This window comes from Aeromonas simiae, from assembly GCF_000820125.1.
Lineage (GTDB): Bacteria > Pseudomonadota > Gammaproteobacteria > Enterobacterales > Aeromonadaceae > Aeromonas > Aeromonas simiae.
The window spans coordinates 1-57,671 of record NZ_CDBY01000077.1; the positions used below are offsets into that span (position 1 = coordinate 1).

Consider the following 57,671-nt stretch of genomic DNA (forward strand, 5'->3'; position numbering starts at 1 on the left):
AAATCCGGCCCCCGCAACCACTTTCTGTTTATCTTCTCTTCCCCCCATTCATCCCTTGGCCTGCCCGCATCGTCGCCGTTATCATGGCGTACCTGTTACTGCTCGATTGCTTGTACCTTCATGCTCGATTTTCGCTTTTCTGCTCCCTCCATTGTGTTGCTTGATCGCGCGTCAGATGACGTAGCCGACGGTGGCGCCGAGGCGGCCCTGCTGCTAGTGGCCGAGTCAGAGCGCCACGCCTTTTTCGATTCCCCTGCCGGGCGGCCGTTTGCCCTGGCCGAGCAGATTGCGGCTTCGCCGCTCAGTTGTCGGCGCGACGGGCAATATCAATGGCTCTGCTTTATCGATCCCAAGGCGCCGGCGGCCGAACGCTATCGCCGCCTTCGCGAGGCGGTGGCCCCGCTGGCCGCCCTGAAAAGTGGTGAGCTGGCGCTGCACCTGCATGGGTTTGTCGCCGATGAGGGGGCCACATTGGCCGAGGCGCTGCTGGGGGCCTTGCTCAGTGCCCGGATCCCGATGCCCGGTTACCAGCGTGAGGCCAAGGGGCCGGCGCCACTGCATCGGGTGACCCTCTCGCCGGCCTATCCGTTACCGCTCGATCGCCTGTTGGCGGAGGTCGAGGGCAACGGGCTGGCCCGTTATTTGGCCGCCATGCCCTCCTCGGAGCTGGGGGCGGCCAGCTATCGCCAGCGGGTACGAGCGCTGGCCGAGCAAGAGGGGTGGCAGTGGCAGGAGCTGGATGAAGTCGAGCTGGCCCGGCGCGGCGCCGGCGCCTTTCTGGCCGTGGCGAGCGGGGCAGAGGCGGGGCAGGCTGCCATGGTGCGGCTGCGTTACCAGCCGCCGGGGGCCCGCCGCAAGCTGGCCCTGGTGGGCAAGGGGATCTGCCACGACTCGGGTGGGTACAGCCTCAAGGTGGGGGGCGGCATGTATGGCATGCACCTCGACATGGGGGGCAGCGCCGTGGCGCTCGGCACCTTGCTTGCCATCAGCCGTGCCGGCCTGCCTGTCGAGGTGGAGTGCTGGCTGGCGATCGCCGAAAACCACATAGGGCCGCGAGCCTACCGCCCCGGCGATCTGGTGCGAGCCTATGACGGCACCACCATTGAGGTGGTCGACACCGATGCCGAGGGGCGCATGGTGCTGGCCGATGCCCTGAGCATGGCAGCTGAAGGGGCGCCGGATCTGCTGATAGACTATGCCACCCTGACCGGGGCCTGCAAGCGGGCGCTCGGCAGCCGCTACAGCGGCGCCTTCACCAATCGTCCCGCGTGGTTTTCTGAATTGATAGAGGCCGGACAGCAGGCCGGAGAGCGGATCTGGCCCTTCCCGCTCGACGAGGATTATGACGAGAGCCTCAAGAGCGAGTGGGCGGATCTGTTGCAGTGCGCCCCCGGCGCCTCGTGCGATCACATCGATGCCGCGCGCTTCTTGCAGCACTTCGTGCCCGCATCCATCCCCTGGCTGCACCTCGATCTCTCTGGCTTTCGCCACAAAGGTGGCCACGGGCTGGTGGCCAGCGAGATCACCGGCTTCGGGGTGCGCCTCACCTTGACCTTGCTGGCCCGCCAGCCGCTTTTATCCTGCTAACCGAGAAACAAGATGTCTGCTACCGCCTACGATTGGGTGCTGTTCGATCTGGACGAGACCCTGTTTGATTTCCCGGCCCATGCGGCCCTGCTGGCCCTGCTCGAGCAGATTGGCCTGACCCCCAGCGAGCCACTGCTGCAAGAGTACAAGGAGACCAACCATCGTCTCTGGGAGCAGTTCAACGCCGGGGCCATCGACTCTTATACCTTGCAGAGCCGCCGTTTCATCGGCATCGGTGAGCAGGTGGCGCGTTGCCCACTCGAACTCAATAAACTGTTTTTGGAGCAGATCGTGGCTCTGAGCCGGCCCTTGGATGGGGTGCTAGAGACCCTGACGCGTCTGCGTCGTCATGTGGGCATGGGGATCATCACCAACGGCTTTAGTGCGCCGCAGCGCGGCCGGCTGGCCCGTCACGCGCTGGAGAGCTGGTTCTCGCCACTGGTTATCTCCGACGAAGTCGGGGTCGCCAAGCCGCGCGCTGCCATTTTCGAGCATGCCTTAAAGGCGCTGCCGGTGCGCGATCCCGCTCGGGTGCTGATGGTGGGGGACAACCCGCAGACCGATATCGGCGGCGCGGCCGCCGCCGGACTGGCCACCTGCTGGTTCGATCCCCACTTCAGTGAGGCCGAGTGCCATCCGACCCACCGCATCCACCACTTCAGCCAGCTTGAGACGATTGTTCTCGGCTAAGGTGATGCGCTCTCTTGGGTAATAAAAAGGCAGCCTGCGGGCTGCCTTTTCATGGATGACGGCGGCTAGCGGGCCAGGCGCGCGTGTACCCAGCTTTCGAGCAGATCCACCCCCTTGAGCATCACCGGCTCATCGAAGTCGAAGGCGCCGTGATGGTGCGGCGCGGCCAGATCGGCGCCCAGCACCAGATAGGCCGCTTCCCCCCCTTGCTGCTGCACCTGGGCGATGAGAAAACCGGCGTCCTCGCTGGCCCCGAAGCGGCGGCTCTGGATGGTGGTTAGCCCTTGCGTCTCGGCCAGGTGGGTCAGCTCACTGAGCAGGGTGGGGCTGTTATCCAGGCCGATGGCCTCACCCTGGCGCAGGATGCGGAAGGTGACGCCATAGGTCGATGCCGCCCCTTCCACGATGCGCTGCACCTGGGCAAACATGTAGTCGTTGAGGGCGGCATCGGCGCCGCGGGTCTCTCCCTTTAGCTCGGCATGGGCCGGGATCACATTGCGACCGCTGCCGGCTTGCAGTTGCCCCACGTTGATCCGGGTCATGCCGTCGCGATGGCGGGGAATGCCGAGCAGCGCCGTGGTGGCCATACAGGCAGCGGCCAGGGCATTGGCTCCGGAATTGGGCTCGAGGCCGGCATGGGCGGGGGTACCCATGAAGTGCACATCGAACTTGGTGGAGCAGAGAAAATCGGTCGGGTTGATCACCAGCTCGCCGCTGCCGGCATGAATGCCGATGTGCAGTGAGAGCAGGGCATCCACGTCGGCCAGTGCGCCGCCCGCTGCCAGCGCCTTGCCGCCACGGCAACCCTCTTCGGCAGGCTGGAAGAAGAGCTTGATGCGGCCACACAGCCGATCGCGGGCCGGCGCCAGCCGGCGAGCCAGCTCAAGGCCGATGGCGGTATGACCATCGTGGGCGCAGGCGTGCATCCAGCCGCTATTACAGGAGGCAAATCCCTCCTTGGCGGGGAGGTGTTCGCCGTGCTGGCTCTCTTCTACCTCGACCGCATCGATATCGAAGCGAAAGGCGAGGGTGGGGCCGGGGCGCCCGGTATCGAGCACTCCCATCAGGCCGGTGAGTTCATCGATCTGCGCCAGCCAGCCGGGATCGGCCCCCTGTTGCAGGGCGCGAGCCTTCTCGGCTGCGACGTCGATCTCGCGCCCCATGACCAGCGAGCTGGCCAGCAAGGCGTCACCCAGTACGACGTCGAAGCCGAGACTGCTCAGATGGTTGGCGATAAGGCTGGTGGTACGGAACTCTTTCCAGGCGGCTTCCGGGTATTGGTGCAGGTCGCGGCGCCACTGGATCAGGTTTGCAAGGCTCATGCTCGGCTTCCTTGTTGCTCGGACTGCCGGCTATTGTGCCCGTTTGAGGCGATCGGGCAAGAAAAAACAGAAAAGGGAGCACGAGGCTCCCAAGGTGTGGCTGCGGAGGATGACGAGCGCAGCACACAAATACATCACAGGTGTTGCATTTTATGGTCTTGCGCCATAAAGAGGAAAGGAGTGCCAGTTTGTGTAGGATTTTACTGGCTAACTGTGCCTTTCCTCGAGGGGTGGCATACTACTTAATGCTGATGTGAACGGGCAAAGTAGTTGAAATCAATCACATTTGTGCGATTGAGGGAATGGATGTCGCGACCAGCGCAAAGAAAACGGTAAACACCGCAGTCACAATGAATTCTTTCATGATGCTCTCCCTCATCTGTCACAATATGATGCATATCATAACATTCTCTGTACGTATTGCAACCACCCACTATGCGTAGATGTGTGTTTTTGCTGGTAAGTGAAAGAAATTGCTTCGAAGTCTTCATTTTTATCTGTTTTCTCTGGTGGTCATCGCCTGAAAATGAGCCGAAAAGGGGAAATGCGCTCCCCTTCACCTGGGGTGAGCACCCGCGATGAATATCAGCGCTTCCTTATGTAAAAAGAGATCCATGTAAAGAAGTGTTTACCATGTGACGATTGTCATCAGGAAGACTTTCCGTCAGCAGAAAATCTATTTCCGGAACTTTCTCTTCTCACAGATTTAACATGCGGGTAGTATCGTCGGACAAAGAATAATAAAAGGGAGTTCAGGGTGTTAAACATAGCGCAGCCGCGCCCGTCACCGTATTTAGAACAGTTGTACGAGTGCGGTATTAATGACTCGGATATCAATTTGGTTGTGGAGGGAATGCGCCACGACTCTGGTAGCCTGCTCTCATTGATTTTGTTACGGGATGAAGAGAAAAACTTTGGTGTTCGTCTATTTTCCAGTGGCTTGAGTGATGCGCAGCAGAATTATTATCTGCAACATCATCGTCAAGATATCTGGTTCAATCACTACCTGGAGAAGGGGTGCAAGGGGGTGGTGAAGGCGGAGACCCTGAGCCAGCGGGCCGGACTGCTGGCCGGCTTCGGGGCGCGTTTTGCCATTGGCGGTGTTTGTCAGGTTCGGGGTTATGGTGTCAGCAGCGTCAGTTGCTATCGCGATCAGAGCCAGTCCGATTTTAATGACCAAGATATCCAATATTGGGATAGTCTCTATTTTGGGTTAGCTGCCTGGAGTCGCCATTACTGGAATCTGGTTGGGTTGGAATCACAAAATTATCAATTGCAGCAATTGGTCAGACACCATGGAAAAGCGGTGGCGATCATTGATGACAAAGGAGCGATTTATTATTCCAATGCGGCATTCAACCGGGTTGCTGATGAGAATCAGGAGCTGCGCATGACGCAGGGAATATTCTCATTTTATGGAAAAGAGCAGCAGCGTTACTTTAGAGACTTATTAAATAAGTTTGCATATCTTCAGTCAGGAGCTTGCATATATATGCCAGTCTCCCGCACCGGTGGATTGCGTCCCTTGCTGCTGCAAGCCACTCTGATGAATGGCCTGCGTAATAGCGAGCGTTTCATCGAGTTGGTATTGCGGGATCCTGAGCACGCCTTCACCCCCAACATAGAGGCACTTTCCAATATCTATCCCCTGACCAGTGGGGAAAAGGAGCTGCTGTTGCTGCTGAGCAAGGGGTATAGCAGCGGGGATATCGCCGATATGCGCCGGGTCAAGGTGGAGACGGTGCGCTCGACGCTCAAGAGTGTCTTCAAGAAAACCGACTGCCACAGTCAGAGCGAGCTACTGCTGCTGCTGCAATCCATCTCCTGAGGGGACGACTGGCTACACTGAGGTGGAGTCAGTCGTGCCGGCGCAGGGGCGCCCAGGGGGAGAGAATGTACTCATTGAAGGTTCGGGACTACATGCTGGAGCGGGCCGTGACGCTGTCACCGGACATGACGGTACCGGCGGCGGTGGAGAAGTTTCTGCATAGCAACCAGTTGGGCGGCCCCGTGGTCGACGGCGCCGGACAGGTGCTGGGGTGGGTGTCGGAGCAAGACTGCCTCGGTGCCATGCTGGAAGAGGCTTATCACTGCGAGCAGGTCGCGCTGGTGCGCGATGTGATGCGCCGCGAGGTGCTGAGCGTCACGCCCGACACCTCCATCATTGAGGTGGCCAGCATGATGCGGGGACAAAAGCCCAAGATCTATCCGGTATTGGAGGAGGGGAAGCTGGTCGGTGTCATTAACCGTCATATGGTGCTGCGGGCCATCAGCCGGCAGTTACAAGGCTGCTTTGAGCACCACCCGGCCTGATGGCCGCATGATTTGCTAAGGGCGCCCATGGCGCCCTTTGTATTGGGAATGCCTTGCACCGAGCGGGCGCTCTCTTTAGGATCGCTGCCAACTTTCTTGTTTTGTTCGCCGAGCACGGCCCGATGGGCGGCTTGGGAAGCATGAATCACTCTCAGACTACTGATCAGGAATTGTCCCTTGTCTCTCTCTCTTCCTGCCCTGCGGGCGCGCCTTGCCCATTGCATGAACCTCGATGCCCGCCAGTTGGCCAAGCGCCTGCACGGGGCGGCCAAGCTGCCCGCCGCCAAACAGGAGGCCGTACTGGCCACCATCGACGGTGATCTGCGTCTGGCGCAGGCGCGCCTGATCAGCCGGCAAGCCGGCGTCCCCGCCGTGACGTATCCCGACAACCTGCCGGTGAGTCAGAAGGCGGCCGAGATTGCTGCCGCCATCAGCCAAAGCCAGGTGGTGATCATCGCCGGTGAAACCGGCTCGGGAAAAACCACCCAGATCCCCAAGATCTGCCTTGCGTTAGGGCGAGGGGTGAAGGGGCTCATCGGTCATACCCAGCCGCGGCGGTTGGCGGCGCGTACCGTGGCGGCGCGCATCGCCGAAGAGATGCACTCCGAGCTCGGCCAGTACGTGGGCTACAAGGTGCGCTTTACCGATCAGGTGAGCGAGCAGACCCACATCAAGCTGATGACCGACGGGATCTTGCTCGCCGAGATCCAAAACGATCGGCTGCTGACCCAGTACGACACCCTCATCATCGATGAGGCCCACGAGCGCAGCCTCAACATCGACTTCATCCTGGGCTATCTCAAGGAGCTGTTGCCGCGCCGCCCGGATCTCAAGGTGATCATCACCTCGGCCACCATCGATCCGGAGCGCTTCTCCCGTCACTTTGGCAAGGCGCCCATCATCGAGGTATCGGGGCGCACCTACCCGGTGGAGGTGCGCTACCGCCCGCTGACCGACGGGGCGGACGATCGCGATGAGTTGCAGGGGATCTTCGATGCCGTCGAGGAGCTCAGCCACGAGGGGCTCGGCGATATCCTGGTCTTCATGAACGGGGAGCGGGAAATTCGTGACACCGCCGATGGGCTGCGCAAGCTCAACCTGCGCGACACCGAGGTGCTGCCCCTCTACGCGCGTCTGTCCAACGCCGAGCAAAATAAGGTGTTCCAACCCCATGCCGGGCGGCGCATCGTGCTCGCCACCAACGTGGCGGAGACCTCGCTCACCGTGCCCGGCATCCGTTACGTGATCGATCCCGGCACCGCGCGCATCAGCCGCTACTCCTGGCGCACCAAGGTGCAGCGGCTGCCCATCGAGCCCATCTCCCAGGCCAGCGCCAACCAGCGTAAGGGGCGCTGTGGCCGGGTCGCCGACGGGATCTGCATCCGCCTCTACTCCGAGGAGGACTTCAACGGCCGTCCGGCCTTTACCGATCCCGAGATCCTGCGCACCAACCTGGCCTCGGTCATCTTGCAGATGCTCTCTCTCGGGTTGGGTGACATGGAAGCCTTCCCATTTGTCGAGCCGCCAGAGTCGCGCCACATCAAGGACGGCCTGAGCCTGCTGGCCGAACTGGGGGCGGTGGAGACGCGCCGTGGCCGCCATGGGCAAAGCGAACTCAAACTGACCGAAACTGGCCGCCAGCTGTCGCGTTTGCCGCTTGATCCTCGCCTCGCTCGCATGGTGATCACGGCGGCCGCCACTGGGTGCCTCAAGGAGATGATGGTGATCACGGCCGCCCTGAGTATCCAAGATCCGCGCGAGCGGCCGATGGAGAAAAAGCAGGCCGCCGATGAGCAGCATCGCCGCTTCGATGACAAGGAGTCGGATTTTCTCGCCTTCCTTAACCTGTGGAACTACCTGCAAGAGCAGCAAGATGCCCTGTCGAGCAACGCCTTTCGCCGCCAGTGCCAGAAGGAGTTCCTCTCTTACCTGCGGGTGCGCGAGTGGCAGGATATCCACTTTCAGTTGCGCCAGAGCGTCAAGGAGCTGGGGTTTAAGAGCAACAGCCAGGAGGCGGACTACAAGAGTATCCATTGCGCCATTCTCACCGGCCTGCTCAGCCACATCGGCAACAAGGATCTGGAAAAATCGGAGTTTATGGGGGCGCGCAATGCCCGCTTCCATCTCTTCCCGGCGTCGGGGCTCTTCAAAAAGCCGCCCAAGTGGGTGATGGCCGCCGAGCTGGTCGAGACCTCGCGCCTTTACGCCCGAGTGAACGCCCGCATCGAGCCCGAGTGGGTCGAGCCACTGGCCGGCCACCTCATCAAGCTGCACCACAGCGAGCCCCACTGGTCGAAAAAGCAAGGCGCCGTGATGGCCAGCGAGAAGGTGACCCTGTTTGGCCTCACCCTGGTAGCGGAGCGGCCGGTCAACTACAGCCGCATCGATCCGGCCCTGTGCCGCGAGCTGTTTATCCGTCACGCCCTGGTGGAGGGGGATTTTGAGACCCGCCACCGCTTCTTTGCCGAGAATCGCAAGCTGCTGGCCGAGGTGGAGGCGCTCGAGCACAAGTCGCGCCGGCGCGACATCCTGGTCGATGACGAGGATCTGTTCCGTTTCTACGAGGCGCGCATCCCCGAAGAGGTCATCTCTGCCCGCCATTTCGACAAGTGGTGGAAAGAGGCGCAAAAAGAGGACCCCGAGCGGCTCAACTTCGAGCGCGAGATGCTGATGAAGGGCGATGCCGCCCACGTGAGCGAGTTCGATTACCCCAACTTCTGGCAGCAGGGGCGGCTCAAGCTCAAGCTGAGCTACCAGTTTGAGCCGGGGGAGGAGGCCGACGGCGTCACCCTGCACATTCCGCTGCCGCTGCTCAACCAGGTCGAGCCGGTGGGGTTTGAGTGGCAGATCCCGGGTCTGCGCCAAGAGCTGCTGATTGCCCTGATCAAATCCCTGCCCAAGCCGGTGCGCAAGAACTTCGTGCCGGCCCCTAACTATGCCGAGGCGCTGATGGCCACCATCCAGCCCGAGCAAGGCCCGCTACTCGATGAGATAGAGCGCCATCTCAAGCGCATGACCGGCGTGACCGTGGCTCGCGAGGCGTGGGATTGGAATGGGGTGCCCGATCACCTGAAACTCACCTTCCGGGTGGTGGACGAGCGTCAGCGCAAGGTGGCCGAGAGCAAGGATCTGCTGGCCCTCAAAGAGTCCTTGCGTGGCAAGGTGCAAGAGACCCTCTCCAAGGTGGCCGACGATGACATCGAGCAATCGGGGCTGACCCTGTGGAGCTTTGGCGAGCTGCCCAAGGAGTACAGCCAGAAACGGGGCGGTTTCGAGGTTAAAGCCTATCCGGCGCTGGTGGATGAGAAAGAGTCGGTGGCCATTACTCTGGTCGAGAGCCCGATACAGCAGCAGCTGCTGATGTGGGCCGGCCAGCGCCGCCTCATCCTGCTCAATGTGCCTTCGCCCATCAAATATTTGCAGGAGAAGCTTCCCAACAAGGCCAAGCTCGGCCTCTACTTCAACCCCTTTGGCAAGGTGAGCGAGCTTATCGATGACTGCATCGCCTGCGGCTGTGACAAGCTCATCGAGCAGCATGGCGGCGTGGCGTGGGACGCCGATGGGTTTGAGACGCTCAAGGAGTTTGTGCGCGCCGAGTTGAACGACGTGGTGGTGGAGGTGGCCAGCCAGGTGGAGGCGGTGCTGACCCTGGCTCACGATATCCGCAAACGGCTCAAGGGGCGCATGCAGCTCGATACCGCCTTTGCCATGTCGGATGTGCAGGCCCAGCTGGAGCGAGTGATCCACAAGGGGTTTGTCAGCGAAACCGGCTGGCAGCGCTTGCCGGACTTGTTGCGCTATCTGCGCGCCATCGAGCGGCGTCTTGAGAAGTTGAGCGTCGATGCCAACCGGGATCGGGTCTACATGCTCAAGGTGCAAAGTGTCGAGCAGGCCTATCAGGGACTGCTTGCCAAGATCCCCAAAGGGCAGCCCATGCCGCCCGAGGTGGCCGAGATCCGCTGGATGATCGAAGAGCTGCGGGTCTCCTTCTTCGCCCAGAACCTCGGCACTCCCTACCCGGTATCAGACAAGCGGGTATTGAACGCCATTGCGGCGTGCTAAGCTCAAGCGACTGATAACAAAGCCATAAATGGAGGCAAGGGAATGCTGATATGGTGGCTTGGCCTAACGACGGTGAACATCAGCGGCTACATGCCGCTGGCCGAGCAGACCTGGGTGGCGCTCGATCCCGCCTGGTATCCGCTCTCGCACCCCCTGCCCGAGCTGTTTGTCGCCTGGCACGGTAACCAATACCCGGTGCTGGAGCGCGAACGGCGCCATGGTCGCTGGCAGGTGCTGTTTCCAGCCCGCCTCAAGCCCCCCTTCGCCCTGTTTGAAGGGAGCCCGACGCTCTCCAAGGTGTATCTGGCCCGCCTCAAGCGCATTGACGAGCTGGCTTATGGCATCAGCAGTACTCAGGCGGTGCGCGAGGTCGGTACCAGCATGGGGGGCACTGTGCCATCGGTGGCCTCTGCTTATGGTGAGGTCGTGCCGGCATGGGCCGGAATCGCCATCAGCCACGAGTTGGCCGGGCGCCGGTTACCCTGGCTGGTTGAGAGTGGCGTACGCTGGCCACCGGTGAGCGACCTTCCTCGCGTTTCGCCTCCCTCGGTAACGAGTACGCCGGTGCAGGGGTTGGCGACCGAGGCTGGTGCCTGTCACAAGGTCGGCAGCGGTGAGACCCTTTGGCGCATCGCGAGCAAGCTGGCGCGCGATCGCAACGGGGATACCTATGTCTATATGCTGGCGCTCCATGATGAGAATCGGGCGCGACTGGGCAAACGGGGCCAGGTGATCAGCGGCAGCACGCTGCGTTGCCCGAGCGAGGCCATACTGGCCCGCTATGGCGCCATGGAGCAGGAAGAGCGACAGGCGCTGCTGGCGACCATTGAGCGGTGATCCACCTTGTCACCCCGGGGGAGGGCGTGCTAGTATTCGCGCTCGTTTTGCGAGGTATTGGCCGGTCGCAGTCAGTACCATTACATTCATCTGATAAAGAGATATTGCTATGTCTTTCGTATTCCAAGCAGAAGTCCGTACTGACATGGGGAAAGGTGCGAGCCGCCGCCTGCGTCATGCTGACCTGGTTCCGGCCATCGTTTACGGTGCCGACAAAGAAGCCGTTACCCTGACCCTGGATCACAAGAAGCTGATCATCGCCCAAGAAAACCCGGCGTTCTACAGCGATGTACTGACCCTGGTCGTCAACGGTGAAGAGATGAAGGTTAAGGTCAAGGACATCCAGCGTCACCCGGTTAAGCCGAAGCTGGTTCACCTGGACTTCGTTCGCGCCTAATCGCCGACCGACTTCAAGCAAAAGGCCGCCCTCAGGGGCGGCCTTTTTGTTTTGTGATTCTGGTGGCTCGGCGCACTGGCATACTCAATCAGCTCTATTAGTCTTGATCGGTACATGCAGATCATGGTCTGTATCCGCCCTTCCCATCAGAGGGGGGTGATCAACGCACTTTTTTGAGGTCATGCCGGGATGAAGGGAATCATAAGGGAATATCTGCTCTGGCTGCTGCCCATCGCCCTGCTGCTGGTGGCAGGTGGCGCCCTGCTGGGGCACGTGTTGGTGGAGCGAGAACTCTATCGCCTACGTAGCGATGAGAATACCTTTCTCTCGCTGGCCACCAGCAGATTGGAAGATGAGCTAGAGGTGCCTTATCGCCATATCCAGGGGCTGGCAGAGGATCCCCTGTTGCAGGAGGCGGTGCGTGCGCAGCGTCCCGATGAGCTGGAGCCTCTGCTGCGGCCTCTGATGCGGCGCAATCCCGATTATGCCCAGGTGCGATGGATTGACGAGCAGGGCATGGAGCGCATTCGCCTCACCCGCGAGGGGAAAAAGATCGTGCGCCAGCCCCAGGCGGCATTGCAAAACCGGCAGCAGCGGGATTATTTCCGGCAGGCGGTGACCCAACCCGGGGATCGGGTCTACTTCTCTCCTTTGACGCTGGCAAAGCACGATGAACAGCTGTTGCAACCTCTCACTCCTGAGTTTCGCGTCGCCCGTCACCTGCCAAATGGGGCCGGCATCCTGCTGCTGAATGTGCGGGCCGAAAAGATGCTCGATGCGTTTGTGCATAGCAGTGGCAAGGCGGCCGATCACCTGACCTTGGTCAATCAGGATGGCTATTGGTTGCACCACCCGGACAAGACGCAGCAGTGGGGGATGGAGCTGGGTCGGCCACACCTGACCATGGCGCAGCTCACGCCTGAGGCGTGGAGACGAATATGGCATGCACCCAACGGCCAGGTGGAGCTGGATGACGGTCTCTGGAGCTGGGAGAGCCTCTATCCGGCACAGGATCACCAGCAACAGGAGTGGAAGGCGATCACCATGACATCCAGGGCTCAGCTGACGACGCTGCACTGGCATGTGTGGCGGATGATTGGGGCCGGAGAGATGGCGCTGCTGCTGCTCTATGGCGCAGGTGTCGCCTGGCTGGTGCGCAGCCGAAGGCGCGAACGCGCCGCCCAGCAAGAGGCGGCGCGCCTATCCCGGGTCAAAGGGGATTTCATCGCCAACATGAGCCACGAGATCCGCACGCCCATGAACGCCATCATGGGGCTGACCTACCTGCTCGAGCAGGGGGGGCTCAATGATGCCCAGCGCGATCTGGTGCGCAAGATCCACCTGGCCGGGCAAGCCTTGCTCGGCATCATCAACGACATCCTCGATTTCTCCAAAATTGAGTCGGGCCGGCTGGAGCTTGAACACGTTCCGTTCAGCCTGGAGGAGGTACTCGATCATGTGGCAGTGATCATGTCGACCTGTGTCGGTGAGAAACATCTGGAGTTGGTGGTCGGGAGCGCCCCTGCCCAGGCGACCCATCTCGTGGGGGATGCCTTGCGCCTTGAGCAGGTACTGCTCAACCTGGCCGGCAACGCCATCAAGTTCACCGAGTCGGGGGAGGTTGAGCTCAAGGTCTCCTTGCAGGAGGAGAGCGAGGAGGGGGTACGTCTTCGCTTTTCCATGCGCGATACCGGGATCGGGATTTCGGCCAATCAGCAGGCGCATATCTTTAATGCCTTTTCCCAGGCCGACAGCTCGACCACCCGGCGTTTTGGCGGTACCGGGCTCGGTCTGACCATCAGTCGCCGCATCGTGGAGTTGATGGGCGGGACGCTACGAGTCAACAGTGAGGTGGGGAAGGGGAGCGAGTTCTGGTTTGACCTTCCGTTTGAGCGAGTGACGAATGCCGAGGCGTTGACCGAGCGACTGCAACATATCTCGCTGCTGATTGCCGATGACAGCGACGTCACCCGAGAGACCCTGGAGCGGACGGTTGACTCATTAGGATGGAGCGCCTGCGTCGTCTCTTCGGGTGAGCAGGCGCTGCACCATCTGTTGCAGCGGGGGGATCGGTTTGATGTCATCGTGCTGGACTGGATCATGCCTGGGCTGGATGGATTACAGACCTGCCAGGCTATCCGTCAGGCCTTTGCCGAGCAGGAGCGCAGCCCCATCATCATCATGGCGACGGCTTACTCCCATGATGAGCTGCTGGGTCAGCCGGGGGCCGATGGCATCGACATGGTATTGCACAAGCCCGTCACTGGCTCGAGCCTCTATAACGCGGTGGCCCGGCTGCTGCACGACAAACGTGAGCATCAGCCCGCAGCGGCTCCCGGCGCCGTGCTGCAACGTCTGCCTGAGGTGCGGGTGTTGCTGGTGGATGACAGCGACATCAATCTGGAGGTGGCAACCCGGTTGCTGGAGCGGGAGGGGGCCTTGGTGCAGTGCGCCATCAATGGGGAGCGCGCCCTGGCGCTGCTGGCTGAGCCGGAGCAGGCATTTGATGTGGTGCTGATGGATGTGCAGATGCCGATCATGGATGGTTACGAAGCCACGCGACGGCTCAGGGCCTTGCCTGGCCGCGAGCACTTGCCGGTATTGGCGCTCACGGCTGGCGTGTTTCGCGAGCAGCGGGAGGAGGCGCTTGCGGCCGGCATGAATGACTTCATCGCCAAGCCGCTCGACGTGGAGCTGCTGATCGCCACGTTGCTGCGTTACCTGCCAAGGCAGGTTTATCCGGTGACGGTGCCTGCCGAGGTGAGCGCCGCTGAGGAGATTGACATCGATACGGGTCTGCGCAACTGGGGTGAGGCCTCGGTCTACCTCAAATACCTGCGGCGCTTTCGGGATGATTACATGAGCGTGGATAAAGAGCTGCCAGAGTATCTTGTCCACCACCAGCTTCAGGAGGCGGCCACCCTGACCCACAAGCTCAAAGGGGTGGCAGGCAGTCTGTCATTGACGGACATCGCCCAGGCGAGCAGCGAGCTCAATGAGGCTATCGAGCAGGGACAAGATCCTCAGCCTCTCGTCGCCCCTTTTCTGGCCGCGATGGAGAGAACGCGCCTGGCTATCGAGCATTATGCGGGAGGCGGGCCCACGCAGGAGGTGGTGGTGCAAGACGATCTCTCGATGCAGCAAGAGAGCCTGGAGGCGCTTCGTCAGGCGCTGGCCAGTGAGGATCTTGAACTCATCGAGCCGGCGCTGTTGCGGGCCCGGGCCCACATGCCGGGCGCATGTGCCGATGCCATAGGCGCTGCACTGGAGCAATTTGATATAGGCAGGGCCGGTGAGGAGTTGGCCCGTTATCTGGCTGGCAAGGAGGGAGTCACATGAACCGACCGAGGATCCTGATCATCGACGATGAGCCGAGCAATCTTGGGCTGCTGCGTCAGATCCTGAAAGAGGAGTTCAACCTCTTCTTTGCCCGGGGGGGCGCCGAGGGGCTCGCGGCGGTAGAGCGTCACGAGCCGGCCCTGATCCTGCTCGATGTGTGCATGCCGGATATGGACGGTTATGAGCTCTGCCGCCGCCTCAAGGCCGAGCCCCGTCATGGGGGCATCCCGGTTATCTTCATCACTGCCAACGACAACCCGGATAGCGAAAGTCAGGGCTTTGAGGCGGGAGGGGTGGACTATATCTACAAGCCGGTCTGCCCGAGTACGGTGCGGGCCAGGGTGCGCACTCACCTCTCGCTGGTCAGGTTGGATCAACTCGAGCACAGCTACCGCAACGCCATCATGATGCTCAGCGAGGCGGGTCACTACAACGATACCGATACCGGTGTACACATCTGGCGGATGGCCTCCTATTGCAGGGCGCTGGCGATGGCGGTGGGGTGGAGCCCGGAGCAGGCCGAGTTACTGGAGCTGGCCGCGCCCATGCATGACATGGGGAAAATTGGGGTGCCCGATCGCATTCTCAAAAAACCGGGGCCGCTGGATGAGGAGGAGTGGAGTGTGATGCGCACCCATCCTCGCATCGGCTATGAGATCTTGAGCCGCTCGGGCGCACCCATCTTTCGCATGGCGGCGGAGATTGCCCTGCATCACCATGAGCGGTGGGATGGCAGCGGTTATCCGGAGGGGCTGGCTGGGGAGAGCATACCGCAGGCCTCGCGTATCGTGGCGATTGCCGATGTGTTTGATGCGTTGAGTGTGCGTCGCCCCTACAAGGCTCCCTGGCCCATGGAGGCGGTGATGGCGGCCCTGCGTGATGGCGAGGGCCGCCATTTTGATCCGGAGTTGCTGGCGCGCTTTTTCGAGATCATGCCGGAGATCATGCGGATCAAGGCGCTGTGGGATGAGCGCGAGAGCTCAGGGCACTACCAGATGGGCTGTGTCAGGTAAGGGTTGCTGACCCGCTCACGGCCAAAGGTTGAGCTGGGGCCATGGCCGGGGATGAACACCACATCGTCACCCAGTGGCAACAGCGTCTCGGTGATCGAGCGGATCAGCGTCGCATGATCCCCGCGCGGAAAGTCGGTGCGCCCTATGCTGCCTGCAAACAGCACATCACCGACCCAGGCGGCTTGTAGCGATCCTGAAAACAGGATGACGTGACCCGGTGTATGGCCGGGGCAGAAGTAGACCGCCAGGCTTTCGTTGCCAACCTTGACCTCTTCCCCTTGCTCGAGCCAGCGATCCGGCATGAAGGCATCGGTATGGGCAAAGCCAAACATCTGCGCCTGCTTGGGCAGCATCTCGAGCCAGAAGGCATCCTCTTGGTGGGGCCCCTCAATGGGGACGCCCAGCTCACGGCGCAGCTGATCGGCTGCCCCCACGTGATCGAGATGGCCGTGGGTCAGGATGATTTTCTGCAAGCTTAACCCGTGCCGCGTCAGGGCTGCCTTGAGTTTCTCGGGCTCGCCACCCGGATCGACGAAGGCGGCCTGCTTGGTCTCGTCGCACCAGATGAGTGAGCAGTTCTGGGCAAAGGGGGTGACCGGGATCACCTCGAATTTCAGCATGAAGGGCTCCTGTCAGCTGGCCGCGACGGCGGGCAGCTGGTTGAGATAGTCGAGGCAGGCTCGGCGATCACCGCGAAACACGATGCGATCCTGCTTACGCTCGAGTTGGTAGCGATACATGGGGTCGTAGTAGCGATCGAGCATGGCGGTGATCCAGGCCAGATGACTTTCGCAATCGCTCCCCCGCGCCTGTTCATCGAGTGCCTGACGCATCAGGCGGTCGAGCTCGCGCCAGCCGAGATCGCCGAGGCGGCGCTTGAGGCGCTCCAGGCTTTCGAGCAGGGCGGTGGCGAAGTGCTGCCACCCTAGTTCATCCCCATAAAAGGCGCGGTAACGGGCCGCCAGATCGATGACATAGTCGTCACGGATCTGCCGGGCCCGCTCCGCCTGCTCGACTTCAAGCACCACGACGGGGGCCTCGCACATGCGATCGAAGAGCGGCAGGGGCAGGGCGCAGCGGCCGATGAGGTGGCTTTCGTCCTCCACCACGAAGTGGTGCTGGCCGGCGGCACGGCGCTTCAAGATCTCGATAGCCAGACCGTTCTCGAAGTTGATCGTACTGGGTTGCCCTTCGGGCAGGCGGCCAAATGACGAGCCGCGGTGATGGGCATGCCCCTCCAGATCGATCGCCTTGTCGACCTTATGCAGCAAATGGGTCTTACCAGAGCCGGTCATGCCGGTCAGCACGGTCCAACCATCTTCGCGGGCGCTTTGCTCTTGGGTCTGGATGAGAAACTGGCGCAGCGCCTTGTAACCACCGGCCACCCGCGGCCGGTTCAGGCCGGCCTCGCGCAACCATTGCTGAACGGTCTGGGAGCGTAATCCACCGCGAAAGCAGTAGAGCACGCTCTCGGGATGGGCCTCGATCTGAGCCTGCCAGGCCGCCATGCGTGCGGCCTTCACCTCGCCGCAAACCAGCGAGTGCCCCAGCCGGATCGCCGCCTCCTGCCCCTGCTCCTTGTAGCAGGTGCCGACCTGGGCCCGCTCGTCGTCACTCATCAGCGGCAGGCTGATGGCCAAGGGGAAGGCCCCTTCGGCGAACTCGACCGGGGCGCGCAGATCGATAAGCGGGACATCGCCCAGAAACAGGGCGGCGATATCGCTGACAAATTCCTGATTATCCACGGATGACCTCGACCAACTGGCTCTGTCGCTCCTTGAGACGGCCAACCGGCGCCAGTTGCAAGCCGGATTCGGCGGCGATATCAAGCAGATCGGCTTCGCTCTCCCGACCGACCGCCACCAGCAAGCCGCCGCTGGTCTGCGGATCGCACAAAATGTTGCGGGTGCGCTCATCCAAGGTCGGCAGCTTGTGGCCGTAGGAGTCGTGATTACGTAGCGTGCCACCCGGCACGCAGCCTTCATCCAAGTAGTGGTCGACTTCAGGCAACAGTGGCAGGGCATTGAAGTCGAGTTCGGCGGTGAGGTTGGAGCCTTCGCACATCTCGAGCAGATGACCGGCCAGCCCGAAGCCGGTGACGTCGGTCATGGCATGCACGCCGGTGAGCGTGGCGAACCGCTCGCCCAGCGTATTGAGGGTGCACATGGCCTCGGGGGCCAGGGTCTCGTGCTCGGCCTTGAGCTTGCCCTTTTTCTGGGCCGTGGTGAGGATGCCGATGCCAAGCGGCTTGGTGAGATAGAGGGTATCGCCGGGGCGAGCGGTGTCGTTCTGCTTGAGTCTATCGAGCGGCACGATACCGGTCACGGCCAAGCCAAAGATGGGCTCGGGAGCATCGATGCTGTGGCCGCCGGCCAGGGAGATCCCTGCGTCATGGCAGGCCTGGCGGCCGCCGTCGACCACCTGCTGGGCGATTTCAGGGGCCAGCAGGTTGATGGGCCAGCCGAGGATGGCGATGGCCACGATGGGCTTACCGCCCATGGCGTAGATATCGCTGATGGCATTGGTGGCGGCGATCCGGCCGAAGGTAAAGGGATCGTCAACGATGGGCATGAAGAAATCGGTAGTGGAAACAATGCCCTGGCCGTGGCCGATATCGACGACGGCGGCGTCATCCTTGCTGTTGTTGCCGACGATGAGGGTCGGATCGTTAAAGCCGGGGATGTTGCTCTTGAGAATGGTGTCGAGCACCTTGGGGGAGATCTTGCAGCCACAGCCGGCGCCGTGGCTGTACTGAGTCAGACGAACAGAAGACATGTTAGTTCCTTTTGCTCATGGGGAGCGGCAGGTTATTCATTACAGAGTGCAATGATATCTTTTTATACCCGGCCGAGCCATTGAGGCGCGCGCCGTTGACATAACCCTGGGTACAAGTCGAATCGGGAACGGCATAACCCATTTGCCTCGCCAGCAGCTCGGAGAGCTGCACGTGGAAGAGGGTATCGCAGCCTTGGAAGGTCTCGCGCACGGCAGGCATGACGCCTGGGACCACAGAGTGAATGTAGGCGGGCACCATGTAGTGGGAGGCCATGTTGAGCAGCCCGTGCCCCATGGCCCCGTTTTTCACGTATTGGCCATGATCGGAGGTGAAGACAAACGTCCAGTCACGCTGCTTGCCCAGATGGTCGAGAACCTGGCCCAGCAGGGCATCGGTGCGGGCCACCGAGTTGTTGTACTCCGCCTCCAGCGAGGCCTGCCCGAAGCGCTTTTCATCCGGCCGGCTGCGCTCGGCATAAGGGGGATGAGAGCCGCGCTGGTGCAGCACGATAAAGTGTTTTCCCTGGCTGAGATCGAGCTGGCGCAGCAGGGGCAGCAACTCGTCGTCATAGGCGTTCTCGTGATAGGCGTGACCATAGTGGGTCGGATCGCGGATGTCATCGATATATTGCTGCCCCAGCATGCTTAGCAGTGACATCTCCGATTTGGCCTGCGCCGTGTAGAACACGGTGTGGTAACCCTGCGCCTTGGCCAGCCGGAACAAGTTGGTGCGCCAGCTGTAGATCTGGGCGGTGCCGTCGGGTTGGGGGATCATATTGAAGAAGGTCGGCAGCGAGACATTGGTGTAGACCCCGCCGGCGTAGGCGCTCAGCAATACCCCCTCCTTGGCGTGTTCCCGCAGCCAGGGGGTGGTGTCGAGCCCATAGCCAAACACCGACATGTTGTCGACGTTCTGGCTCTCGCCCATCAGCAGGACGATCACCCGGCTGCCGGCGTCGTGCAGCACGGCCGGAGCCTCATGCTCATATTTTTCTACGCCACTTTGGCCCTTCAGTTGTTGTGGCGCCGTCTTGCCCAGAAAGACCGAGGTGGTTTCGATGCCGGAGCGGATCGCCGAATAACGTTGGTGGGGGGCCTGTTCATCCTTGCCTCGGGCCAGGGCCGCTTGCGCCACCGGGGCGATCAAGAGCAGGGAGAAGAGGGCGATCAGCAGGCGACTGTCACTCTTGGGTTGCGTTATGCGGCGCAGCAACAGCGAAGGCAGCAGGCAGAGCAGGGTGATCAGCAGGGGTAACAGCAGGCTCGGCAAGAGGGTGACGCCGGTGCGGTACACCTCCGAGTACTCTTCGAAAAAGAGCAGGATCTCGGCCGAGGAGAGCCAGGAGTGGTAGAGCCCGAGATGGGCCAACTGGAAAAAGAGAAAGGAAAAAAACAGCACCGACATCAGGGTGCTGAACCAAACGCTGCGCACCCGCAGGGCGGCGAAGTAGAAGAGGGCGTAGATAAGCCACGCCTCACCCTTACTGAACTGAGTGCCAAGGTGCAGATAGGCCCGATAATAGGTCTCAAGCAGCACGGGCAGCAGGGCGGCCAACAACGGCAGTAGCAGCAGGGCCAGTTGGCGGCCCTGCGGTAGCTTCCAGATGGAGTGGTGTTTCATCGTTCTGGTTTCTTGGGTGGAACTGACGAGGCTAGACTAGCGGGCGCGTACCACCAGTCCCTTGAGGTAGAAGCCCTCCGGATAGGCGGTTCCGATGGGGTGATCGGAGGCCTGGGACAAGAGCTCCAGGATCTGGGCATCGCGGCCGGCATCGAGCGCGGCATCGGCCACAATCTTTTGGAACAGGCTCTGTTCCATCAGACCGGAGCAGGAGTAGGTGAGCAGCACGCCACCCGGCGCCAGCAGCTGGAACGCCAGCATGTTGATGTCCTTGTAGCCGCGGCAGGCGCCCAGCAGTTGGGCCTTGCTCTCGGCAAACTTGGGCGGATCGAGCACGATGACGTCGAACTTTTCCCCCTTCTCCCGGTATTCGCGCAGCAGCTTGAAGACGTCGTGACGGACGAACTGGGTGTTGCTGGTGTCCAGACCGTTGAGCTCGGCGTTCTGGCGGGCGATATCCAGCGCGTTCTGGGAGAGATCGACGTTGACCACCTCCTTGGCGCCGCCCTTGAGGGCGTAGACGCCAAAACCGCCGGTGTAGCAGAAGCAGTTGAGCACCCGTTTGCCTTCGGTGTACTTGGCCGCCGCCTGGCGGTTGTCGCGCTGATCCAGATAGAAACCGGCCTTGTGGCCGTTACGAATGTCCACCAGGATCTTGACGCCACCGTTCTCCTCGATCACTACCGGCTCGTTCGGGGTCTCGCCATAGATGACGCCGGTGCGCTCCTTCAGTCCCTCTTTTTTACGCACCGCCACGTCGGAGCGCTCATAGATGCTGCACTCGGGGTAGAGGGTGCGCAGGGCCTGGGTAATGAGGTCGCGCTGGAACTCGGCGCCGGCGGAGAGGATTTGGCACACCAGAAAATCGGCGTAACGGTCGATGGTCAGACCCGGCAGGCCGTCGGACTCGGCGGCGCACAGGCGATAGCCGGTGAGGCCTTGACGCTGGATGAGTCCATCGCGGGACTCCTGCGCATAGCGCAGACGGCGGATAAAGAAGTCGAGATCGACCTGCTCGCTCTGGTCGAAGGTCCAGACCCGGGCACGGATCTGGGAGCGGCCGGACCAGGCGCCACGGGCGAGCCATTTGCCATCATGGGTGAAGATCTCGACGGTGTCGCCATCGATGGGGTTGCCCTGTACCCGCTCAATCCCCTTGGAGAAGATCCAGGGGTGGCGGCGCAGCAGGGATTTTTCGCGGCCTTTGACGAGATAGATGGAAGCGCTCATGGGTGTTGCCAGATGGTCAAAAGAAAAGGGGCCACATTTTAGGTGGCCCCTTGGCAAAAGACAAACCGGCTTAGATGCGAAGACCTTGTAATGCCTGTCCAAGCTCGTTGGCGGTGGCTTTGATCCCCTGGGTGCCGGCGACCGAGGCGCTGGCGGACTCCTCCACTGCGCCTGCTTCACCGCGCACCAACTCGAGGTGGTGGGCAATATCGGCCGCGACGGCACTCTGCTGCTCCGAGGCGGTGGCTATCTGGGCGCTCATGTCGCAGACATTGGCGCTGTGACGGCTGATCCGCTCGATATCGTCTCCGACCTGGCTGATGAGCGCCCGGCTGTCGGCGGCGCGTACCACCGTCTTCTCCATCAGATCGTTGAGGATGGTGGTGCCCTGCTGCAACGCTTCGATCATCTGCTGGATCTCCACCGTCGCCTGCTGGGTGCGTCCGGCCAGGGTGCGCACCTCATCGGCAACGACGGCAAAACCGCGCCCCTGCTCGCCGGCGCGGGCCGCCTCGATGGCGGCGTTGAGCGCCAACAGGTTGGTTTGCTGGGAGATGGCATTGATGACGCCGATCACCTCGCTGATGCGCGAGGTATTGTGGGTGAGTTTATCCACCGCTTGGGAGGCGTTGCCTATCTCATCGGCCAGCGCCCGGATGGCGGCAATGGTCTGGCCGACGCGTTCGGCACTGCGGGCGGCATCATCGCTCGACTCGCGGGTCTGATTGAGCGTCTCATCGGCATTGCGGGCGACCTCGCGGATGGCCGCCGACATCTGCTCCATGGCGGCGGCCAGCGAATCCATGTGGTGGCGCTGGGAGAGGGCCAGCTGCTGCCCACCGGCCGAGTGGTCACGGAACTCATCGGCGGCCATGTCGAGTGCCTCGGCTGAGGCCTCGACCAACTGCACAATCTTGTGCTGGCGCGTGGTGAAGCGATCGATACTGGCGGCCAGCACCGAGAATTCGTCGCGCACCGGCAGGAAGTTGAGGCGGAAGGTGAGATCCCCGTCAGCCACGGTTTGCAATGCCCGGTTGGTGGAGTAGAGGGCTCCCGAGACAAAGGTCATCAGATAGTGGGTGATGAGGGCCATGGCGCCACTTAAGATGACGATGAGGGTCAGCAGTGAGCCCTGCTCCTGCCACATGGAGTAGGCCGAGGTGTCGAGCGTGCCGACCACCATGCTGGCCTCGGCGGCGGGGGCTGCATAGCTCAGGGTGCCGCTGCGCTCCTCAAAGCCGGCTGTGGCGCCCTGTTGCAGGGTGAAGCCGGCCGGCAGACGCAAGCTAGGTTGCTGGGCCAGCAGGGTGGCAACGTTTTCAACCTGAAGCTGAAGGGATTGGCTACGCAGCGCCATCTCTTGCTGGTGGTTCGCTCGCAGCAGCAGTATGGTCAGAAGAGCGATCACCAGCAGGGGAAACCAGAAGGTGATCATGAATTTCTCACGGATGGTGAGGCGAATGAGATAACGGTCAATCCATCTGAACTTGACTTCTTTCATAATAGGGACGGGTCCTAGTTGGCAATCCATTGACAGCGGTACAGCATTATCGCCCTCCGCGGGGCAATCTTAATGAGAAGGGTGACGAAATGGGAGAGCAATCGTTTATCGTGCGGGTATACGGGGTGGTGCAGGGGGTGGGGTTTCGTTACTTCACCCGCGAGCAGGCCTTGCGTCGCAAGCTGCGCGGTCATGCCTACAACCTGGCGGACGGCTCGGTTGAGGTGTGGATTGCCGGCCAGCGTGAACAGGTGCAGAGCATGCTGAGCTGGCTCGAGCGTGGCCCACGTACCGCGCAGGTGAGCCACATCGAGGTCACCGAATGCGACGCCTTGCCACCTCCGGGTTTTCACACCAACTGATGGCATGATCATGGAGCGAGAGCGGAAAGTGATCAGCGGCTTCCTGGCGGCCCATGCCACCCTGACGCAGGAGGCGAGCGAGACGGCGGTGCACGGCTATCGCATCGCCGCCCGCCGGTTGCAATCCTTGCTCGCCCTGTGGCGCCCGCTTATCTACAAGCCAAAGCTGGAGCGGCGCCTGGCGCGGGCCATCAATCGCCTCTCGGCCCTGCGCGATGCCCAGGTGCATGCCTTGCGATTTGGCGGCGAGGTGCAGGTTGCCTCGCGCAAGCTGGGGCTGCCGGATCTTTTTGCCGATCTGCGTGACTGGTGCCAGCGCTGCGAGGAGTGGGGATGTCAGCCCAGAGTGGGGGAGATCTACGCCATGTATCTGGGGCAGGGGTTGCTCGAGCATATCGATATTGAGGGGCGCTGGACACCGCGCCATTGGCATCGCTTGCGCCTGATGGTCAAGGAGGCGCGCTATGGCTGCGAGCTGCTGGTACAGGGCGGACAGGCTTCCCCCTCCTGGCTGGCGGGGCTGAGTGAGTGGCAGGAGCGGTTGGGCCAGTTGCAGGATCGCCGCCAATGGCTCAAGCGCCTGCCCGAGGAGGCGTTAAAGGATGAAGAGCGGGCGGCGAGGCAGCAGACACTCGAGCGACAGATGAAGATACGCTGCCGCGAACTGGCATCATGGTTGCCGGCCTTGCGCGAGTTGGCGCTCAAGCTGCTGCGAAGCGAAGCGGCGCGGCAGCGGGGTAACCAGGCGTTATCACAAGAAAAAAGAAGAGAAAAAAAAGAAGGGGCCAAAAGGCCCCTTTTTGCTAGCGCTATCCGCGATACGAGTTACTTGACCCGCATGCCGGGCTGCGCCCCTTCCTGGGGCTCGAGGATCCAGAGATCCTTGCCGCCGGGGCCGGCAGCCAGCACCATCCCTTCAGACATGCCAAAGCGCATTTTGCGCGGAGCCAGGTTGGCCACCATCACGGTCAACTTGCCTTCCAGATCTTCGGGGTTGTAGGCGGACTTGATGCCGGCAAATACCTGACGGGTCTCACCGCCGATGTCGAGCTGCAACTTCAGCAACTTGTCGGCTTCCGGTACGGCTTCGGCTTTTTTGATCAGCGCCACGCGCAGGTCAATCTTGGCAAAGTCGTCATAGCTGATGGTCTCGCTGATGGGGTCGTCCGCCAGCGGGCCGGTCACCTTCGGTGCCTGCTCCTTGGCCAGATCCTCTTTGGAGGCCTCGATCATGGCCTCAATCTTGGTCGGCTCGATGCGGGAGAAGAGCGCCTTGAACGGGGCGACGGTGTGACTGACCAGTGGCGCTGCGATGCCATCCCAGGTCAGGGTCTCACCGAGGAAGGCCTCGGCGCGCGCGGCCAGCTCAGGCATGACGGGCTTGAGGTAGGCCATCAGCACCCGGAACAGGTTGATACCGACCGAGCAGACCGCTTGCAGCTGGGCGTCAGCTCCTTCCTGCTTGGCAATCACCCAGGGCGCCTTGTCGTCGACATAGCGGTTGGCCTTGTCGGCCAGCGCCATGATCTCGCGGATGGCACGGCTGAACTCGCGGCTCTCGTAGGCCTCGCTGATGGCGGTGCGGGCATTGGCAAACTCGGCGTAGAGTTCGGGCTCGGCGCAGCTGGCTGCCAGCTGGCCGTCAAAACGCTTGGCAATAAAGCCGGCGTTGCGAGAAGCCAGGTTAACCAGCTTGTTGACCACGTCGGCGTTTACCCGCTGCACGAAATCATCGAGGTTGAGATCGAGATCGTCGATACGGCTGTTGAGCTTGGCGGCGTAGTAGTAACGCAGGCACTCAGGATCCAGGTGGTTGAGGTAAGTGGACGCCTTGATGAAGGTGCCCTTGGATTTGGACATCTTGGCGCCATTGACCGTCACATAACCGTGCACGTTGACCTTGGTCGGCTTGCGAAAACCCGCCCCTTCGAGCATGGCCGGCCAGAACAGGCAGTGGAAGTAGGCGATGTCCTTGCCGATGAAGTGATAGAGCTCGGCGTCGGAGTCGGCTTTCCAGTAGCTGTCAAAGTCGATGTCGCCACGCTTGTTGCACAGGTTCTTGAACGAGGCCATGTAGCCGATGGGGGCATCGAGCCAGACGTAGAAGTACTTGCCCGGCGCGCCGGGAATTTCGAAGCCGAAGTAGGGGGCATCGCGGGTGATGTCCCATTGCTGCAGGCCGCTTTCGAACCACTCCTGCATCTTGTTGGCCATCTCTTCTTGGATGGCACCGGAGCCGCGTACCCAGCCGGCCAGCCAGGTTTCGAACTGGGGCAGGTCGAAAAAGAAGTGCTCGGAGTCCTTCATCACCGGGGTCGCGCCGGAGACGGCGGATTTGGGGTCGATGAGTTCGGTCGGGCTGTAGGTGGCGCCGCACGCGTCACAGTTGTCGCCGTACTGATCCGGAGACTTGCACTTGGGGCAGGTGCCCTTGACGAAGCGATCCGGCAGGAACATGGCCTTTTCCGGATCGAACAGCTGGGAGATGGTACGGCTCTTTATCTTGCCGCTCTCTTGCAGGCGGGTATAGATGAGCTCGGCCAAGGCGCGGTTCTCGTCGCTGTGGGTCGAGTGGTAGTTGTCGAAGCTGATATGAAAGCCACCGAAATCGGCCTGATGCTCCTCGGAGACCCGGGCAATCATCTCTTCGGGGGCGATTCCCATCTGCTGGGCCTTGAGCATGATCGGTGTGCCGTGGGCATCGTCGGCGCAGATGAAGTGCACCTGATGGCCACGCATTCGCTGATAACGAACCCAGATATCGGCCTGGATGTGCTCGAGCATGTGGCCGAGGTGGATGGAGCCGTTGGCATAGGGGAGGGCGCAGGTTACCAGAATTTTACGGGGATCAGTTGCCATAATGCGTTCTTGATATGCTGATTTGAGTGTTAGAGTGCCGGACATGTTACCCGAAATCGGCCGGATCTGCCTAGCATCGCCACTTGACCGGGCCGGGGAACGTCTTCATTACTATGCTCGTGAGCATATTTATCAGACACAACCACCAAAAAGTGGGGAACAAAGAGTGATGGATGCAGTAAAGCGGATATTGGCCGAATTTAAACCGAAATCGTGGGGCGCAGACCTGATGGCGGCGCACCTTATTAGCGGGCTCTCGCTTGAGCAAGGGCAGCTCACCATCAGCCTCAGTCTGCCGTTTGCCGGCACCGGCTGGCTCGAGTCGATGAAAGAAGAGTGCGAGCCACGCCTGCGTCAACTCGAAGGGGTACAGCACATCGAGTGGCAGATCGCCTGTGACGTGGCGGCCATGCCGCGTGCCGGTAACCTGCCGGCGGTGCAAGGGGTGCGCAACATTCTGGTGGTCGCGTCAGGCAAGGGCGGGGTAGGCAAATCCACCACGGCGGTGAACCTGGCGCTGGCGCTCAAGAGCGAAGGGGCTCGGGTTGCACTGCTCGATGCTGACATCTATGGCCCCTCCGTGCCCATCATGACGGGAACCCAGTCGCAGCGCCCGGTCAGTTACGACGGCAAGTTGATGGAGCCGGTGATGGCTTGCGGCATCGGCTGCAACAGCATCGGTTATCTGGTCGACGAGCAGGATGCCACCATCTGGCGCGGCCCCATGGCGAGCAAGGCGCTGTCGCAGATCCTGCATGAGACCCGCTGGGGCGAGGTGGACTATCTGGTGGTCGACATGCCGCCCGGCACCGGCGATATCCAGCTCACCATGGCCCAGCAGGTGCCCACCTCGGGGGCGCTCATCGTCACCACGCCCCAGGACGTGGCGCTGGCCGATGCCCGCAAAGGGGTGGCCATGTTTAACAAGGTGGGGGTGCCGGTGCTTGGCGTGGTGGAGAACATGAGCTACCACATTTGCAGCGCCTGCGGCCATCACGAGCCGTTGTTTGGCACCGGTGGTGGCCAGAAGATGGCCGAGCAGTATGGCATCAGCCTGCTCGGTCAGCTGCCGCTGCACATCGATATTCGCCAGCACATGGACGATGGCTGCCCGATCGTCTTTCGCTCGCCGGATCACCAGCTCTCCGAGAGTTATCGCAAACTGGCCCGCAACGTGGCGGCGGCCCTCTATTTCAGTGGCAAGCCGGTGGCCACGCCGCTCTTTACCCGCCAGCTGGACGAATAGTACGCGAACGTCGCACCAGAAGGGCGTTGAGGGTGGGCATGGCCCACCCTTTTCCATATAATGGATCGGTTTACACTGCTCATCGGCGCTCTTCTTTTAGGTATTTGTCATGTCTGATACTCAACATTCGTGTGTGATCATCGGGATCGCCGGGGCTTCTGCATCCGGTAAGAGCCTCATTGCCCAGACCATCTATGAAGAGCTGGTGGCTGAGCTGGGGGCTGGCGAGATCGGGGTGATCTCCGAAGACTGTTACTACAAGGATCAGTCCCACCTGACCATGGAAGAGCGGGTCAAGACCAACTATGACCATCCCAATGCGATGGATCACAGCCTGCTGGTGGAGCATCTGCAGTGTCTGGCCAGGGGCGAAGGGGTCAATATTCCCCAGTACTCCTACACGGAACATACCCGCAAGAGTGAAACCGTGCTCTTTGCCCCGCGTCGCGTCATCATCCTCGAGGGGATTTTGCTGCTCACCGATCCGCGTCTGCGCGAGCTGATGGATGCCTCCATCTTCATGGACACGCCACTCGATATCTGCCTCATCCGCCGTCTGGTGCGCGATGTACAAGAGCGCGGCCGCACCATGGAGTCGGTATTGCAGCAGTACCAGAAGACGGTGCGCCCCATGTTCTTGCAGTTTATCGACCCGTCCAAGCAGTATGCCGACGTCATTGTGCCGCGCGGCGGCAAGAATCGCATCGCCATCGACATGCTCAAGGCGCGTATTCGCCACATGTTGATCGGGTGACGGAATAGGGATGAGCCGGGGTCGCCCGGCTTTTTTTCAAGCTAATGGAGACGATATGCGCCTGTGTGATACCGACATCGAACGCTATCTGGATGAAGGAAAAATCGTAATTGAGCCGCGCCCCGGCAGTGAGCGCATTAGTGGCGTCAGTGTTGACGTGTTGCTGGGCAATGCCTTCCGGGTGTTCCGTGACCATACGGCGCCCTATATCGATCTGGGCGGCTCTAGCAGCGAGATGGCCGATGCCATCGATCGGGTGATGAGCGAGGAGATCCACATCGCCGATGGCGATGCTTTCTTCCTGCACCCCGGTGAGCTGGCACTGGCGGTGACCTATGAGTCGGTCACCCTGCCAGCCAATCTGGTCGGCTGGCTCGATGGGCGCTCTTCTCTGGCCCGCCTTGGCCTGATGGTCCACGTGACGGCCCATCGTATCGATCCGGGTTGGTCCGGGCGGATTGTGCTGGAGTTCTACAACGGCGGTAAGCTGCCGCTGGCACTGCGTCCCAAGATGAAGATCGGTGCGCTGAACTTTGAAGTGCTCTCCGGTGAGGCGGCGCGCCCCTATAACAAGCGGGAAAATGCCAAGTACAAGAGCCAACAGGGTGCGGTGGCCAGCCGGATCAGCCAAGACTGAGTCTGGTTGTGGCTAAATAATTAATCACCCCTGACCCCAAGTGGCAGGCGCTGTCGCGTTTGCCACTTTTTTTTGTCATAAAAAAATTGATCTTGGCCCTGTTCATGATCCTGTCATCTGGCATAATCCGCGCACTTCCTAAACGAGGTGTACATTCATAATGTTTGCAATCTTTGAAGGGATGAACCTGTGGCTGGCCCTTGGGCTGGTATTGTCCGTTGTCTTCGTGTTGGCCTATGAATTCATCAATGGCTTCCACGATACAGCCAATGCGGTCGCCACCGTGATCTACACCAAAGCGATGCCGGCACACATTGCCGTCGTCTCCTCCGGCATCTTCAACTTCTTTGGAGTGATGTTTGGCGGTCTTGGTGTGGCTTACGCCATCGTTCATCTGCTCCCCATCGACCTGCTGCTCGGCATGGACTCGCGTCAGGGGCTGGTCATGATCTTCTCCCTCCTTTTCTCTGCCATTGCCTGGAACCTGGGCACCTGGTATCTCGGCATTCCGGCCTCCAGCTCTCACACCCTGATCGGTTCGATCCTGGGGGTGGGTGGTGCCTATGCCTGGCTGGTACATAAGCCGCTGAATGAAGGGATTAACATCAGCAAGGCGATCGACATCATGTTGTCACTGATTGTGTCGCCGACAGTGGGGTTCATTCTCGCTGCCATCTTGCTGTTTGTGATGAAGAAGATCTGGACCGGTCACAAGATCCACAAGACCCCGGAAGAGCGTCTCAAGGTCGATGGCAAGAAGCACCCGCCGTTTTGGGCCCGCCTGACCCTGGTTGCTTCGGCCATGGGGGTGAGCTTCGTGCATGGCTCCAACGATGGTCAGAAGGGGATTGGTCTGCTGATGTTGGTGCTGATCTGCATGGCGCCGGCCCATTTTGCGCTGAACATGAGCAGCAGTGCCTACCATCTGGATCGTACCCAGGACGCCGCCAACCGGATTGCCGAGCTGTACTGGCGCAACCAGGAGCAGGTAAAGCAAGTGGTCGACTTCAGCAAGGAGGGGAAATCCAGTCCCGAGCTGATGGAGCACTGCACTGCCGGGGATGCGTTGCCGAACATTGCGACACTGGACAACCGTCTTGGCAAGGCGCGTACCTATGCTGACATGAGTCTGGAAGATCGCCGTGAGGTGCGTCGCCTGTTGCTGTGCATCGACGATACCGCCAAGAAGGTCTCCAAGCTGCCGCTGCCGGCCAAGGAGCTGAGCGATCTCGCCATCTGGCGTAAGGATCTCATCGCCACGGCCGAATACGCTCCGACCTGGGTCATCGTCTCCATCGCTCTGGCGCTGGGTTGCGGTACCATGGTGGGTTGGCGTCGTATCGTGCATACGGTCGGTGAGAAGATCGGCTCCAAGGGGATGACCTATAGCCAGGGGATTGCGGCTCAAATCACCGCAGCCAGCGCCATCGGTGTCGCCAGTGTCACCGGGATGCCGGTATCCACCACCCACGTGCTCTCGTCTGCGGTGGCGGGGACCATGGTTGCGAATCGTTCCGGGCTACAGACCCAGACCATCAAGACCATCCTGATGGCGTGGATCCTGACGTTACCGCTGACCATGGCTCTTTCTGCTGGGCTGTTCTTGGCGGCTCATGCCTTGTTTGCCTGAATCAGAGAGTTGTGATGAAGACCGGCGCCTTGTGCGCCGGTTTTTTTATGGGCGAATGGCAAAACAGATGCAGATCAAAGGATATTGGTATTATATGCCATCACACAAGAGTGTGGAATTACACATTAATACCAACAGCGCTCCACATTTCCGACCTCCTAAACCTTGTAAAACAGTTCTCTACGATAGAGGGGAACAAACGTCTTCATGGCTCGAAGCGAAAGGCAAAGGCGCATCATGACGTGGAGAGCGCGGAACTATCGGATTGGCAGAGCCATAGGGAAAACCAGGTGGGGAAGGGGTGGGTAAATCCTTCTTACACTGGCGCGTTGATTCGTTTGTATCTGGTGAGTGGCGGCAAGAATCCTACGCCTTGAGGGCGGTGGTGCCGTTGTCCGCCGTGTGATTGCAACTCATGGCTGAATTCGAGGGCAAACTAGGGCAGGGGGCGTGATCCGCATAGCCAATGATGATGGGGACTTGGGGAAACGCGCTTGGTGGGGCCATCTTGGCTGGGTAGCGCTGGCCGGTTGTCGCATTCCCTAGCGACCTAACCCGATGGAGTTGGCTCAGTCATCGCGCCATCGGCGAGCACAGGGGATACATAAAAAAAGAGCCACCCTGAGGTGGCTCTTTTACGGCTCTGACAAATCAGAGGATCAAGGGCGTCCAGCCGGGCTGTTGGCCTGATGCTGGGCGGCGCTGCGGCCACCATGACGACCAGAGCTTTCCACTTCGGCACGCACCAGCGGCGGATAAGCAACCGGCTCACGAGCGGGCAGGGCAGGAGCCGGCTCAGGACGGGTCATGGGAGCGGTGGCGCGGCGAGCGCGGGCGAGCACGCCTTGGCCTGCTGCCTGACGGTTGGGCGCCGCCTTGGCCACTACCTTGGCCTTCGGATCGGAGATCACAGGTGCCTCAACCGGAGCGGGTTCGGCGACGGCCATGCTGGCTGGGGCCGGTTGCACCGCTTCAGCAACGGCCGGGGCCGGCACTTCCTCGGCAGCCACAGGGGCGGTCGGTGCTACGACCTCAGCCTCTACGACTTCCGAGACGACGCCTTGCGGTGCGATGGTTTCGGCCTTGGCCTCTACTGGCGCAGCAACGGGGGCGGGGGCTACCACCGGCGCACCAAACAGCGGCGCTGCGGCTTCAGCGGCCAGAGCCGGCGTCTCGTTCACCATGGGGTGCTCGATCTCTTCCACCGCCGGAGCGCTAGCGGTGACCACCGGCTGTTCTTCGGCCATGGCTGGCTCTTCCTCACGCTGGCGACGCACGTCTTCATTGATGCGCTTGCGACGTTGCTGGCCTTCGCGCGGCGTACGCTCACGCTGACGGCGCTGGGCCTCGTCTACACCTTCAGCCTTGAGCGCGGTTTGCGATTCAGCCGCAGCAGCGCTGGGCTGCACGCTCACCTCTTCGCTTGCCACGACGGCGGCGTCGGCTACATCGGCACGGATCTGCTTGCGCAGTTGGCGACGTTCGCGGCGTTCAGCCACCTTCTGCTCTTTCTCTTGGCGCTGCACCTGCTCTTGCTGGCTCAGCTCGGCTTCACGAACCGGTGCAACCTGCGGCTTGTCGGCACGCGGCTCGCGCTCTTGACGCGGGGCTCGCTCCTGGCGCGGCGCACGCTCGGCACGGGGCTGACGCTCTTCACGCGGTTCGCGTTCGGTGCGGGCCTCGCGCGGTTGGCGCTCCTCACGGGGTTCACGCTCCTTACGTGGACGCTTGGTGCGGTCATCACGGGACGCCGTTTCGCTCTTCTCTTCGGCGGCAGGGCGGGCGCTGCGCTCGTCGCGGCGACGTTCACTACGGCGCGCCTGATCGCGATCACCACGCTCACGGCGGTTATCTTCGCGAGGCTGGCGGCGGCGGGTGTCGCTCTTTTGGTGCGTCTTTTGCTCAGGTTCGCTGGCAACGACGGGGGCCTCGCGCTCTTCTTGCTTGGCGGAACCAAACAAAGAGCCGAACAGACGGCTCAGGAAGCCGGATTTGACCTGCTCTTCTTCAACCTTGACCACGGCGGTGACCGGGGTGGCGGGAGCCGGCTTGCTCGGCTGGCTAAAGCCTTGCAGCAGCGGCTGGTCACGCTCGACCACTTGAACCTGGCGCGGCTGGTAAGCCGGCTTGACCACTTCGGTCTTGAGCTCGTAGCTGGCCGCTTCCGGGATCTCATTTTTGCGAATGCGGGTGACCTCGTAGTGCGGGGTCTCCAGATGCTGGTTCGGAATGATGTAGACGCGCACGTCGTTGCGCTGCTCGAGGCTGGCGATGGCGCCACGCTTCTCGTTGAGCAGATAGGCGGCGACGTCGACCGGCACCTGGCCGTGCACCTGTTCGGTGTTGTCCTTCATCGCCTCTTCTTCGATGAGGCGCAGGATGGAGAGGGCCAGTGATTCGTTGTCACGAATAACCCCCTGACCCTGGCAACGGGGGCAGATGTGGCTGCTCGACTCGTTGAGGGAGGGGCGCAGACGTTGACGCGACATCTCGAGCAGACCGAAACGGGAGATCCGGCCGAGCTGGATGCGGGCCCTGTCCTGATGCACGGCTTCGCGCAGGCGGTTCTCTACCTCACGCTGGTGACGCACCGGGGTCATGTCGATGAAGTCGATGACAATGAGGCCACCTAAGTCACGCAGACGCAGCTGGCGAGCGATCTCGTCGGCCGCTTCCAGGTTGGTCTGCAAGGCGGTCTCTTCGATGTCACCGCCCTTGGTGGCGCGCGCCGAGTTGATGTCGATGGAGGTCAGGGCCTCGGTCGGATCGATGACGATACTGCCGCCGGAGGGGAGGCGCACTTCGCGCTGGAAGGCCGATTCAATCTGGCTTTCGATCTGGAAGTGGTTGAACAGGGGCACTTCACCCTTGTACTGCTTGACCCGGCTGATGAAGTCAGGGCGTACCAGCTCGATGTGAGACTTGGCGCGCTCGAACACGCTGGGGTTGTCGATCAAAATCTCGCCCACGTCGCGACGCAGGTAGTCGCGGATGGCGCGCACGATGACGTTGCTTTCTTGGTGGATCAGCACAGGGGCCGGTACGTTCTCGGCGGCCTTGCGGATCGATTCCCAATGGTTGAGCAGGACGTTCAGATCCCACTCCAGCTCTTCTTGGGATTTGCCCACGCCGGCGGTACGCACGATGAGGCCCATGCCATCCGGCACGGTCAGGCCGTTCATGGCCTCTTTCAGCTCGGTGCGCTCATCACCCTCGATACGACGGGAGATGCCGCCGGCTCGGGGGTTGTTCGGCATCAACACCAGGTAGCTGCCGGCCAGACTGATGAAGGTAGTGAGGGCTGCACCCTTGGTGCCACGCTCTTCCTTATCGATCTGGACGATCACTTCCTGACCCTCGCGGATCACTTCTTTGATATTGGGACGGCCTTGATAGGAGTAACCGGAGGGGAAGTAGGTGCGGGCGATCTCCTTAAGCGGCAGGAAACCGTGGCGCTCGGCGCCGTAATCGACGAAGGCAGCTTCGAGACTGGGCTCTACCCGGGTGATTTTACCCTTGTAGATGTTGGCTTTCTTCTGCTCGTGTCCCGGACTTTCGATATCGAGGTCGTAGAGCTGTTGTCCGTCAACCAGCGCTACGCGCAACTCTTCTTCCTGAGTCGCGTTGATCAGCATTCTTTTCATTGATTTCTCATTGTTGTGTCATGTGTTTTCCTCCACAGGAGCGCAGCCAGCGCCGGCCTCGGGTCTGCAGCATACGGGGGCAACCTCCCGGTTGGGGTATGCATGAGGCGCTACAAACTTGGGCGCATTGGTCATGCCCTGATAGGGATGCAGGGGATGAAAAGGCTTCCAGTGTGGAGACAATGTGTGGTTTTGTGCACTGCGCTCTCCATGCATCAACATCGCTCCTTGGCACAGTGTCCAACGATACGTGACCTTGGCCTGACGGGCGGAATGGGTGATGATACGCCCACGTTGAACAAGGCTTGAGCGGTCTTACAAAACCGCCTTTATTATCCCATTTAAACCTGACCCATAGCAAGGCGGCATTTTTCACGGTTTTTATAAAAACAGGGCAGCCAAGGGGAGGGGGAGGGTGATAGAATCCGCGGCCTATGACACAGATCACACAACAAGTGCAGCTGCTCACCATCGAAGCTGAGCACGAAGGGCAGCGCATCGATAACTTTCTTAAGACTCAGCTCAAAGGGGTTCCCAAGAGCCTTATCTATCGCATCCTGCGCAAGGGGGAAGTGCGCGTAAACAAAAAGCGCGTCAAACCCGAATACAAACTCAATGTCGGCGACGAAGTGCGCGTGCCGCCGGTGCGGGTGGCCGAGAAAAATGAACTGCCCTCGGCCAACCTGAGCAGCATCCAGCGGCTTGAAGGGCAGATCCTGTTCGAAGATGACGCCATCATCGTGCTCAACAAGCCATCCGGTATGGCGGTGCACGGTGGCAGCGGGGTGAGCTTCGGTGTCATCGAAGGGCTGCGAGCATTGCGCCCCGACGCCCGCTTCATGGAGCTGGTACACCGCCTCGACCGCGACACCTCGGGCGTGCTGCTGATCGCCAAGAAGCGCAGTGCCCTGCGCGGCCTGCATGAGCAGCTGCGCAGCAAGACCATGCGCAAGCAATACCTGGCCCTGGTGCGTGGACGCTGGCAGTCCCACGTCAAGGTGGTGAGTGCGCCGCTGCGTAAAAATGAGTTGCAGTCTGGCGAGCGCGTGGTGCGGGTGAGCGCCGATGGCAAGCCTTCCGAGACCCGGTTTCGCATCGTGCGCCAGTTTGCCGAGGCGACACTGATGGAGTGCAGCCCCATCACAGGGCGTACCCACCAGATCCGGGTGCACACCCTGCACGCCGGCCATCCTATCGCCTGCGATGACAAATATGGTGAAGCCCAGTTTGACGAAAAGATGCGTGAGAAAGGGCTCAATCGCCTGTTCCTGCACGCTTGGCGTCTGACCTTCACCCATCCGGCTGACGGGCGTGAGATCAAGGTTGAAGCCCCGCTTGGCGAACCGCTTGAGGCGTTTCTCAATCAGTTGGAACGCTAACGATGGCGTGGCGGCAACAGGTTCGGCTGGCCATCTTCGATTGGGATGGCACCCTGATGAACTCAGTGGCGCGTATCGTCGCCTGCGTATATGGGGCGGCCCGTGACTGCGGCTATCCCATACCCGATGAAGAAGAGGCGAAACGGATCATCGGGTTGAGCCTCTCGGCCGGTCTGGCCCGCCTGTTTGACGACGACGAGCACTCAGCGCAAACGGCCCGCCTGGTGGAGCGCTATCGCCACCATTGGCGTCATGATCCCACGCCGAGCCCCTTGTTTGATGGGGCCAGCGAGTTGCTGCATGCCTGGCATGGGCAGGGGATTTTACTGGCCGTGGCCACCGGTAAATCCCGTGCCGGGCTTGATCGGGTGCTCGATGATACGGGGCTGCGTTCCCTGTTTGCCGCCAGTCGCGGCGCCGATGAGGCGCGCTCCAAGCCCGATCCCCTGATGCTGACACAACTGCTGGATGAGCTGGCGATACCGCTGGAGCAAGCGGTGATGATCGGCGACTCGGTGCATGATCTGGGGATGGCGGCCACGCTTGGCATGAACAGGATCGGGGTGACCTGGGGGGTGGATTCTCGCGCCAGGTTGGCCGGTTTTTCCCCGGTCGCATTGGTCGATTCCATGACTGAGCTGCGACAGACGCTGGGGTGAGTGCAAGACGGGGCCATGGGCCCCGTTTTTATTTGTCACGCTCCCGCCTGGTCAGGGGAGGGTGAGGCCATGACGCGCGAGCAGCTCGATCAGGGCAATCAGTGGCAGGCCGATCAAGGCGTTGGGATCGCGCCCCTCCAGGGCACGAAACAGAGCAATCCCCATGCCTTCGCTTTTGAAACTGCCCGCGCAATCATAGGGCTCCTCGGCGTGCAGGTAGCGGGTGAGTGCGGCATCGTCCAGAGCGCGAAAATGCACGCTAAAGGGCTCAACCATGGCGTGCTGCTCGCCGGTGGCCGCGTTGATCACGCAAAGGCCAGTGTAGAAGATGACCGATTTCCCCTGCGCCGCCTTGAGCTGCGCCAGGGCGTTATCGAAGTTACCGGGTTTGCCAAGAATGCGATCATCGCAGACACACACCTGATCAGAGCCGATCACCAGCGCGTGATCATGATGCTCGGCCACGGCGCGGGCTTTGGCGATGGCGAGCCTGAGCACCAGATCCGCGCCGCTCTCCCCGGCATGCGCCGTCTCGTCCACATCCGGCGCCTGCATCTCGAAGGGGAAGCCGAGCTTGCTGAGCAGGCTGGCGCGATAGCGAGAAGTTGAGGCGAGAATCACTTTTTCTGGCATACTGTCACTCCGATGAAGGCAAGTCCCGCCATTCTAGGGAGTTGTGCGTTAAAAATCATCGCGGTAAGTGGTTTTTCCTTTGACTATAAGCCCTTGGATCTATATCATTCGCGCCCTATGCAAAAGGTGAAGTTGCCCGTAAAGGTTGATCCAGTTCGTACTGCCTTGAAGCTGCTCGATTATGTCGGGATAGTGGAAAAGTCGCAGATGCCCAGGCTGGAGGAGTCAACCGCTGGCTTGCTCGGTGATGTGGACGCATCCCTGCACTTTGGTAAAGATGTTCAGAAGCTGACTGTAATGAAAGGCACTGCCCATGCCGAGGTCAATCTGATTTGCCAACGTTGTGGAGAGACATTCACCCACCGTTGTGAAGCTGAATTCATCTATACTCCGATGTTCGAAAGAACTGACGAGGTAGAGCTGCCGGAAGCTTATGAGCCCATTGAATTGGATGAAAATGGCGAGATAGACCTGCATCAAATCCTGGAGGATGAACTCATCCTCGCCCTGCCGCTGGTACCCATGCACCCTGTGGATGAGTGCCCGAGAGGGAAGATGGAGATGAGCTTTGGTCACATCGAACCTGCTGATGAGCGCCCGAATCCCTTTGCAGTTCTTGAAGAACTCAAACGTAAGTGAATTAGGAGTTAGCCTACCATGGCCGTACAACAGAACCGTAAAACCCGCGCCAAGCGTGGCATGCGTCGTTCCCACGATGCCCTGACCGCTGCTGCACTGACTGTTGATCAGACCAGTGGTGAAACTCATCGTCGTCACCATGTGACTGCCGATGGTTTCTACCGCGGTAAAAAGGTTATCGCCTAAGGCGTGCCTTTGTCTGCGCTCACTGTCGCGTTAGACATAATGGGGGGTGACAACGGCCCCTCGGTTACAGTGCCTGCCTCCGTGCAGGCACTGTCGCTTCTGCCCCGGCTCAATCTGATCCTGGTGGGCGACCTCTCCCGTTGCGATGCTCTGCTGCGCCAGCATGGCCTGCTCTCTCATCCCCGCGTTCGTCTCCTGCATGCTTCACAAGTGGTGGGCATGGGGGAAAAACCCATTCACGCCCTGCGTCATCAAAAAGACTCCTCCATGCGGCTGGCTCTCGAGCTGGTCAAGAGTGGCGAGGCTGGGGCCTGCGTCAGCGCCGGTAATACCGGGGCACTGATGGCGATGGCCAAATGTGTGCTCAAGTCCTTGCCTGGCGTCGATCGTCCCGCGCTGGTAAAGGGGCTGCCCGCCTTGGAGGGCAAGCGCTCTTATCTGCTCGATCTCGGGGCCAATGTCAGCTGTGATGCCGACGCCTTGCTGCAATTTGCGGTGATGGGGGCCGTGCTGGCCGAACGGGTTGAGGGGATAGCCCATCCCAAGGTGGCGCTGCTCAACGTGGGGGAAGAGGAGATCAAGGGCAACGATCTGGTGCGCCACAGTGCCGAGCTACTCGGTCAGTGTCCCGCTTTGAATTTTATCGGTTTTGTGGAAGGCAACGAGCTGTTCAGCGGCAAGGCCGATGTCATTGTCTGCGACGGGTTTGTCGGCAATGTCGCCTTGAAAACGGCGGAGGGTGTCGCACGCATGATGGCTGATGCGGTGGGCATGGGAGGACGAAAACGTACCTTTATTGGCCGTATCGCCTCATTTTTGCTCAAACAACGCTTTTCCAACTTGAACCCCGACCAGTATAACGGCGCAAGTCTGTTAGGATTGCGCGGTATTGTGGTAAAAAGTCACGGCAGCGCCAATGAGCGGGCCCTATGTCATGCGATCTTGCTAGCGGCAGGGGAAGTCAAAGCACAACTCCCTGCCCAGATTGCCGATCGCCTGGAAACTGTCCTCTCCGACAGGGATCAATAATTACATCTATGCACAGCAAAATTCTGGGAACCGGCAGTTACCTGCCAGCCTCGGTGCGAACCAACGCCGATCTTGAACAGATGGTGGAAACCAGTGACGAGTGGATCGTTGAGCGTACCGGTATCCGTGAGCGCCACATCGCCGATGAGGGTGACACCGTCGCCAGCCTGGGCTATCAGGCCGCACTGCGTGCGCTGGATGCCGCCGGTCTGACCCCTGACGATCTCGACATGATAGTGCTGGGTACCACCAGCGCCGAGAATGCGTTTCCGGCCGCGGCCTGCGAGCTGCTGGCCATGCTCGGGGTGACCGGTATTCCGGCTTTCGACGTCGCCGCCGCTTGCGCCGGCTTCACCTACGCCCTCTCCATCGCCGATCAGTTTGTCAAATCCGGCGCCGCCCGCAACGTCCTGGTGGTGGGGGCCGACGTGCTCTCACGCATGTGCGATCCGACCGATCGCGGCACCATCATCCTGTTTGGTGATGGGGCAGGGGCCGTGGTGATCGGCCGCTCCGACACACCGGGCATTCTTTCGACCCATCTGCACGCCGATGGTCGCTACGGCGATCTGCTCAAGCTGCCCCAACCGCGTCGCGGCATGACAGGCTCCGAGATGGAAGCCTACATGTATATGAAGGGCAACGATGTTTTCAAAGTGGCGGTCACCCGCCTTAGCGAGATCGTGACCGAAACCCTGGCGGCGGCCGGCGTCGAGCCCAGCGAGCTTGACTGGCTGGTGCCGCACCAGGCCAACTATCGCATCATCAATGCCACCGCCAAGAAGCTTGGTATGAGCCTTGATAAGGTGGTGCTGACTCTCGACAAGCACGGCAACACCTCGGCCGCCTCGGTTCCCATTGCCCTCGATGAAGGGGTGCGCGATGGTCGCATTCAGCGCGGGCAGTTGGTGCTGCTCGAGGCATTCGGCGGCGGTTTTGCCTGGGGCTCGGCCCTGGTTCGCTTCTGATCCCGATCTCTTCTTTTGCAAGGAGTTTGACATGACTCAATTCGCCATCGCCTTCCCGGGCCAGGGCTCCCAGTCCGTTGGCATGTTGGCCGAGCTGGCCGAACAGCACCCGATCATCAAGGAGACCTTCGCCGAGGCGAGCGCCGTGCTGGGCTACGATCTGTTCGCACTGGTGCAGCAGGGGCCGGTCGAAGAGCTCGGCAAAACCTGGCGTACTCAGCCTGCGCTGCTGACCGCTTCAGTGGCCCTGTGGCGCCTGTGGCAAGCACAGGGCGGCAAGCAGCCGGCCGTGATGGCGGGCCACAGCCTGGGTGAGTACTCCGCCCTGGTGTGCAGTGGCGCGCTGGCCTTTGCCGACGCGGTGAAACTGGTGGAGCTGCGTGGCCTTGCCATGCAAGAAGCCGTGCCGGAAGGCACCGGTGCCATGGCGGCCATCATCGGTCTGGATAACGACGCCATCGCCGCCAACTGTGAACTGGCTGCCGAAGGGCAGGTGGTCTCTCCGGTCAACTTCAACTCCCCGGGGCAGGTGGTGATCGCCGGCCACAAAGAGGCGGTCGAGCGGGCCAACGCCTTGATGAAGGCTTCCGGCGCCAAGCGTGCACTGCCGCTGCCGGTCTCTGTGCCTTCTCACTGCGCCCTGATGAAACCGGCGGCCGAAAAGCTGGCCGCGGCCCTTGAAGGTATCGAGGTGAAGGCCCCGCTGATCCCGGTTATCAACAACGTGGACGTGGCTAAAGAGCGCGACCCCGCTGCCATCAAGCAGGCGCTGGTTCGCCAGCTCTACAGCCCGGTGCGCTGGAGCGAAACCGTGGTGGCCATGGCCGATGACGGCATTGCACTCGCTATCGAGATGGGGCCTGGCAAGGTGTTGACCGGCTTGGCCAAGCGCTGTGATGCCCGTGTCGAAGGGATCCACGCCAACGATCCGGCCTCTTTCGAGGCGGCGTTGGCCAAGGTTAATTGAGCAGGAGTAACGAGATGAGCTTTACCGACAAGGTTGTTCTGGTGACCGGCGCCAGCCGCGGCATCGGCCGCGCTATTGCCGAGGCCTTTGCCGCCCAGGGCGCCCAGGTGGTGGGAACCGCCACCAGCGAGAGCGGCGCCGAAGCCATCAGCGCCTATCTGGGCGAGCAGGGCTGCGGTCTGGCACTCAATGTGACCGACGCCGCTTCTGTTGAGCAGGTGCTTGGCGCCATCAAGGCACGTTTTGGTGAGGTGGACATCCTCATCAACAACGCCGGCATCACCCGCGACAACCTGTTGATGCGGATGAAGGACGATGAGTGGAACGATATCATCGAGACCAACCTCACATCTCTTTATCGCCTGAGCAAGCCGGTATTGCGGGCCATGATGAAAAAACGTTATGGTCGCATCATCAGCATTGGTTCTGTGGTCGGCACCATGGGCAATGCAGGGCAGACCAACTATGCCGCCGCCAAGGCAGGCCTGATTGGGTTTACCAAGTCCCTGGCCCGTGAAGTGGCCTCCCGTGGTATCACCGTCAACGCGGTGGCGCCCGGCTTTATTGAGACCGACATGACCCGTGCTCTGAACGAAGAGCAGCGTGCCGGTATCATGAATCAGGTGCCGGCTGCGCGCCTTGGCGATCCGAAAGAGATCGCTGCTGCTGTGGTTTTCCTTGCCTCAGAACAGGCAAGTTACATCACCGGCGAGACGCTGCATGTTAATGGCGGTATGTACATGGTGTAATCAATTTGTCGTGAGATCTGTTCGAAATTGCGATAATACGCCGAAGTTCGTGCATTTTCGTGGTTTGACCAGAAGCAAGTTGCTTGCAAAGTCACGTCATTTGAATAAACTACTGCAACCAGACGCAATTGCGTATTTTTAAAGGAAAATTCAGGTCATGAGCAACATCGAAGAACGCGTAAAGAAAATCATCGTCGAGCAGCTGGGCGTTAAAGAAGAAGACGTCAAGAACAGCGCTTCCTTCGTCGACGATCTGGGCGCTGACTCCCTGGACACCGTTGAGCTGGTAATGGCCCTTGAAGAAGAATTCGACACCGAAATTCCTGATGAAGAAGCTGAGAAGATCACCACTGTTCAAGCGGCTATCGACTACATCAACGCCAACCAAGAATAACTTTTCTTGTGTTGCGAGAAGCGGCCTGCGGGCCGCTTCTTCTATCCAGCTTTCCTAAAATTCCTCTCGGAGACTACCTCAGTGTCAAAACGCAGAGTCGTGGTGACCGGCCTGGGCATGCTTTCCCCGGTAGGCAACAGCGCTGAAGCCAGCTGGCAGGCCCTGCTCCAGGGTCAGAGCGGCATTACCCACATCGACCACTTCGATACCACCGATTTCCCCACCCGTTTTGCCGGTCTGGTCAAAGATTTCGATGCCGAGCAGTATGGCATCAATCGTAAAGAGGCCCGCAAGATGGATCTCTTTATCCAATACGGTGTCGTGGCGGGTCTGCAGGCCATCGAGGATGCGGCGCTCACCATCGATGAGCACAATGCCGATCGGATCGGTGTCGCTATCGGTTCCGGTATCGGTGGCCTTGGGCTCATCGAGGCGAATCACGACAGCCTGATCAAGGGTGGCGCCCGCAAGATCAGTCCCTTCTTCGTGCCCTCCACCATCATCAACATGGTGTCTGGTCACCTCTCCATCATGAAGGGGCTACAAGGTCCGAATATCGCCGTAACCACCGCCTGCACCACGGGCACCCACGCCATCGGCATGGCCGCCCGGATGATCGCCTATGGTGATGCCGATGTGATGGTGGCCGGTGGCGCCGAGAAGGCCTCCACCCCGATGGGGATGGGGGGCTTCGCCGCCGCCAAGGCGCTCTCTACCCGCAATGACGAGCCGCAGAAGGCGAGCCGTCCGTGGGACAAGGAGCGCGATGGTTTCGTACTGGGTGATGGTGCCGGTGTACTGGTACTGGAAGAGTACGAACATGCCAAGGCGCGTGGCGCCAAGATCTATGCCGAGCTGGTCGGCTTTGGCATGAGTGGCGACGCTCATCACATGACGGCACCGCCCGATGATGGCAGCGGTGCTGCCCGCGCCATGCTGGCCGCCATCAAAGATGCCGGCATCGACGCTAGCCAGATTGGCTACATCAATGCCCATGGTACGTCCACTCCGCTGGGCGACGTGGCCGAGCTGCGTGGTGTGAAGCGCGTGATGGGTGAGCATGCCAAGTCTGTCATGGTCAGCTCCACCAAGTCGATGACCGGTCACCTGCTGGGTGCGGCCGGCGCCATTGAGGCCATCATCACCGTGCTGGCCCTGCGCGATCAGGTGGCTCCGCCGACCATCAATCTGGATAACCCGGACGAGGAGTGCGATCTCGATCTGGTGCCCCATGTGGCCAAGAAGGGGGCGTTCGAGTATGCCCTCTCCAACTCGTTTGGCTTTGGCGGCACCAATGGCTCGCTGATCTTCAAGCGCGTATAATCGTCCCTAGGGCGATCGTCATCAGGCCCGATACCCCCCGGTATCGGGCTTTTTTATCGGAGGTGTGATGACACTGGTCAACGGCAGGATGCAGGATCGGATCGACGTGCTCGACCGAGGTTTGGCCTATGGCGATGGACACTTCACCACCATGCGGGTGTGGAATGGTCGGATACAGATGTGGGATGCCCACCTCTCCCGGCTGCAACGGGGGTGTGCCAAGCTGGCGATTGATCCACCCGATTGGCAGGCATTGTCGCAGCGGGTGATGAGCCAGGTGGCGTCCATGGAGCAGGGGTGTGCCAAGTTGATGATCACCCGGGGCAGTGGCGGCCGCGGTTACGCGACGCAAGGGTGTGACGAGACCCGCTGGATCCTGACTACCTCTCCCTATCCTTCCCACTATGAGCGTTGGCAGGAGGAGGGGATTGATCTGGTAGTGTGCCAACAGGTGTTGGGGGAGTTGCCGATGTTGGCCGGCCTCAAAAGCCTCAACCGCCTCGAGCAGGTGATGTTAAAACTCGAACTTCAACAACGGGATGCGGTCGAAGGTATAGTGCTTAACACGCGCAAAGCCCTGGTCGAAGGGGTCAGTGCCAATCTGTTTTGGCGCCGCGACAAGACGGTGTTTACCCCGGATCTGACTCACAGTGGCGTCGATGGCGTCATGCGCCGCTGGGTCATGGGGGCGCTCAAAGCGATGGGTATTGAATTGCGAATCGTGGAGGCTCCATTGGAGTCTCTCTGGCATGCCGAAGAGGTGTGGCTGACCAACGCCCTGATGGGGCTGGTACCAGTCAATCGTATCGAGCAGATCCGCTATCGGCATGGCCAGCTGATTCGCCAGTTACAGGAGCGTTTGCTAATTGAAGTCTAAAGGACTCAAGCTGGCTGCCGTCGCCGTTACTCTGGCGGCGGTGATGGGCGGCATTCACGTCTACCGTCAGTATGACGCGGTAGATCAGATGAGTATCAAGGGGCCAACCCGCCTTTATACGGTCGAGAAGGGGGTGCATGCCGCCCGGGTCATCGAAGCCTTGGCCCAGGATCAACTGCCGGACTGGGCGGTGCGATTGTGGTTGCGACGTCACCCCGATCTCACCTTGATCAAGTCCGGTACCTACGAGGTCAAGGAGGGGGCGCGTCTGACCGAGGTGCTCTCGCTGTTTGCCTCGGGCAAGGAGTTCATGTTCAACATCACCTTCGTCGAGGGGTCCCGCTTCGAGGAGTGGCGCACTCAGCTCAAGAGTGCCCCCTATCTGGAGCGGATCACCCGCGAGCAATCCGACGAAGAGCTGGCGGCTGAGCTTGGCATCGAGAGCGGCAAGCTGGAAGGGTGGTTCCTGCCCGAAACCTATGCCTATACCACTCACACCACCGATCTGGCACTGCTGCGCCAAGCGCATGCCAAAATGCAACGTTTTCTGGAAGAGCAGTGGCAAAAGCGCCAGGACAAGCTGCCTTACAAGACTCCCTATGAGGCGCTGGTGATGGCGTCGATCATCGAGAAGGAGACGGCGCAGCCATCGGAACGTCCCCTGATTGCATCGGTGTTTGTTAACCGGTTGCGGTTAGGCATGAAGTTGCAGACGGATCCGACCGTGATTTACGGGGTGAAGGATCGCTATGATGGCAACATCCGCCGCAGCGATCTGACCGACAACAACCCCTATAACACCTATGTTATCAATGGCTTACCGCCCACTCCAATCGCCATGCCGAGCAAGGCGGCCATTGAGGCTGCACTCAATCCGGAGCAGAGCGATTACCTCTATTTCGTCGCCAAGGGGGGCGGGGAGCACTACTTCTCCAAGACCCTGGCAGAGCATAACAGCGCGGTACGCCAATACATTTTGAAGAAGCCCTGATGTCCAAATTTATCGTAATCGAAGGTCTGGAAGGGGCGGGCAAAAGCTCCGCCATCCGTTATGTCACCGACTGGCTGAATCGCCACGGGATCACCGATATCGAGTGTACCCGTGAGCCGGGTGGCACGCCGCTGGCAGAGAAGATGCGCGCCCTGGTGAAAGAGGTGCACGAAGAGCGCCTGACCGTGGAAGCCGAGCTGCTGCTGCTTTATGCCGCCCGGGTACAACTGGTCGAGAATCGCATCAAGCCGGCGTTGGCGCGCGGCGCCTGGGTGGTGGGCGATCGTCACAATCTCTCCTCGCAAGCGTATCAAGGCGGGGGGCGCGGCATTTCGGCGGCACTCATCGACGGGATCAAACAGGCGGTGCTCGGCGACTTCAAGCCGGACCTCACCCTCTATCTCGATATCGAGCCGGCCCTTGGCCTGACGCGGGCTCGCCATCGCGGCGCGCTGGATCGCATCGAGCAGGAGCAACTCCCCTTCTTCGAACGAACCCGTGAACGTTATCTCTCATTGGCCGATGGGGATCCCTCCATCTGCATCATCGATGCCGGCAAGACACCGGACGAGGTGAAACAGGCCATCGAAGCTGCATTGGATCACTACCTATGTATCCCTGGCTGAGAAAAGAGTGGCTCAACCTGCTGGAGGTGGCCCGCGCTGGCCGGCTCGGGCACGCCTGGCTACTGCTCGGTGATGAGGGGCTCGGTAAGGAGCAACTTGCCGATGCGCTGGCCCAGCGTCACCTCTGCCAGCAGCATGTCGACGATCAGGCCTGCGGCCACTGCCATGCCTGCCAGCTATTTAGCAAGGGCAACCATCCGGATCTCGGGCGCATCGGGGTAGAGGGCAAGAGCATCGGCATCGATCCGGTGCGTGAGATCTGCCGCCGCCTTGGTGAGAGTGCCCAGCTCGGCCGTGGCAAGGTGGTCATCATTGAAGGGGCCGAACGCATGACCGAGGCGGCGGCCAACGCCTTGCTCAAGACCCTGGAGGAGCCGGCGGGCGACAGCCTGATCTTGCTGCTGGCCAGCCAATCTTCCCGCTTGCTGCCGACCATCCTCAGTCGTTGCAACAAACACCTGTGTCCGATCCCGCCGGAGTCTGTGACGCTGCGCTGGCTGGAGGAGCAGGGGATCAGTGCTACGCAGAGCCAGGTGAGGCTCTGCCGCGGCGCTCCGCTGCGGGTCAGGCAGTACCTGGAGGAGGGGGGGGATGCCCAGCGCCGTGAGCTGCTCTCCTCCCTGTGCCGATTGCCAGAAGATCCGAGCCGGCTGGCGGCTCTGGCCTCCAGCATCAACGGCGATCTCGAGCGTCATCTGCAATGGCTGCAACTGTTGCTGGCCGATGCGCTTAAAGTGCAGGCCGGTTGTCCGGCGGCTCAGCTCAACATGCCGGATCTGGCCGACCCCGTCGGTGAGCTGGCTCGCCAGTGCTCGACCGAGCGACTGCTCGATGCACAGCAGGGGCTGCTCGCCATCCGGGAGCACTGTCAGCCGGGGCTACTGACTAATCCCATGATCCATCTTCATCAGTGGTTGTGCCGCTGGTTGTAACTTTGTCGGAATTCCTATGTTACTCGTAGATTCTCATTGTCATCTCGATCGCCTGAGTTATGGCGACAAGCAGTCCGACATGGCCAGCGTGCTGGCCAAGGCCAAGGCGCAGGAGGTGGGTTACTTTCTCTGTGTCAGTGTGACCCAACAGCAGTTCCCCTCCATGCTCCAGGCCATCGCGCCCTACCCACAGGTATTTGCCTCGTGCGGGGTGCACCCGCTCAATCAGGAGCCGGGCGTCGATGTCGATCTGCTGCGCCGCCAGGCTGCTGACCCGCGGGTGGTGGCGATCGGTGAAACCGGTCTGGATTACTACTACTCACCGGAGAACAAGACGGTGCAGCAGGAGTCATTCCGTCAACACATCCGGGTAGCGCGTGAACTTGGTAAGCCGCTCATCATCCATACCCGCGACGCCCAGGTCGATACGTTGCGGATCATGGCGGAGGAGGGGGCCGACCAGGTTGGTGGAGTGTTGCACTGTTTTACCGAGTCCCTCGAGATGGCCGAGGCGGCCATGGCGATGGGGTTCTACATCTCCATCTCCGGCATCGCCACCTTCCGCAATGCAAAGGCGTTGCAAGAGGTGGTGCGAGCGCTGCCCCTCGAGCGGCTGCTGGTTGAAACCGATGCCCCTTATCTGGCGCCGGTACCGCATCGAGGCAAAGAGAATGAACCGGCCTTCGTGCGCGACGTTGCCCAGTTTGTGGCCGATCTCAAGGAGGTGACGCTGACCGAATTGGCAGACGTCACCAGCCGTAATTTCTTTGCGCTGTTCTCCTTGGCCAAGCCCTAATTGAGCTCGATGAGAGGGGGCTATTTAGCCCCTTCTTCGTTACCTTTCCCCTCAAAGCCCATCCCTTTCCCTTTTGTTATCTCTTTCCTATTTGACCCATGCTCGTGCTCAACAACCCCTCTTATCCCTTGGAAAAAGAGTGCCCGGTCATCACAATAAACCGATTTGCTAGCTGACGAATTGAGTGGAAGACGCGACTGAATTTAAGAGAATCCACGTTGGATTGATGGGTGGTTTTACCACTATTCAAGTATCGATAATATTCATTATCGATACTTGATCTTCTTTTATGATCCGGTAGGATCCGCCGCAAGATCCAGTAAAAACATTGAGTTAGGTTTGAATCTCCCATCATCACAGACGAAAGCGGGCAGAGGGCTGCAAAGCGCCTTCGACACGCGCCTCAATCAGCGTGCCCGGCGCTTTTTACGCAGTGCCAAGGCGGGCTCAACCCTCAACGCTTATGAGGCCGATACTCGGATCTTCGTCACCTGGTGCCACTTGCAGGAGCTTGACCCACTGCACGCGACCCACCTCGATATCATGAATTTTCTCGCCGATCAGGCCGATGGGGTATTGGCCCACTGGGTGTGGCTCGACAAGGAGCGCACGAAAGGGGAGCTGCGCGATGGAGCGCCACGCAAACCGGCTACCCTGGTGCGACGTTTGGCGGGGATCCGTTACGCCTTTCGCCAGAAGGGGATAGAGCCTCTGCCTACCGAGCACAGTGAGATCAAAGAGATGATGCGAGGCATTGTGCGCCTTGGCGATAATCGCAAACAAAAAACCGGCGCCCTGACCCAGCAACCTTTGAACCAGGTGCTCGATGCCATCGATACCCGTACACTGGCTGGACTGCGTGACTACACCTTGTTGCTGCTGATGTTCTGTGGGGCGCTGCGCCGCTCAGAGGCCGCAAAGCTTGAGGTGGACGATCTCGATTTTACGCCGCACGGGGTCGTGCTGCGCATCAAGCCGAGTAAACATCAATTGCTTGAAAGCGAGATTGCGCTGGTGCCCGGTGGGCGGCATTGCCCAATTCGAGCGCTACAAAAATGGCTAAAGCAGAGTCGGATCGGCAGTGGCCCCCTGTTTCGCCGCCTGACTCGCTGGGGTACTCTGCTGCCCGATCCGCTCGGGCCACAAGGCATCAACCTGATGATAAAACGGCGCTCCGAGCTGGCCATACTGCCGCTTGAGGTGAGTGGGCACAGCCTGCGCAGAGGGTTTATCACTACCGCCGTGACGGCAGGCAAACCGCTCAACAAGATCATCGAGGTGACCCGCCATCGGGATATCCGCACCTTGCAGGAGTACTTTGATAAGGCCAACCGCTTCGATCACCACGCCATGGAGGGGTTGCTATAACAGCAAGCCCTGTCTGTTATCAGCCGATGTTTTTCGATTCATCGCGGGTAATCGCTACATTTCGCTACGGATTATATTATGGTAAATTGCAACGCTATGAATTTCATGGATAATTCGATGCCAGATCCGGAGGAGGGGGAAAGCCGCTCCTTACTCGCAATCAATGAGAGATAACAGATGACGGAGATGAACATTGACAGGGGCATTCATCCAGAAGAGCAACGCCCCGATCCTATCGATAACGCAGAGCGCCAGCGCCGCCATGTGCGCCGCAAGCAGGAGAGTCACTCCCGGTTGCAGTGCTGGATCAGCAATCGTCACATGGAAAAGTTGAGTCAACTCGGCGTGGCGCTGGAAGATTCCCAAGCGTCCCTCATCGAGCAGGCCATCGACCTGCTGTATCACGAGGAGCTCGAGCGCGAGGCATAAAAAAGCCAGGTACTAAATCCATGTACCTGGCACAGGGGAATAGGCTCTTTGCAGAGCAGTGCGCTAACCGGGTGTGCATAATTAAGGCAAGCATAGACAGCGGCCCCTGGATTTCCACTTTGGGTGGTATTTTTCAACCCGCCCGGACATCAGGCCTCAAACAGATTGCCATCGCGCACCAGATCGCGTGGCAGGCCGTTTTTCAAGCGATTGCCCACCCACTTGCCCAGCCCCAGTGTGTAGCCTTGATAGCGCACCACCACATCCCCTTTTGCGCTCTCGCCATCCGGGCGCACATCCCGTCCCATCATATACTCGCGCGCCAGCTCGGCATCGAGTTCAATGACGCCGCAAGATACGCCATCCCCATAAGCCAGCGCCCATTCGTGGGTCAGCCGATAACCCTTCTTGAAGGTCTCGGCCAGCTTGAAGCCGATCCGATCGCAGCGAATCTTGCCGATCACCCGCTCAACCTGACTCGGGAAGAGCCAGATCTCCCCTTCGCGGCCATAGAGCTCACCGCGCAGTGTGACGCCGTAATCACGTGCGATCTCCTGGCGCAGCGTGGTTGCCTCCTTGGTAGAAAGAGGGGAGAAGGGGAACTTGCCGAGTTTGCCCGGCTTGAAGATGTCGTTCGGCACACTGGCGTGTTTGCGCAGCCGCGCCACAAAAAAGCCTTCGCTGTCGTAGATCTGCGGCCAGATATGCAGATACCCCTCTTCGGTGGTGGCGCGTTCTGCCCCTGGGAACAATCCTGCAAGCGACTCAAACGAGAGGGCATCGCCAAAGCGCGCCTTGATGTGCGCGCACACCTCCTGGTTCTCCTGATGGCTCAGGGTGCAGGTGGAATAGACGATGACGCCACCGGGCTTGAGCGCATGAAAGGCGCTCTCAAGCAGCGCCTTCTGGGTGGCCGCAATGTCGTTGATGCTCTCGATGCTCCAGTTGCGCAGCGCATCCTCGTCTTTACGCACCGTGCCTTCACCCGAGCAGGGGGCATCGAGCAAGATGGCGTCGAAGGTTTCTGGCAGCCACTGGCCGAACACCCGCGCATCGAAGTGGGTCAGGGCCACGTTGGTGACGCCGCAGCGCTGGACATTGGAAAACAGCCCCTTGATCCGGCTGGCCGAAAACTCATTGGCGATCAGCATGCCACGGTTATCCATCAGCGCCGCGATCTGGGTCGTCTTGGAGCCGGGGGCCGCCGCCGCATCGAGCACCATCTCGGCCTCATCCAGCCCGGCGGCATCAAACAGGGCGGTGACCGGCATCATGGAGCTGGCCTCCTGGATGTAAAACAGGCCCGCCAGGTGCTCGGCGGTATTGCCAAGCGGCACGCTCTCGCTCTCGGGGCGGGTGAGCCAGAAACCGGTGTCGCACCAAGGCACGGGGCTGAGCTGCCAGCCGCGAGCCTCCATTCTCTCGACAAATGCCTCGACCGATATTTTCAGGGTGTTGACGCGAATGCTGCGCCGCAGCGGTCGCCGGCAACTGGCAACAAACTCATCCATCGAGAGGTGCGATGGCATGATCCGGGCAATATGATCGAGAAAGGCATCGGGAAGGTAGCTGGTTTCGTGCACTGTCGGGGTCTGCTTGTGGGGAGGTAGGAAAAAGGCGAAAATTTTAGCACAGGCTTTTGTTCGGAAAAAACAAAAAGCCCGGTATAAAACCGGGCTTTTTCACATCAGGGGCGTAGCAAGGGCTGCCATTCGAGCCAGGCCTTCTGTGCCTGGGCGTAGAGGGTGAAGCGCGCTCCCGTGCTCACCTTGTCACCAGGCTGGGGCGGGGTGTTAAAGGCGATTCCGCCAGCCAGCAGACTCTGCAGGGTCTCAACCTCTATGCTGCCGCCAGTGAGCCCCACATCGGCCTTGAGGCCAGAAACGTTCCAGAATCGGCTGTTGCTGCGCACCAGATGGGCATATTCAGGCTCGATGCTGATGCGGGTCTGCACCGCACTGCCATCACGGGCCAGCTTGACCGACTCCACCTGCCCCACCGCCACCTTGCGAAACAGGATAGGGGCGCCGACCGAGACACCGCGCAGCTCATCGCTGGTGAGCGTCAGTTTCAGCCCGCTGGGGGAGGAGATGAGGAGATCGAAACGATCCTGCTCCCCCCCTGTGCCCGGGGTCGCCTCGATATAGGCCCCCTTGATCAGAGTATCGAGGTGGGCCACACCGGCCACGCCGAGTTTGGCTTGCACCAACTGAAAACCCGCCCCCTTACGCAGGAAACGCTCGGCATAAGGCGCATCCAGCCTTGCCTTGAGCTCAACCCGGCCAAGCCCTGGGGCAAGCGTCACCTCACTGAGCTCACCGATAGTAACTCCGCGATAGCGCAGAGGTGCGCCGGCCGCGAGCCCAGGGTTGTGCTCGGTGAGCAGGGTCAGCTCACGGCTGGCGGTGCTGGCCTCTTGGCGATCGCGATAGAGGCGGTCGCTGCGCCGCTCACTGCCTGGCTGGTTTTCAAACTCGATGCCGCCGCGCAGCAGGTTGGCCAGATTGCCCACTTTGACGCGCACTCCGGCGCCTCCCACTTCGGCATCCACGGCCGGCAACAGCCAGAAACGACTGTGGTTGCTCAGCAAAGGCGCATAGAGGGCATTGACCTCAAGCTCGAGTTTGACCCCGATGGAAGAGGCCTTCATGGCGCGAACCCGGCCAGCCTCCAGTCCACGATAGAAGAGGGGCGTACCGATGCCGATCCCGTCGGCGCGCTCGCTCTCCAGCGTCCAGAGGCGGCTCTTGGCCCCCGCCACCGCTACCCGCGCCAGCTCTTCGCTTGGAAACAAGACATCCATGCGCGTGTCACCCTGTAGCATCCGAACTCCACCGCCCATCCAGGCCGAGGCGGGCAGGGCATCGACACGAACCCCCGAGAGATTGGCCTCCACTTGCAGCGGGGAGCCCTTATAGAAGCGGGCGCGCCGCAGCAGATCCCGATAGGTCGCGGCGACCGAGAGTTGCAAGCTCGCCTCCCCGGAGGAGGAAAGGTTAAGCCGCTCGATGCGCCCGATCGGGATCCCCTTGAACCAAAGCGGTCCCCCCTCCTGCAGACCGGAGAGATCCTGGGCCTGCAAGGTCAGGGTTACGCCCGGCTTGGCCGCGCGCTCAACGACGGAAATCTGTGTTGCCGGCGCTCCAGGCCGACTGTCGAGGCGCAGTACGGGCCCCGTCAGTAGACGCTCGGCATGCTTGACGCCGGAGAGGGAGAGATCCGCCCCCTCCAGCACCAACTCGCTGCGCTGGGTAATTTTGGCGGCGTGCTCGCTGGCCACCAGTGCCACCACCTGGCGCTGATCACCTTGCAGCGTGATGGGCAGCACCCGGCCAATCTCGAGCCCCTGATAGAGGATCGGCATTCCCTCGCGCAGCGGCAGATCCCCTGCGTGCAGGACAATCTGCTCACCACGCTCGGCGGCGGCCATGCTGTCATAGAGCGGGAAGCGCTGAGCCCGCTCCGCAGGGGCCGAGCTTTTCGGGGAGTCGAAGGCGATCCCGCCCCCAAGCACGGTGGAGAGGTTGCCCATCTCGACCTGCACCCCAGCCGGGCCGAGGGAGCCGCGAACCCCCCCTACATTCCAAAAGCGGCTCTCTTGCTTGATGAGGTGCTCAAAACGGCTGTCGATGACCAGATCGAGCTGCACATGCGCATCGTCCTTGTCGAGGCGGGTGTTGATGACGCTGCCCACCTCGAGCCCGCGATAGTAGACCTTGGCGCCATTGGCCACGCTGCCGAGGGTATCGCTCACCAGGTGCACCATGCGCCCCTGGGCTTGCCAACCGGGGGGAGGGCCATCGAGGGCATCGAACTGAGCGCTCAGCGGCTCACCCTCGCGCCCCGGTTGCAGGTTGATGTAGTTGCCCGAGACCAAGGTATCGAGCCCGGAGATCTCGGTCAGCGACGCCTTGGGGCTCACCAGCCAGAACTGGGAGCCCTTGCGGATGAGCGGGCGGGCCTGGCTGTCAATCTTGACCGACACGGCAATCTTCTGGCCGTCACCGGCCAGATTGAGTTCGGTCACCATGCCGACGGCCACCCCCTGATAGCGCACCTGGGTCTTGCCCGGCAGGATGCCGTTGCCCTGCTCGAAGTTGATCTGGATGCGCTGCCCGGCCTTCTGGTACTGCTGATAGAGAAATCCCCCCGCCAGCAAGGCGGCGAGGGCGGGCAGCAACCAGACCGGCGAGAGCCAGCGATGACGACGGATGACGGGTTCGGCCCCAATCATATTCACTCCTTAAACGACGAGATGGCCGCTCAGCGCGCGGCCTTGTCCCACAGCAGCCGGGGATCCAGCATCTTGGCCGATAGCATGGTCAATACCACGACACCGGCAAAGGCGGTGGCCCCTGGGCCCGCGCTCACATTGAGCAGGGTGCCTCTATCGACCAGCGCCACCATGAGGGAGATGACAAACAAGTCCAGCATCGACCAGCGGCCGATGAAGTCGATGATGCGATACATGACCAGCTGCCGCTTGCGCCGCACCGGGCGAGCACATTGCAGTTGCAGGCAGATCCAGGCCAGCCCGATGATCTTCATGATGGGCACCACGATACTGGCGACGAAGACGATGGCGGCGATACCGCTCATGTGGTTGCGAATGAGTGAGAGGATCCCGCTGAAGATGGTGTCAGCCTGCAAGGTGCCCTTGTTGTAAAAGAGCGTGATGGGCAGCAGATTGGCCGGCAGCAGCATGAAGGTGGCCAGCGCCAGCAGGCCCCAGGTCCAGGCCAGGGAGTGGGGGATGCGCGCATGCAGCGCACTGCCACAACGAGGGCAATCGGCCCCCTCACGAAATTTAACCAGCAGGCCGCAGGTGTGGCAGCGGCACAGGCCGACCTCACGGGCGCTCAGCATCGCGCGCTCCCTGGCAGGGCACCTTCTCCCAATAGGGGGAGGGGTCAAACAGGATCAACAGGGTGAGGTTGAGCAGCATCAGGATCCCAAGACTAAGCAGACCGCCACCAAGACGGGTCTCGGCAATGTCGACCAGCTTGAACAGCGCCACCAGGAAACTGACCAGATAGACCTCGAGCATGGCCCAGTGGCGAAAGGTTTCGACCGCCCTGAGCGTGATCGGCAGGATATGCCAGCGCTTGGCGAGGCCAGAGGCGAGGGCAAAGATGCCACTGAGCAATCCGACCGGGGCCAGCACCGCGCACCACAGCACCAGCCCGGCCACCCAGGGCTCGCCATCTTGAAACAGCATGGCAATGCCCCGCAGCACGTTAGCCTCGGTGTCGACACCCCCAAGGCGCATATAGAGCAAGGGTTCGAGAAAGGCGCTTGGCAATAGCAGAAAACCGGTGAGGGTCAGTGCCATCAGCTGGGAGGGACGAAACGCATAGCGCCCGTAGAGGTGCTGCCGGCAGCGGGGGCAGTGGGCATGACGCCCCAACGGCAGGCTCTGGCGCTCGATCAGCAGGTCACAGGCTGGGCAGGCGATGATGTGCTGTGGCTCGGTCATCTGGTCTGATTCAACACCTTGAAGCAATTGATGAAATTTACCCTAAAGTGGCGGCAATGTCTCTGGATGATGCGGCGTTAACCAAAAGTTGAATTGACGTTAACGTAAACGTGTAATTAGATCGACTGCATCACCGTCGTGAAAGGAGTCATGATGTCCAGCCCCTCCCGCTCGGCCGGCGCCCGCTTTCGCCAGGCCCTTCATACCGAACCACCGCTGCAGATCGTCGGCACCATCAATGCCTACATGGCCCTGATGGCCGAGCGCTGCGGTTTTCAGGCCATCTATCTTTCTGGCGCCGGGGTGGCCAACGCCTCCTTTGGCCTGCCGGATCTTGGCATGACCAGTCTCAACGATGTGCTAGCCGATGCCGAGCGGATCACCGCCGCTACCCGGCTGCCGCTGTTGGTCGATATCGATACCGGCTGGGGCGGGGCCTTTAACATCGCCCGCACCGTGCGCGCCTTCGAGCGGGCCGGCGTCGCCGCCGTGCACATAGAAGATCAGGTGGCCCAAAAGCGCTGCGGCCACCGTCCTAACAAGGCGGTGGTGACCCAAGCTGAGATGTGCGATCGCATCAAGGCCGCGGTCGATGCCCGCGAGAGCGACGAGTTCATCATCATGGCCCGCACCGACGCCCTGGCGGTGGAGGGGATCGGCAGTGCCCTGGAGCGAGCCGCGGCCTACGTGGCGGCCGGCGCCGACATGATCTTCGCCGAGGCGGTGACCGAGCTCGGCCAATATGACCTGTTCGCCCGCGCCGCCGGGGTACCCGTGCTCGCCAACATGACCGAGTTCGGCAAGACCGAACTGTTTGACAAGGCCCAGCTCGCCGCCCACGGGGTGGCCATGGTGCTCTATCCCTTGAGTGCCAGCCGCGCCGCCAATCAGGCCGCGCTCAATGTCTACCAGCACATTCGTCGCGACGGCCACCAGCGGGCCGTAGTCGACACCATGCAGACCCGGGAGGCGCTGTATGACTTCCTTGGCTACCACCACTACGAGCAGACGCTGGATCGGCTGTTCGATCGCCAAGAGGGAGAGTGACCATGGTTCAGAAAGCATTAGGAGGGGCCGGCCTGCGTGGTCAGAGCGCCGGAGAGACCCGCATCTGCACCGTGGGTAAAAGCGGCACGGGGCTCACCTACCGCGGCTACGACATCAAGGATCTGGCCGAAGGGGCGGAGTTCGAAGAGGTGGCCCATCTGCTGCTCAAGGGGCACCTGCCCTCAACCTCCGAGCTGGCCGACTACCGCGCCCGGCTGCGTAGCCTACGCGCCCTGCCGACGGCGCTGCTCGAGGTGCTGGAGCGGATCCCGGCCGATGCCCACCCCATGGATGTGCTGCGTACCGGTTGCTCCATGCTCGGCGATCTCGAGCCCGAAGCGGGTTTTGAGCACGAGCATGAGGTGGCCGATCGGCTGCTGGCCGCCTTTCCCGGCATTTTGCTCTATTGGTACCAGTTCAGCCACGAGGGAATTCGCATCTCGCTAGAGAGTGATGAAGCCTGCATCGGCGGCCATTTTCTGGCGCTGTTGCACCAGCGCGCCCCGAGCGAGCTGGCGCGCCGGGTGATGCATGTCTCTCTCATCCTCTACGCCGAGCACGAGTTCAACGCCTCTACTTTCGCCGCCCGGGTCTGCGCCTCGACCCTGTCGGACATGTTCTCCTGCGTCACCGCCGCCATCGGCACCCTGCGCGGGCCGCTACACGGAGGGGCCAACGAGGCGGCCATGGCGCTTATCGAAACCTGGCAGGACGAGGCCCAGGCGCGCCGCGAGCTGCTCGCCAAACTGGCGGCCAAGGAGAAGATCATGGGTTTTGGCCACGCCGTCTATCGCACTGCGGATCCGCGCAACCTCATCATCAAGGAGTGGTCGGCAAAACTGGCCCAGGCGGCGGGGGACGATCGCCTCTATCGGGTCTCTTGCGAGGCGGAGCGGGTGATGTGGGAGCAAAAAGAGCTGTTTCCCAACGCCGACTTCTTTCACGCCAGCGCCTATCACTACCTGGGGATCCCGACCCCGCTCTTTACCCCCATCTTTGTCTGCGCCCGGGTCACCGGCTGGTGCGCCCATATCATGGAGCAGCGCGAAAACAACCGCATCATCCGCCCCAGTGCGGATTACGTGGGGCCGGCGCCGCGCCCCTTCGTCTCACTGTCACAACGATAAGGAAATCCGATGTCTGCCAACGTCGACGTCAACCACAGGCCCGATCCGGATCACGTGCTGGTCCAGATCGCCGACTATGTCTGTCATCACCCCATCACCAGCCGTGAAGCCCTCACCACCGCCCGCTACTGCCTGATGGATACCCTCGGCTGTGGCCTGCTGGCCCTGCGCTTTCCCGAGTGCACCAAGCTCTTGGGGCCCATCGTGCCGGGCACCGTGGTGCCGCACGGAGCGCGGGTACCGGGCACCCAGCTCTGCCTCGATCCGGTCAAGGCGGCTTGGGACATCGGCGCCATCATCCGCTGGCTCGATTACAACGACACCTGGCTCGCCGCCGAGTGGGGCCACCCGTCCGATAACCTGGGCGCCATTTTGGCCACCGCCGACTGGCTGTCGCGCAGCCGGGTGGCCGAAAGTAAGGCGCCGCTCACCATGGGCGAGGTGCTGCTGGCCATGGTCAAGGCCCACGAAATTCAAGGGGTGCTGGCGCTGGAGAACGCCTTCAACCGGGTCGGGCTTGATCACGTGGTGCTGGTGAAGGTCGCCAGCACCGCCGTGGTGACCCACCTGCTGGGAGGCTCGCGCGAACAGGTGATCGATGCCGTCTCCCAGGCCTGGGTCGACGGCCAGAGCCTACGTACCTACCGCCATGCCCCCAACGCGGGATCGCGCAAAAGCTGGGCGGCTGGCGATGCCACCTCGCGCGCCGTGCGTCTGGCCCTGATCACCCTGAGCGGCGAGATGGGCTATCCGGGGGTGCTGAGCGCCCCCAAGTGGGGGTTCTATGACGTGCACTGCAAGGGCAACCCATTCACCCTGAGCCAGCCTTACGGCAGCTACGTGATGGAGAACGTGCTGTTTAAAATCAGCTACCCGGCCGAATTCCACGCCCAGACCGCGGTGGAGTGCGCCCTCAAGCTGCACGCTCAGGTGAAGGAGCGACTCGATGAGATCGATCGCATCGAGCTCACCACCCACGAGTCGGCGATCCGCATCATCAGCAAGGTGGGCGCCCTCAACAACCCGGCAGATAGGGATCACTGCCTGCAATACATGGTGGCGGTGCCGCTGCTCTTCGGCCGGCTGGTCGCCGAGGATTATGAGGACGCGCGGGCGGCCGATCCGCGCATCGACGCCCTGCGCGCCAAGATGGTGGTGCAAGAGGATGCGCGTTACAGCCGCGAATATCTCGAGGCGGACAAGCGCTCGATTGCCAACGCCATCCAGATCTTCTTCAAAGACGGCAGCCACAGCGCC

At 61.0% G+C, this 57,671-nt stretch carries 48 protein-coding genes and 1 pseudogene (1 of these 49 running past the window's edge); 35 read left to right on the forward strand and 14 right to left on the reverse strand.

The genetic code is table 11. The features are described from left to right. The first annotated feature begins 120 nt into the window (after positions 1-120). Both BN1134_RS15785 and yjjG read left to right on the forward strand, forming a co-directional pair. Positions 121-1,587 carry a M17 family metallopeptidase gene (locus BN1134_RS15785; protein ID WP_052449517.1) on the forward strand — a complete coding sequence of 489 codons (1,467 nt, stop codon included), beginning with the start codon at positions 121-123 and terminating at the stop codon, positions 1,585-1,587. A 12-nt stretch (positions 1,588-1,599) separates the two neighbouring features. Further along, positions 1,600-2,277 carry a pyrimidine 5'-nucleotidase gene (gene yjjG, locus BN1134_RS15790; RefSeq protein WP_042048380.1) on the forward strand — a complete coding sequence of 226 codons (678 nt, stop codon included), beginning with the start codon at positions 1,600-1,602 and terminating at the stop codon, positions 2,275-2,277. A 65-nt stretch (positions 2,278-2,342) separates the two neighbouring features. Here the strand turns inward: yjjG and BN1134_RS15795 are convergent, their stop codons facing one another. Next, complete coding sequence (locus BN1134_RS15795) at positions 2,343-3,599, reverse strand: amidohydrolase (RefSeq protein WP_042048381.1); 1,257 nt, start codon at positions 3,597-3,599, stop codon at positions 2,343-2,345. Positions 3,600-4,356: 757 nt separating this feature from the next. Between BN1134_RS15795 and BN1134_RS15800 the strand changes: the two genes are divergently transcribed. The 7 genes from BN1134_RS15800 to BN1134_RS15830 all read left to right on the forward strand — a co-directional run bounded on the left by BN1134_RS15800 (position 4,357) and on the right by BN1134_RS15830 (position 15,560). After that, complete coding sequence (locus BN1134_RS15800) at positions 4,357-5,427, forward strand: helix-turn-helix transcriptional regulator (RefSeq protein ID WP_156991832.1); 1,071 nt, start codon at positions 4,357-4,359, stop codon at positions 5,425-5,427. 65 nt (positions 5,428-5,492) lie between these two features. Further along, complete coding sequence (locus BN1134_RS15805) at positions 5,493-5,912, forward strand: CBS domain-containing protein (protein WP_042048383.1); 420 nt, start codon at positions 5,493-5,495, stop codon at positions 5,910-5,912. 177 nt (positions 5,913-6,089) lie between these two features. Beyond that, a complete protein-coding gene (gene hrpA, locus BN1134_RS15810) occupies positions 6,090-9,974 on the forward strand; it encodes an ATP-dependent RNA helicase HrpA (protein WP_042048385.1) in 3,885 nt (1,294 codons plus the stop codon). A gap of 42 nt (positions 9,975-10,016) precedes the next feature. Next, entirely contained in the window at positions 10,017-10,811 is a 795-nt protein-coding gene (locus BN1134_RS15815; RefSeq protein ID WP_042048387.1) for a LysM peptidoglycan-binding domain-containing protein, read from the forward strand. 109 nt (positions 10,812-10,920) lie between these two features. Further along, positions 10,921-11,208: a 50S ribosomal protein L25 gene (gene rplY / locus BN1134_RS15820; RefSeq protein WP_042048389.1), complete on the forward strand. Its 288-nt coding sequence runs from the start codon at positions 10,921-10,923 to the stop codon at positions 11,206-11,208. A gap of 189 nt (positions 11,209-11,397) precedes the next feature. Further along, complete coding sequence (locus tag BN1134_RS15825; RefSeq protein WP_042048391.1) at positions 11,398-14,547, forward strand: hybrid sensor histidine kinase/response regulator; 3,150 nt, start codon at positions 11,398-11,400, stop codon at positions 14,545-14,547. Next, on the forward strand, positions 14,544-15,560 hold the full coding sequence (locus tag BN1134_RS15830) for a response regulator (protein WP_042048393.1): 1,017 nt from the start codon (positions 14,544-14,546) through the stop codon (positions 15,558-15,560). Before BN1134_RS15825 ends, BN1134_RS15830 begins: the two co-directional genes overlap by 4 nt. On the opposite strand, the gene BN1134_RS15835 is transcribed toward BN1134_RS15830, so the two are convergent. The 6 genes from BN1134_RS15835 to BN1134_RS15860 form a co-directional block, all read right to left on the reverse strand. Beyond that, a complete protein-coding gene (locus tag BN1134_RS15835; RefSeq protein WP_042048394.1) occupies positions 15,536-16,180 on the reverse strand; it encodes an MBL fold metallo-hydrolase in 645 nt (214 codons plus the stop codon). The genes BN1134_RS15830 and BN1134_RS15835 overlap by 25 nt on opposite strands. Before the next feature lie 12 nt (positions 16,181-16,192). Next, positions 16,193-17,305: a tRNA 2-selenouridine(34) synthase MnmH gene (mnmH, locus tag BN1134_RS15840; RefSeq protein WP_042048395.1), complete on the reverse strand. Its 1,113-nt coding sequence runs from the start codon at positions 17,303-17,305 to the stop codon at positions 16,193-16,195. Next, positions 17,298-18,335: a selenide, water dikinase SelD gene (gene selD, locus BN1134_RS15845; RefSeq protein WP_042048398.1), complete on the reverse strand. Its 1,038-nt coding sequence runs from the start codon at positions 18,333-18,335 to the stop codon at positions 17,298-17,300. The genes mnmH and selD overlap by 8 nt, the downstream gene beginning before the upstream one ends. Before the next feature lies 1 nt (position 18,336). After that, positions 18,337-19,956 (reverse strand): phosphoethanolamine transferase, encoded by a 1,620-nt coding sequence (locus BN1134_RS15850; protein WP_042048400.1) that lies wholly within the window; start codon positions 19,954-19,956, stop codon positions 18,337-18,339. Between the two features lie 36 nt (positions 19,957-19,992). After that, on the reverse strand, positions 19,993-21,186 hold the full coding sequence (locus BN1134_RS15855; protein WP_042048401.1) for a class I SAM-dependent methyltransferase: 1,194 nt from the start codon (positions 21,184-21,186) through the stop codon (positions 19,993-19,995). 70 nt (positions 21,187-21,256) lie between these two features. Then, entirely contained in the window at positions 21,257-22,687 is a 1,431-nt protein-coding gene (locus BN1134_RS15860; RefSeq protein ID WP_042048403.1) for a methyl-accepting chemotaxis protein, read from the reverse strand. Between the two features lie 89 nt (positions 22,688-22,776). Between BN1134_RS15860 and BN1134_RS15865 the strand changes: the two genes are divergently transcribed. Then, a complete protein-coding gene (locus tag BN1134_RS15865) occupies positions 22,777-23,049 on the forward strand; it encodes an acylphosphatase (RefSeq protein WP_042048404.1) in 273 nt (90 codons plus the stop codon). A 10-nt stretch (positions 23,050-23,059) separates the two neighbouring features. Then, positions 23,060-23,572 (forward strand): annotated as a pseudogene (locus BN1134_RS20235) (CHAD domain-containing protein); the annotation flags it as partial. A 302-nt stretch (positions 23,573-23,874) separates the two neighbouring features. Here BN1134_RS20235 and metG read toward each other — a convergent pair. After that, on the reverse strand, positions 23,875-25,908 hold the full coding sequence (gene metG / locus BN1134_RS15870; RefSeq protein WP_042048406.1) for a methionine--tRNA ligase: 2,034 nt from the start codon (positions 25,906-25,908) through the stop codon (positions 23,875-23,877). 169 nt (positions 25,909-26,077) lie between these two features. Here metG and apbC point away from each other — a divergent pair, with 169 nt between their 5' ends. The 4 genes from apbC to BN1134_RS15890 all read left to right on the forward strand — a co-directional run bounded on the left by apbC (position 26,078) and on the right by BN1134_RS15890 (position 30,175). After that, positions 26,078-27,154: an iron-sulfur cluster carrier protein ApbC gene (gene apbC, locus BN1134_RS15875; RefSeq protein ID WP_042048408.1), complete on the forward strand. Its 1,077-nt coding sequence runs from the start codon at positions 26,078-26,080 to the stop codon at positions 27,152-27,154. A gap of 109 nt (positions 27,155-27,263) precedes the next feature. After that, positions 27,264-27,908: a uridine kinase gene (gene udk / locus BN1134_RS15880; RefSeq protein ID WP_042048409.1), complete on the forward strand. Its 645-nt coding sequence runs from the start codon at positions 27,264-27,266 to the stop codon at positions 27,906-27,908. A 55-nt stretch (positions 27,909-27,963) separates the two neighbouring features. Then, positions 27,964-28,545 (forward strand): dCTP deaminase, encoded by a 582-nt coding sequence (dcd, locus tag BN1134_RS15885; protein WP_042048410.1) that lies wholly within the window; start codon positions 27,964-27,966, stop codon positions 28,543-28,545. Positions 28,546-28,705: 160 nt separating this feature from the next. After that, positions 28,706-30,175, forward strand: a complete 1,470-nt coding sequence (locus BN1134_RS15890; RefSeq protein WP_042048411.1) for an inorganic phosphate transporter — start codon at positions 28,706-28,708, stop codon at positions 30,173-30,175. A gap of 659 nt (positions 30,176-30,834) precedes the next feature. Here the strand turns inward: BN1134_RS15890 and rne are convergent. After that, on the reverse strand, positions 30,835-33,819 hold the full coding sequence (rne, locus tag BN1134_RS15895; RefSeq protein WP_042048413.1) for a ribonuclease E: 2,985 nt from the start codon (positions 33,817-33,819) through the stop codon (positions 30,835-30,837). A 434-nt stretch (positions 33,820-34,253) separates the two neighbouring features. Between rne and rluC the strand changes: the two genes are divergently transcribed. Next, positions 34,254-35,198 carry a 23S rRNA pseudouridine(955/2504/2580) synthase RluC gene (rluC, locus tag BN1134_RS15900; RefSeq protein WP_042048415.1) on the forward strand — a complete coding sequence of 315 codons (945 nt, stop codon included), beginning with the start codon at positions 34,254-34,256 and terminating at the stop codon, positions 35,196-35,198. A gap of 2 nt (positions 35,199-35,200) precedes the next feature. Further along, positions 35,201-35,857, forward strand: a complete 657-nt coding sequence (locus BN1134_RS15905) for an HAD family hydrolase (protein ID WP_042048416.1) — start codon at positions 35,201-35,203, stop codon at positions 35,855-35,857. A gap of 51 nt (positions 35,858-35,908) precedes the next feature. On the opposite strand, the gene BN1134_RS15910 is transcribed toward BN1134_RS15905, so the two are convergent. Then, positions 35,909-36,490: a Maf family protein gene (locus BN1134_RS15910; RefSeq protein WP_042048418.1), complete on the reverse strand. Its 582-nt coding sequence runs from the start codon at positions 36,488-36,490 to the stop codon at positions 35,909-35,911. Between the two features lie 117 nt (positions 36,491-36,607). Between BN1134_RS15910 and yceD the strand changes: the two genes are divergently transcribed. The 15 genes from yceD (at position 36,608) to BN1134_RS15980 (ending at position 48,764) form a co-directional block, all read left to right on the forward strand. After that, a complete protein-coding gene (yceD, locus tag BN1134_RS19430) occupies positions 36,608-37,129 on the forward strand; it encodes a 23S rRNA accumulation protein YceD (protein ID WP_084214843.1) in 522 nt (173 codons plus the stop codon). An 18-nt stretch (positions 37,130-37,147) separates the two neighbouring features. Continuing rightward, a complete protein-coding gene (gene rpmF / locus BN1134_RS19435; RefSeq protein ID WP_060586081.1) occupies positions 37,148-37,315 on the forward strand; it encodes a 50S ribosomal protein L32 in 168 nt (55 codons plus the stop codon). A gap of 9 nt (positions 37,316-37,324) precedes the next feature. Further along, on the forward strand, positions 37,325-38,344 hold the full coding sequence (plsX, locus tag BN1134_RS15920; protein ID WP_042048420.1) for a phosphate acyltransferase PlsX: 1,020 nt from the start codon (positions 37,325-37,327) through the stop codon (positions 38,342-38,344). Positions 38,345-38,352: 8 nt separating this feature from the next. Beyond that, positions 38,353-39,312, forward strand: a complete 960-nt coding sequence (locus tag BN1134_RS15925; protein ID WP_042048421.1) for a beta-ketoacyl-ACP synthase III — start codon at positions 38,353-38,355, stop codon at positions 39,310-39,312. A 31-nt stretch (positions 39,313-39,343) separates the two neighbouring features. Further along, entirely contained in the window at positions 39,344-40,279 is a 936-nt protein-coding gene (gene fabD, locus BN1134_RS15930; protein WP_042048422.1) for an ACP S-malonyltransferase, read from the forward strand. A gap of 14 nt (positions 40,280-40,293) precedes the next feature. Further along, positions 40,294-41,028, forward strand: a complete 735-nt coding sequence (fabG, locus tag BN1134_RS15935; protein WP_042048424.1) for a 3-oxoacyl-ACP reductase FabG — start codon at positions 40,294-40,296, stop codon at positions 41,026-41,028. Between the two features lie 157 nt (positions 41,029-41,185). Beyond that, a complete protein-coding gene (gene acpP / locus BN1134_RS15940; RefSeq protein ID WP_005352645.1) occupies positions 41,186-41,422 on the forward strand; it encodes an acyl carrier protein in 237 nt (78 codons plus the stop codon). 81 nt (positions 41,423-41,503) lie between these two features. After that, entirely contained in the window at positions 41,504-42,745 is a 1,242-nt protein-coding gene (gene fabF / locus BN1134_RS15945; RefSeq protein WP_042048426.1) for a beta-ketoacyl-ACP synthase II, read from the forward strand. 67 nt (positions 42,746-42,812) lie between these two features. Beyond that, positions 42,813-43,622 (forward strand): aminodeoxychorismate lyase, encoded by an 810-nt coding sequence (gene pabC / locus BN1134_RS15950; RefSeq protein ID WP_042048428.1) that lies wholly within the window; start codon positions 42,813-42,815, stop codon positions 43,620-43,622. Further along, a complete protein-coding gene (mltG, locus tag BN1134_RS15955) occupies positions 43,612-44,613 on the forward strand; it encodes an endolytic transglycosylase MltG (RefSeq protein ID WP_232300667.1) in 1,002 nt (333 codons plus the stop codon). Before pabC ends, mltG begins: the two co-directional genes overlap by 11 nt. Then, positions 44,613-45,239, forward strand: a complete 627-nt coding sequence (gene tmk, locus BN1134_RS15960) for a dTMP kinase (RefSeq protein WP_042048429.1) — start codon at positions 44,613-44,615, stop codon at positions 45,237-45,239. The genes mltG and tmk overlap by 1 nt, the downstream gene beginning before the upstream one ends. Next, entirely contained in the window at positions 45,224-46,171 is a 948-nt protein-coding gene (gene holB, locus BN1134_RS15965) for a DNA polymerase III subunit delta' (RefSeq protein WP_042048431.1), read from the forward strand. Before tmk ends, holB begins: the two co-directional genes overlap by 16 nt. A 16-nt stretch (positions 46,172-46,187) precedes the next feature. Continuing rightward, complete coding sequence (locus tag BN1134_RS15970) at positions 46,188-46,967, forward strand: TatD family hydrolase (protein WP_042048433.1); 780 nt, start codon at positions 46,188-46,190, stop codon at positions 46,965-46,967. Between the two features lie 378 nt (positions 46,968-47,345). Then, on the forward strand, positions 47,346-48,335 hold the full coding sequence (locus BN1134_RS15975; protein ID WP_042048469.1) for a site-specific integrase: 990 nt from the start codon (positions 47,346-47,348) through the stop codon (positions 48,333-48,335). A 177-nt stretch (positions 48,336-48,512) separates the two neighbouring features. Further along, on the forward strand, positions 48,513-48,764 hold the full coding sequence (locus tag BN1134_RS15980; protein ID WP_042048436.1) for a RepB family protein: 252 nt from the start codon (positions 48,513-48,515) through the stop codon (positions 48,762-48,764). Positions 48,765-48,913: 149 nt separating this feature from the next. Here the strand turns inward: BN1134_RS15980 and rsmF are convergent, their stop codons facing one another. From rsmF to BN1134_RS16000, 4 genes are all read right to left on the reverse strand, one after another. Next, positions 48,914-50,347 (reverse strand): 16S rRNA (cytosine(1407)-C(5))-methyltransferase RsmF, encoded by a 1,434-nt coding sequence (rsmF, locus tag BN1134_RS15985; protein WP_042048437.1) that lies wholly within the window; start codon positions 50,345-50,347, stop codon positions 48,914-48,916. Between the two features lie 104 nt (positions 50,348-50,451). After that, positions 50,452-52,998, reverse strand: a complete 2,547-nt coding sequence (locus tag BN1134_RS15990) for an MlaD family protein (protein ID WP_042048439.1) — start codon at positions 52,996-52,998, stop codon at positions 50,452-50,454. Positions 52,999-53,027: 29 nt separating this feature from the next. Further along, positions 53,028-53,630, reverse strand: coding sequence for a paraquat-inducible protein A (locus BN1134_RS15995; protein ID WP_042048440.1), 603 nt, complete (start codon positions 53,628-53,630; stop codon positions 53,028-53,030). Continuing rightward, positions 53,614-54,240 (reverse strand): paraquat-inducible protein A, encoded by a 627-nt coding sequence (locus tag BN1134_RS16000; RefSeq protein ID WP_042048442.1) that lies wholly within the window; start codon positions 54,238-54,240, stop codon positions 53,614-53,616. The genes BN1134_RS15995 and BN1134_RS16000 overlap by 17 nt, the downstream gene beginning before the upstream one ends. A gap of 153 nt (positions 54,241-54,393) precedes the next feature. Here BN1134_RS16000 and prpB point away from each other — a divergent pair, with 153 nt between their 5' ends. The 3 genes in view from prpB to BN1134_RS16015 are tightly spaced (at most 9 nt apart) and all read left to right on the forward strand, a layout consistent with a single transcriptional unit that may run on beyond the window. After that, positions 54,394-55,287, forward strand: coding sequence for a methylisocitrate lyase (gene prpB, locus BN1134_RS16005; protein WP_042048443.1), 894 nt, complete (start codon positions 54,394-54,396; stop codon positions 55,285-55,287). A 2-nt stretch (positions 55,288-55,289) separates the two neighbouring features. Next, the gene (prpC, locus tag BN1134_RS16010) at positions 55,290-56,414 is read left to right on the forward strand and encodes a bifunctional 2-methylcitrate synthase/citrate synthase (protein ID WP_042048444.1); all 1,125 of its coding nucleotides are present in this window, start codon (positions 55,290-55,292) and stop codon (positions 56,412-56,414) included. A gap of 9 nt (positions 56,415-56,423) precedes the next feature. Continuing rightward, positions 56,424-57,671, forward strand: partial view of a bifunctional 2-methylcitrate dehydratase/aconitate hydratase gene (locus tag BN1134_RS16015; protein ID WP_042048445.1) — the 5' portion only. Its footprint extends 198 nt past the window's final position; only the first 1,248 of its 1,446 coding nucleotides appear in the window; the start codon lies at positions 56,424-56,426; the stop codon falls past the right edge of the window.

Excerpts from the sequence above, each read along its gene's own strand:
- BN1134_RS15990 (WP_042048439.1), bottom strand. The coding sequence starts at position 52,998 with ATGATTGGGGCCGAACCCGTCATCCGTCGTCATCGCTGGCTCTCGCCG.
- BN1134_RS15980 (WP_042048436.1), top strand. The coding sequence starts at position 48,513 with ATGACGGAGATGAACATTGACAGGGGCATTCATCCAGAAGAGCAACGC.
- yjjG (WP_042048380.1), top strand. The coding sequence starts at position 1,600 with ATGTCTGCTACCGCCTACGATTGGGTGCTGTTCGATCTGGACGAGACC.
- rplY (WP_042048389.1), top strand. The coding sequence starts at position 10,921 with ATGTCTTTCGTATTCCAAGCAGAAGTCCGTACTGACATGGGGAAAGGT.
- fabD (WP_042048422.1), top strand. The coding sequence starts at position 39,344 with ATGACTCAATTCGCCATCGCCTTCCCGGGCCAGGGCTCCCAGTCCGTT.
- BN1134_RS15910 (WP_042048418.1), bottom strand. The coding sequence starts at position 36,490 with ATGCCAGAAAAAGTGATTCTCGCCTCAACTTCTCGCTATCGCGCCAGC.
- BN1134_RS15835 (WP_042048394.1), bottom strand. The coding sequence starts at position 16,180 with ATGCTGAAATTCGAGGTGATCCCGGTCACCCCCTTTGCCCAGAACTGC.
- tmk (WP_042048429.1), top strand. The coding sequence starts at position 44,613 with ATGTCCAAATTTATCGTAATCGAAGGTCTGGAAGGGGCGGGCAAAAGC.
- BN1134_RS15890 (WP_042048411.1), top strand. The coding sequence starts at position 28,706 with ATGTTTGCAATCTTTGAAGGGATGAACCTGTGGCTGGCCCTTGGGCTG.
- rluC (WP_042048415.1), top strand. The coding sequence starts at position 34,254 with ATGACACAGATCACACAACAAGTGCAGCTGCTCACCATCGAAGCTGAG.
- prpC (WP_042048444.1), top strand. The coding sequence starts at position 55,290 with ATGGTTCAGAAAGCATTAGGAGGGGCCGGCCTGCGTGGTCAGAGCGCC.
- pabC (WP_042048428.1), top strand. The coding sequence starts at position 42,813 with ATGACACTGGTCAACGGCAGGATGCAGGATCGGATCGACGTGCTCGAC.
- BN1134_RS15805 (WP_042048383.1), top strand. The coding sequence starts at position 5,493 with ATGTACTCATTGAAGGTTCGGGACTACATGCTGGAGCGGGCCGTGACG.
- metG (WP_042048406.1), bottom strand. The coding sequence starts at position 25,908 with ATGGCAACTGATCCCCGTAAAATTCTGGTAACCTGCGCCCTCCCCTAT.
- yceD (WP_084214843.1), top strand. The coding sequence starts at position 36,608 with ATGCAAAAGGTGAAGTTGCCCGTAAAGGTTGATCCAGTTCGTACTGCC.
- BN1134_RS15815 (WP_042048387.1), top strand. The coding sequence starts at position 10,017 with ATGCTGATATGGTGGCTTGGCCTAACGACGGTGAACATCAGCGGCTAC.
- holB (WP_042048431.1), top strand. The coding sequence starts at position 45,224 with ATGTATCCCTGGCTGAGAAAAGAGTGGCTCAACCTGCTGGAGGTGGCC.
- BN1134_RS15850 (WP_042048400.1), bottom strand. The coding sequence starts at position 19,956 with ATGAAACACCACTCCATCTGGAAGCTACCGCAGGGCCGCCAACTGGCC.
- BN1134_RS15865 (WP_042048404.1), top strand. The coding sequence starts at position 22,777 with ATGGGAGAGCAATCGTTTATCGTGCGGGTATACGGGGTGGTGCAGGGG.
- rpmF (WP_060586081.1), top strand. The coding sequence starts at position 37,148 with ATGGCCGTACAACAGAACCGTAAAACCCGCGCCAAGCGTGGCATGCGT.
- selD (WP_042048398.1), bottom strand. The coding sequence starts at position 18,335 with ATGTCTTCTGTTCGTCTGACTCAGTACAGCCACGGCGCCGGCTGTGGC.
- fabG (WP_042048424.1), top strand. The coding sequence starts at position 40,294 with ATGAGCTTTACCGACAAGGTTGTTCTGGTGACCGGCGCCAGCCGCGGC.
- udk (WP_042048409.1), top strand. The coding sequence starts at position 27,264 with ATGTCTGATACTCAACATTCGTGTGTGATCATCGGGATCGCCGGGGCT.
- BN1134_RS15830 (WP_042048393.1), top strand. The coding sequence starts at position 14,544 with ATGAACCGACCGAGGATCCTGATCATCGACGATGAGCCGAGCAATCTT.
- BN1134_RS15925 (WP_042048421.1), top strand. The coding sequence starts at position 38,353 with ATGCACAGCAAAATTCTGGGAACCGGCAGTTACCTGCCAGCCTCGGTG.
- apbC (WP_042048408.1), top strand. The coding sequence starts at position 26,078 with ATGGATGCAGTAAAGCGGATATTGGCCGAATTTAAACCGAAATCGTGG.
- prpB (WP_042048443.1), top strand. The coding sequence starts at position 54,394 with ATGTCCAGCCCCTCCCGCTCGGCCGGCGCCCGCTTTCGCCAGGCCCTT.
- BN1134_RS15995 (WP_042048440.1), bottom strand. The coding sequence starts at position 53,630 with ATGCTGAGCGCCCGTGAGGTCGGCCTGTGCCGCTGCCACACCTGCGGC.
- BN1134_RS15905 (WP_042048416.1), top strand. The coding sequence starts at position 35,201 with ATGGCGTGGCGGCAACAGGTTCGGCTGGCCATCTTCGATTGGGATGGC.
- BN1134_RS16000 (WP_042048442.1), bottom strand. The coding sequence starts at position 54,240 with ATGACCGAGCCACAGCACATCATCGCCTGCCCAGCCTGTGACCTGCTG.
- BN1134_RS15825 (WP_042048391.1), top strand. The coding sequence starts at position 11,398 with ATGAAGGGAATCATAAGGGAATATCTGCTCTGGCTGCTGCCCATCGCC.
- rne (WP_042048413.1), bottom strand. The coding sequence starts at position 33,819 with ATGAAAAGAATGCTGATCAACGCGACTCAGGAAGAAGAGTTGCGCGTA.
- BN1134_RS15785 (WP_052449517.1), top strand. The coding sequence starts at position 121 with ATGCTCGATTTTCGCTTTTCTGCTCCCTCCATTGTGTTGCTTGATCGC.
- dcd (WP_042048410.1), top strand. The coding sequence starts at position 27,964 with ATGCGCCTGTGTGATACCGACATCGAACGCTATCTGGATGAAGGAAAA.
- BN1134_RS15855 (WP_042048401.1), bottom strand. The coding sequence starts at position 21,186 with ATGAGCGCTTCCATCTATCTCGTCAAAGGCCGCGAAAAATCCCTGCTG.
- BN1134_RS15795 (WP_042048381.1), bottom strand. The coding sequence starts at position 3,599 with ATGAGCCTTGCAAACCTGATCCAGTGGCGCCGCGACCTGCACCAATAC.
- acpP (WP_005352645.1), top strand. The coding sequence starts at position 41,186 with ATGAGCAACATCGAAGAACGCGTAAAGAAAATCATCGTCGAGCAGCTG.
- BN1134_RS15970 (WP_042048433.1), top strand. The coding sequence starts at position 46,188 with ATGTTACTCGTAGATTCTCATTGTCATCTCGATCGCCTGAGTTATGGC.
- BN1134_RS15860 (WP_042048403.1), bottom strand. The coding sequence starts at position 22,687 with ATGAAAGAAGTCAAGTTCAGATGGATTGACCGTTATCTCATTCGCCTC.